Origin of the sequence: Pseudomonas sp. A-RE-19 (genome assembly GCF_019956555.1) — a bacterium.
Lineage (GTDB): Bacteria > Pseudomonadota > Gammaproteobacteria > Pseudomonadales > Pseudomonadaceae > Aquipseudomonas.
Map to the genome: position 1 here is coordinate 57,457 of NZ_JAHBDQ010000066.1, position 57,671 is coordinate 115,127.

The 57,671-nt window shown below is 57.1% G+C and carries 48 protein-coding genes and 1 pseudogene (2 of these 49 only partly in view); 15 read left to right on the forward strand and 34 right to left on the reverse strand.

Annotated elements, in window-relative coordinates; genetic code table 11:
* The 4 genes and pseudogenes from KGB14_RS24640 to KGB14_RS24655 form a co-directional block, all read right to left on the reverse strand.
* Nucleotides 1–561: pseudogene (locus tag KGB14_RS24640) on the reverse strand (pyridoxamine 5'-phosphate oxidase family protein) (its annotated part extends 399 nt beyond the left edge of the window); the annotation flags it as partial.
* A gap of 63 nt (nucleotides 562–624) precedes the next feature.
* Entirely contained in the window at nucleotides 625–1,251 is a 627-nt protein-coding gene (locus KGB14_RS24645; protein WP_223489345.1) for a glutathione S-transferase family protein, read from the reverse strand.
* A 131-nt stretch (nucleotides 1,252–1,382) separates the two neighbouring features.
* Nucleotides 1,383–2,285 (reverse strand): LysR family transcriptional regulator, encoded by a 903-nt coding sequence (locus tag KGB14_RS24650; RefSeq protein WP_223489347.1) that lies wholly within the window; start codon nucleotides 2,283–2,285, stop codon nucleotides 1,383–1,385.
* Nucleotides 2,286–2,689: 404 nt separating this feature from the next.
* Nucleotides 2,690–4,312 carry a SulP family inorganic anion transporter gene (locus KGB14_RS24655; protein WP_223489349.1) on the reverse strand — a complete coding sequence of 541 codons (1,623 nt, stop codon included), beginning with the start codon at nucleotides 4,310–4,312 and terminating at the stop codon, nucleotides 2,690–2,692.
* A 335-nt stretch (nucleotides 4,313–4,647) separates the two neighbouring features.
* On the opposite strand from KGB14_RS24655, the gene KGB14_RS24660 reads away from it, so the two are divergent.
* The 6 genes from KGB14_RS24660 to KGB14_RS24685 all read left to right on the forward strand — a co-directional run bounded on the left by KGB14_RS24660 (nucleotide 4,648) and on the right by KGB14_RS24685 (nucleotide 14,549).
* Nucleotides 4,648–5,838 carry a cation:proton antiporter gene (locus KGB14_RS24660; protein WP_223489357.1) on the forward strand — a complete coding sequence of 397 codons (1,191 nt, stop codon included), beginning with the start codon at nucleotides 4,648–4,650 and terminating at the stop codon, nucleotides 5,836–5,838.
* A gap of 225 nt (nucleotides 5,839–6,063) precedes the next feature.
* Complete coding sequence (locus tag KGB14_RS24665; protein ID WP_317851052.1) at nucleotides 6,064–7,152, forward strand: efflux RND transporter periplasmic adaptor subunit; 1,089 nt, start codon at nucleotides 6,064–6,066, stop codon at nucleotides 7,150–7,152.
* Entirely contained in the window at nucleotides 7,149–10,358 is a 3,210-nt protein-coding gene (locus KGB14_RS24670) for an efflux RND transporter permease subunit (RefSeq protein WP_223489361.1), read from the forward strand. The genes KGB14_RS24665 and KGB14_RS24670 overlap by 4 nt, the downstream gene beginning before the upstream one ends.
* Nucleotide 10,359: 1 nt before the next feature.
* Nucleotides 10,360–11,799, forward strand: coding sequence for an efflux transporter outer membrane subunit (locus tag KGB14_RS24675; protein ID WP_223489363.1), 1,440 nt, complete (start codon nucleotides 10,360–10,362; stop codon nucleotides 11,797–11,799).
* Between the two features lie 385 nt (nucleotides 11,800–12,184).
* On the forward strand, nucleotides 12,185–13,360 hold the full coding sequence (locus tag KGB14_RS24680) for a DUF2252 domain-containing protein (RefSeq protein ID WP_317851053.1): 1,176 nt from the start codon (nucleotides 12,185–12,187) through the stop codon (nucleotides 13,358–13,360).
* A gap of 76 nt (nucleotides 13,361–13,436) precedes the next feature.
* On the forward strand, nucleotides 13,437–14,549 hold the full coding sequence (locus tag KGB14_RS24685; protein ID WP_223489367.1) for a hypothetical protein: 1,113 nt from the start codon (nucleotides 13,437–13,439) through the stop codon (nucleotides 14,547–14,549).
* Nucleotides 14,550–14,762: 213 nt separating this feature from the next.
* On the opposite strand, the gene glmS is transcribed toward KGB14_RS24685, so the two are convergent.
* The 21 genes from glmS to rpmH all read right to left on the reverse strand — a co-directional run bounded on the left by glmS (nucleotide 14,763) and on the right by rpmH (nucleotide 35,047).
* On the reverse strand, nucleotides 14,763–16,595 hold the full coding sequence (gene glmS / locus KGB14_RS24690) for a glutamine--fructose-6-phosphate transaminase (isomerizing) (protein ID WP_223489369.1): 1,833 nt from the start codon (nucleotides 16,593–16,595) through the stop codon (nucleotides 14,763–14,765).
* Between the two features lies 1 nt (nucleotide 16,596).
* The gene (locus KGB14_RS24695; protein WP_223489371.1) at nucleotides 16,597–17,373 is read right to left on the reverse strand and encodes a DeoR/GlpR family DNA-binding transcription regulator; all 777 of its coding nucleotides are present in this window, start codon (nucleotides 17,371–17,373) and stop codon (nucleotides 16,597–16,599) included.
* Between the two features lie 203 nt (nucleotides 17,374–17,576).
* Nucleotides 17,577–18,944 carry a bifunctional UDP-N-acetylglucosamine diphosphorylase/glucosamine-1-phosphate N-acetyltransferase GlmU gene (gene glmU, locus KGB14_RS24700; RefSeq protein ID WP_223489374.1) on the reverse strand — a complete coding sequence of 456 codons (1,368 nt, stop codon included), beginning with the start codon at nucleotides 18,942–18,944 and terminating at the stop codon, nucleotides 17,577–17,579.
* 118 nt (nucleotides 18,945–19,062) lie between these two features.
* Complete coding sequence (locus KGB14_RS24705) at nucleotides 19,063–19,488, reverse strand: F0F1 ATP synthase subunit epsilon (protein WP_010465460.1); 426 nt, start codon at nucleotides 19,486–19,488, stop codon at nucleotides 19,063–19,065.
* 45 nt (nucleotides 19,489–19,533) lie between these two features.
* On the reverse strand, nucleotides 19,534–20,913 hold the full coding sequence (gene atpD / locus KGB14_RS24710) for a F0F1 ATP synthase subunit beta (RefSeq protein ID WP_008007883.1): 1,380 nt from the start codon (nucleotides 20,911–20,913) through the stop codon (nucleotides 19,534–19,536).
* Nucleotides 20,914–20,940: 27 nt separating this feature from the next.
* Nucleotides 20,941–21,801, reverse strand: a complete 861-nt coding sequence (gene atpG / locus KGB14_RS24715; protein WP_223489376.1) for a F0F1 ATP synthase subunit gamma — start codon at nucleotides 21,799–21,801, stop codon at nucleotides 20,941–20,943.
* Nucleotides 21,802–21,851: 50 nt separating this feature from the next.
* Nucleotides 21,852–23,396 (reverse strand): F0F1 ATP synthase subunit alpha, encoded by a 1,545-nt coding sequence (atpA, locus tag KGB14_RS24720; RefSeq protein WP_223489379.1) that lies wholly within the window; start codon nucleotides 23,394–23,396, stop codon nucleotides 21,852–21,854.
* Between the two features lie 21 nt (nucleotides 23,397–23,417).
* Entirely contained in the window at nucleotides 23,418–23,954 is a 537-nt protein-coding gene (locus tag KGB14_RS24725) for a F0F1 ATP synthase subunit delta (protein WP_064621179.1), read from the reverse strand.
* 12 nt (nucleotides 23,955–23,966) lie between these two features.
* On the reverse strand, nucleotides 23,967–24,437 hold the full coding sequence (locus KGB14_RS24730) for a F0F1 ATP synthase subunit B (protein WP_223489381.1): 471 nt from the start codon (nucleotides 24,435–24,437) through the stop codon (nucleotides 23,967–23,969).
* 58 nt (nucleotides 24,438–24,495) lie between these two features.
* Nucleotides 24,496–24,753 carry a F0F1 ATP synthase subunit C gene (gene atpE, locus KGB14_RS24735; protein WP_003097235.1) on the reverse strand — a complete coding sequence of 86 codons (258 nt, stop codon included), beginning with the start codon at nucleotides 24,751–24,753 and terminating at the stop codon, nucleotides 24,496–24,498.
* Between the two features lie 136 nt (nucleotides 24,754–24,889).
* Nucleotides 24,890–25,759, reverse strand: coding sequence for a F0F1 ATP synthase subunit A (gene atpB, locus KGB14_RS24740; protein ID WP_223489383.1), 870 nt, complete (start codon nucleotides 25,757–25,759; stop codon nucleotides 24,890–24,892).
* A 16-nt stretch (nucleotides 25,760–25,775) separates the two neighbouring features.
* Entirely contained in the window at nucleotides 25,776–26,183 is a 408-nt protein-coding gene (locus tag KGB14_RS24745) for a F0F1 ATP synthase subunit I (RefSeq protein WP_223489385.1), read from the reverse strand.
* Nucleotides 26,184–26,331: 148 nt separating this feature from the next.
* Nucleotides 26,332–27,204: a ParB/RepB/Spo0J family partition protein gene (locus tag KGB14_RS24750; RefSeq protein ID WP_223489387.1), complete on the reverse strand. Its 873-nt coding sequence runs from the start codon at nucleotides 27,202–27,204 to the stop codon at nucleotides 26,332–26,334.
* Nucleotides 27,205–27,213: 9 nt separating this feature from the next.
* A complete protein-coding gene (locus KGB14_RS24755) occupies nucleotides 27,214–28,011 on the reverse strand; it encodes a ParA family protein (protein ID WP_008007890.1) in 798 nt (265 codons plus the stop codon).
* Nucleotides 28,012–28,029: 18 nt separating this feature from the next.
* On the reverse strand, nucleotides 28,030–28,674 hold the full coding sequence (gene rsmG, locus KGB14_RS24760) for a 16S rRNA (guanine(527)-N(7))-methyltransferase RsmG (RefSeq protein WP_223489396.1): 645 nt from the start codon (nucleotides 28,672–28,674) through the stop codon (nucleotides 28,030–28,032).
* Nucleotides 28,671–30,569, reverse strand: a complete 1,899-nt coding sequence (gene mnmG, locus KGB14_RS24765; protein ID WP_223489398.1) for a tRNA uridine-5-carboxymethylaminomethyl(34) synthesis enzyme MnmG — start codon at nucleotides 30,567–30,569, stop codon at nucleotides 28,671–28,673. Before mnmG ends, rsmG begins: the two co-directional genes overlap by 4 nt.
* Before the next feature lie 549 nt (nucleotides 30,570–31,118).
* Complete coding sequence (gene mnmE, locus KGB14_RS24770; protein WP_223489400.1) at nucleotides 31,119–32,489, reverse strand: tRNA uridine-5-carboxymethylaminomethyl(34) synthesis GTPase MnmE; 1,371 nt, start codon at nucleotides 32,487–32,489, stop codon at nucleotides 31,119–31,121.
* Nucleotides 32,490–32,568: 79 nt separating this feature from the next.
* Complete coding sequence (gene yidC, locus KGB14_RS24775) at nucleotides 32,569–34,254, reverse strand: membrane protein insertase YidC (protein ID WP_223489402.1); 1,686 nt, start codon at nucleotides 34,252–34,254, stop codon at nucleotides 32,569–32,571.
* A gap of 2 nt (nucleotides 34,255–34,256) precedes the next feature.
* Entirely contained in the window at nucleotides 34,257–34,502 is a 246-nt protein-coding gene (gene yidD / locus KGB14_RS24780) for a membrane protein insertion efficiency factor YidD (RefSeq protein WP_052966011.1), read from the reverse strand.
* Nucleotides 34,495–34,896, reverse strand: coding sequence for a ribonuclease P protein component (rnpA, locus tag KGB14_RS24785; protein WP_223489740.1), 402 nt, complete (start codon nucleotides 34,894–34,896; stop codon nucleotides 34,495–34,497). The genes yidD and rnpA overlap by 8 nt, the downstream gene beginning before the upstream one ends.
* Before the next feature lie 16 nt (nucleotides 34,897–34,912).
* Nucleotides 34,913–35,047 carry a 50S ribosomal protein L34 gene (gene rpmH, locus KGB14_RS24790; protein WP_003213577.1) on the reverse strand — a complete coding sequence of 45 codons (135 nt, stop codon included), beginning with the start codon at nucleotides 35,045–35,047 and terminating at the stop codon, nucleotides 34,913–34,915.
* Between the two features lie 568 nt (nucleotides 35,048–35,615).
* Here rpmH and dnaA point away from each other — a divergent pair.
* Genes dnaA through gyrB form a run of 4 tightly spaced genes read left to right on the forward strand, consistent with a single transcriptional unit; the run spans nucleotide 35,616 to nucleotide 41,826 of the window.
* Complete coding sequence (gene dnaA, locus KGB14_RS24795) at nucleotides 35,616–37,136, forward strand: chromosomal replication initiator protein DnaA (protein ID WP_223489410.1); 1,521 nt, start codon at nucleotides 35,616–35,618, stop codon at nucleotides 37,134–37,136.
* 39 nt (nucleotides 37,137–37,175) lie between these two features.
* On the forward strand, nucleotides 37,176–38,279 hold the full coding sequence (gene dnaN, locus KGB14_RS24800) for a DNA polymerase III subunit beta (RefSeq protein ID WP_007903001.1): 1,104 nt from the start codon (nucleotides 37,176–37,178) through the stop codon (nucleotides 38,277–38,279).
* 20 nt (nucleotides 38,280–38,299) lie between these two features.
* Nucleotides 38,300–39,403, forward strand: coding sequence for a DNA replication/repair protein RecF (gene recF, locus KGB14_RS24805; RefSeq protein WP_008007898.1), 1,104 nt, complete (start codon nucleotides 38,300–38,302; stop codon nucleotides 39,401–39,403).
* A 5-nt stretch (nucleotides 39,404–39,408) separates the two neighbouring features.
* Nucleotides 39,409–41,826 (forward strand): DNA topoisomerase (ATP-hydrolyzing) subunit B, encoded by a 2,418-nt coding sequence (gene gyrB / locus KGB14_RS24810; protein WP_223489412.1) that lies wholly within the window; start codon nucleotides 39,409–39,411, stop codon nucleotides 41,824–41,826.
* Nucleotides 41,827–42,255: 429 nt separating this feature from the next.
* Here the strand turns inward: gyrB and panB are convergent, their stop codons facing one another.
* The 7 genes from panB to KGB14_RS24845 are packed head-to-tail and all read right to left on the reverse strand — an operon-like array spanning nucleotide 42,256 to nucleotide 49,296.
* Complete coding sequence (gene panB / locus KGB14_RS24815) at nucleotides 42,256–43,080, reverse strand: 3-methyl-2-oxobutanoate hydroxymethyltransferase (RefSeq protein ID WP_223489414.1); 825 nt, start codon at nucleotides 43,078–43,080, stop codon at nucleotides 42,256–42,258.
* Between the two features lie 42 nt (nucleotides 43,081–43,122).
* Nucleotides 43,123–43,920, reverse strand: coding sequence for an alpha/beta fold hydrolase (locus KGB14_RS24820; protein WP_223489416.1), 798 nt, complete (start codon nucleotides 43,918–43,920; stop codon nucleotides 43,123–43,125).
* Nucleotides 43,917–45,125 carry an MFS transporter gene (locus tag KGB14_RS24825; protein WP_223489418.1) on the reverse strand — a complete coding sequence of 403 codons (1,209 nt, stop codon included), beginning with the start codon at nucleotides 45,123–45,125 and terminating at the stop codon, nucleotides 43,917–43,919. Before KGB14_RS24825 ends, KGB14_RS24820 begins: the two co-directional genes overlap by 4 nt.
* A 6-nt stretch (nucleotides 45,126–45,131) precedes the next feature.
* Nucleotides 45,132–46,313 carry an acyl-CoA dehydrogenase family protein gene (locus KGB14_RS24830; RefSeq protein ID WP_223489421.1) on the reverse strand — a complete coding sequence of 394 codons (1,182 nt, stop codon included), beginning with the start codon at nucleotides 46,311–46,313 and terminating at the stop codon, nucleotides 45,132–45,134.
* 39 nt (nucleotides 46,314–46,352) lie between these two features.
* Complete coding sequence (locus tag KGB14_RS24835; protein ID WP_223489742.1) at nucleotides 46,353–47,480, reverse strand: acyl-CoA dehydrogenase family protein; 1,128 nt, start codon at nucleotides 47,478–47,480, stop codon at nucleotides 46,353–46,355.
* A gap of 27 nt (nucleotides 47,481–47,507) precedes the next feature.
* Nucleotides 47,508–47,768 (reverse strand): acyl carrier protein, encoded by a 261-nt coding sequence (locus tag KGB14_RS24840; RefSeq protein ID WP_223489423.1) that lies wholly within the window; start codon nucleotides 47,766–47,768, stop codon nucleotides 47,508–47,510.
* Nucleotides 47,755–49,296, reverse strand: coding sequence for an AMP-binding protein (locus KGB14_RS24845; protein WP_223489426.1), 1,542 nt, complete (start codon nucleotides 49,294–49,296; stop codon nucleotides 47,755–47,757). The genes KGB14_RS24840 and KGB14_RS24845 overlap by 14 nt, the downstream gene beginning before the upstream one ends.
* Nucleotides 49,297–49,436: 140 nt before the next feature.
* Here KGB14_RS24845 and KGB14_RS24850 point away from each other — a divergent pair, with 140 nt between their 5' ends.
* The 4 genes from KGB14_RS24850 to KGB14_RS24865 all read left to right on the forward strand — a co-directional run bounded on the left by KGB14_RS24850 (nucleotide 49,437) and on the right by KGB14_RS24865 (nucleotide 54,719).
* Nucleotides 49,437–50,324, forward strand: a complete 888-nt coding sequence (locus tag KGB14_RS24850; protein ID WP_223489428.1) for a LysR family transcriptional regulator — start codon at nucleotides 49,437–49,439, stop codon at nucleotides 50,322–50,324.
* Nucleotides 50,325–50,479: 155 nt separating this feature from the next.
* Nucleotides 50,480–51,868: an amidase gene (locus KGB14_RS24855; protein WP_223489430.1), complete on the forward strand. Its 1,389-nt coding sequence runs from the start codon at nucleotides 50,480–50,482 to the stop codon at nucleotides 51,866–51,868.
* 83 nt (nucleotides 51,869–51,951) lie between these two features.
* Entirely contained in the window at nucleotides 51,952–53,298 is a 1,347-nt protein-coding gene (locus KGB14_RS24860) for a citrate-proton symporter (protein WP_223489432.1), read from the forward strand.
* A gap of 62 nt (nucleotides 53,299–53,360) precedes the next feature.
* Nucleotides 53,361–54,719: an OprD family outer membrane porin gene (locus tag KGB14_RS24865; protein WP_223489434.1), complete on the forward strand. Its 1,359-nt coding sequence runs from the start codon at nucleotides 53,361–53,363 to the stop codon at nucleotides 54,717–54,719.
* Nucleotides 54,720–55,064: 345 nt separating this feature from the next.
* Here the strand turns inward: KGB14_RS24865 and KGB14_RS24875 are convergent, their stop codons facing one another.
* Complete coding sequence (locus KGB14_RS24875) at nucleotides 55,065–55,862, reverse strand: AraC family transcriptional regulator (protein ID WP_223489436.1); 798 nt, start codon at nucleotides 55,860–55,862, stop codon at nucleotides 55,065–55,067.
* Between the two features lie 164 nt (nucleotides 55,863–56,026).
* Between KGB14_RS24875 and KGB14_RS24880 the strand changes: the two genes are divergently transcribed.
* A complete protein-coding gene (locus tag KGB14_RS24880; RefSeq protein ID WP_223489438.1) occupies nucleotides 56,027–56,926 on the forward strand; it encodes an EamA family transporter in 900 nt (299 codons plus the stop codon).
* Nucleotides 56,927–57,053: 127 nt separating this feature from the next.
* Here KGB14_RS24880 and KGB14_RS24885 read toward each other — a convergent pair whose 3' ends face one another.
* Nucleotides 57,054–57,671: the 3' portion of a response regulator transcription factor gene (locus tag KGB14_RS24885; RefSeq protein WP_223489440.1), read on the reverse strand. The gene runs 102 nt beyond the window's last position; 618 of the gene's 720 nt are visible here — the last part of the coding sequence; its start codon lies off the right edge, out of view — the gene reads right to left on this strand; the stop codon is at nucleotides 57,054–57,056.

Here is a 57,671-nt window from a genome sequence, read left to right on the forward strand (position 1 = left end):
ATCCGCATAACTGGCGACAAAGAAAGTATCAGCGCCGGCGATCATGGCTTTGGCCGCGTCATCCAGCCCATTGAGGTGCTGTGCGATACGGGTCGCCGGATCCGCCAGGGGCACCGAGCGAAACTGGCGCAATTGAATGTATTTCGGGCAATTGCCGAAAGATTGCTCCACCGTCACGTCGAAGCCACTCGCCGTTACAGCGCCGACTCGACCATTGAGACGGTTGCGACGTCGTGTATGCAGCTCGATGCCGAGCAGCCCGATCGCCGCCCCGTCTTGCAGTTGCGCAGGGTCGTCGTGGCCAGGCAGGCTGCCGAACTGCAATAGCGCAGGCTCGGGAGAATGGGCAAAGCCCGGCGCCCCTTCAAGAATGCTGGCCCAAGGGTTGCCGTCAGCATCCACCGCGCCGTACAGCATGAACGGTAGTTGCTGATAGAACGTGCGGTGCTGATCCGGCATCTCGCTGCGAATCACCCTACAACCCAATGTGTCCATTCGCTCGGCGACACCCACGTGAGCCTGCAACTGTTTCTCGCCTGCGTGCCAAGGTGAACGTTCCATAACGGCTTCTCCCCTGCGCTCCTCGCGCAATAAGAACGGCCCGGATGAGTCGGGCCGTGAGCATCAGGCAGTTTTTTGCAAACCGGCAACGGTGCGCGGCATGCCGACAAACCCTGGCAAGGCTTCAATTCGCGCCAGCCACGCGCGGATGTTGGCGTAGTCGTCCAGCGACACATTGCCTTCCGGTGCATGGGCGATGTAGCTGTACGCGGCGATGTCGGCGATGGTCGGCTCGCTGCCGGCCAGATAGGCCGTTGCGCCCAGTTCCTGATCGATCGCTTTGAGCCAGGTGTGGGCATAAGTGATCACCTCTTGCGCATTGAAAGGCGCGCCAAACACAGTGATCAGCCTTGCCCTGGCAGGGCCGAAGGCTATCGGCCCGGCGGCGACCGACAACCAGCGCTGAACCTTGGCCGCACCGACCGGATCGGTTGGCAGCCAGTGGCCGTTACCGTATTTCAGCGCAAGGTAGACCAGGATCGCGTTGGAGTCGGCCAGCACCACGCCTTGATCATCAATCACTGGAACCTGACCAAACGGGTTGAGCGCCAGGAAGTCCGGTTGCTTATGAGCGCCTTTGGCCAAATCGACGAAGATCAGCTCGGTCGGCAATTGCAGCAGGGACAGCATCAGCTCCACACGGTGTGAATGGCCGGAACGAGGGAAGTTGTAGAGTTTGATGGCTTGCATGGTCGACTCCGCTGGGTGGTGGCGCCGTTCAGGAAAGATCAGCGCCGATAGCGGGCTATCTTCCACCTGCCACCAAAACAACAGAATAACCAGCAAACGCAATCCATTATTTCAGCCAGTGCAATAACCCTTCAGCCGTGCAGGGCAGGGTGTTCGCGCAGCACCTTCACCGCGAAGTCCACAAAACTACGGACCCGCACCGGGGCCTTGCGCCCACCCTGGTAGACCACATGAATGGGCAATGGCGGCAGTTCGAAGTCAGCCAGAACAATTTCCAGATCACCGGCGGCGACCTTGTTCGCCACTTGGTACGACAGCACTCGAGTCAGTCCCAGTCCCATGGTGGCGGCCGTGATAGCCGCCTGATTGGCGGTGACCACCAGACGCGGTTCCGGACGAACGCTGATCGGCTCTCCCGCGTCAAGGAATGGCCAGCTTCTGTGCTGGCCAATGGACGAGGTTGCGATGATCGGGGCCGCGCTCAAATCGGCAGGATGCCGGGGCCGACCATGGTCAGTCAGGAAGCCAGGGGACGCGCAGATCACCCGCCGCACTTCGCCCACGCGAATTGCATGCTGATTGCTGTCAGGCAACTCACCGATGCGCACAGCCACATCGATACCCTCCTCGACCATGCTCACCACCCGGTCGACCAGTAATGCGTTGATGCTGACTTCAGGGAATTGAGTCAGGTAACCGACCATGACCGGCGTGACGAACAACTCACCGAACAATACCGGCGCGGTGATCGTCAGTTGCCCACGGGGTTGGGCGTGGCTGCCCGCCGCCGAATCCTCGGCTTCCTGCACCTCGGTGAGAATTCTCCGACAGTCTTCCAGATAACGCTGACCCGCCTCGCTCAAATGCACGCTACGGGTGGTACGCGTCAGCAACTGAGTGCCAATGCGCCTCTCAAGTGCCGCCACTGCCCGGGTGACACTGGCCGCCGACATCCCCAAACGCCGCGCCGCCGCCGAGAAGCTTTGCTCCTGGGCGACGGCAGCGAAGACCTGCATTTCCTGGAATCGGTCCATCGGGCATGTCCTTCATTGAGATAAGAAATCGCAACCGTAGGCTGCGATTTTTATTTCTGTGTAGCGTAAATGATCCAGGGCCATCGATGGCGGCTACGCGAGCGGCAAATTCTGATGTAAACACCGCATTGATGGCAGGCGTCAGCCGTGGGTTCGGCCTGGCACGTGCTCTCAGGTAAACATCGGCAAGACAGCACACACAAAAAACGACCCGCACACGGCGGGTCGTTTTGTGTGTGGCGAAGGATCAGAAGTGATAGTGACGAAACAATAAAGGTTGTCACAGTGCCCCGCGTAGTCCGCGGCCTGTAAGTCCCTACTCAGTCGGGACAGTGCTTGCCCCGTTGCCGCTCAGCAAGCCCCCTGGATGGCGCGTTCACTTTAGAAGTAAGTCCCGCTCTTGGTTACTTCTGATAACTTGCTACCGCTTGCTCAAGATTGAAGAGCATTCGTGTGCGGCTCAGTTCTGCCAACGGCGAATGCATCATCATAGCCAATACAGTGGGGTTCATACCTACGAGCAAAAGTGTCACGCCTTGATCGCGCAATCGGCGCTCACCTTCCGTCAGCATTTTGAGCGCGGTGTATTCCAGATCGAATACACCACTGAAATCAAGCGCCACAACGCGTGGTCTCGCCTGGTCGACCAATGTGCGCATCTTTTGTCCGACTCTCTCAGCATTGGCGAAGAAGAGGCGGCCTTCGAGGTGAAGTAAAAGTAAATCCGAGAAATGTTCATCAAGGGGATTGGCGTCGCTCTCTGGACGAAAAACATTGGTGCCTGGCTTGCGAACCATCACATAGACCGGGGGGTCGGAAACCTGATGAGCCAAGGCCAACAGTGAGACGATTATTGCGACGAGGATGCCTTGCAATGTTCCAAGCATCATGACCCCTAAAGTTGCGACAAGCGCCCAGATAAACTCTGTGCGGCGCACTTTGAGAATTTCTCGAAATTCGGAAGGGTCAATAAGCCCAACAGAATAGACGATAACCACGGCAGCCAATGTGGCATTGGGCATCAAGCCAATATAGGGGGCCAATAACAGGCAGGCACCCAATGCCAAAACGGCTGTTATCAATCCAGCCAACTGAGTGTGAGCCCCTGCCTGGCGATTCACCGCCGTCTGAGTCGTGCCCCCTCCGGCAGCCATGGCTCCGAGGAAGGCACCCCCTATATTTGCGATGCCTGTCGCGATTAATTCCCGGTTTGCTTGAGGCGAGGGTTCATCACTGCTACTAAAGGCACGCCCCGCGGCGATTGTTTCGGTAAAACTCATCAACGCAATGCCTGCAGCGGAAGGCCAGAGCTGTGCCACCAGCCCCCATTTGGGCAACGTCAAGGCAGGTAAACCGGTTGGAACATGACCGACGACCGAAACACCATGGTGATTCAGCCCAAGCAGGCTCACCCCGACAATCCCAATGGCCACCGCTGCCAATGGTGCTGGTATGGCCGGCGTAAAGCGCTTCATGGTGATCAGGATAAGCACCATGAGTGCCCCGACTGCAACAGTAGGCAACGACGCATCAGGGATTCCCTGCAGCGTGACTAGCAAATTATGGAGGAAGTTGCCCTTATCAATATGGATGCCGATTAGTTTGGGAACTTGATCAAGCACTATTACAATGCCGATTCCTGCCTTGAATCCAACCAGTACAGGCTCGGAGATAAAGTTGGCGACAAAGCCCATGCGCAAAAGCCCCGCCAGAGCGAGGAATACCCCTACCAGCAAGGCTAACGTGGCTGATCCTGTCATCAAGTCTGCCAGATCGCCGGACGCGCTAATCTGATTGAGTGCCGAACCGGCAAGGATGGCGAGTGTCGTAGTCGTACTGACGCTGAGTGGCCGCGACGAACCGAGCACGGCATAAATCAACATCGGCACCATCACCGTGTAAAGCCCTACCTGTACCGGTAAGCCGGCAATGGTTGCATATGCCAGCGCTTTGGGTATGACAACAGCCGCTGTGGTCAGACCTGCAACCGTATCGCCTTTGAGCCAGGTCTGCCGATAGTTGCGCATCCATTCCGGTACCGGCACACGCGATCTGCGACTCGAATGCCCAAGTGCGACTTTGGCCTGGTCGATCTGTTGGGGGGTATTCGGTTCAGAGGGGCGCCGACTCATTGAAAACTCCCAAGTGAGACCAAGTTCAGCAAGTGATCTATACGGACTCAGTATGGGAACGCGCGGGCGTCGGGGTTTGCTTTAAATCAACTATTCGTCGCGCACTCAAATCCATCTGGATCAATGTAGTTCATTTGCCAAGCCTCCACCGATGCCGCCGCACAGGTTGGCGGATGAGTCATTCCCCGACCACAATGACATGACTCCACCCCTCGACAGGCAGGCCATCGATGTATCAGAACCTGGCTCTGCTTGCCGCCTTCCTGCTGGCCTACAGCATATTTGCAGGGCGTTTCGAGTCACGCCTGCTCAATGGTCCGCTCATGTTCATGCTTGCCGGTCTGATTCTCGGCCCGGCGGTTCTGGGCATTCTGCAACCTCGGATTGACAAGGACGGCCTCAAAATCCTGGCAGAACTGACATTGGCAATTGTGCTCTTCAGCGATGCGGCCAACGCTGACCTCAAGGTTCTAAGAGCACACGAAGGATTGCCGCTGCGCTTGTTGATGATAGGGCTACCACTGACCATTCTGAGCGGTTGGCTGGTCGGCATCTGGCTGTTCCCGCAGGTACCCTCGGTGGAATTGGCAATACTGGCGACCCTTCTGGCTCCCACCGATGCTGCACTGGGTAAGGCCGTTGTGAGCAATCCCAAGGTTCCGGCGTCCGTGCGTGAAGGGTTAAACGTGGAGAGCGGATTGAATGATGGCATCTGTGTTCCCGTCCTGTTGATGTTCCTGGCCCTGCTGGTCGAAGAGCAGACGCAGTCACCCCTCGCGCTGGCAATGGAGTTGGTTATCGAGGAGCTGGGCATCGGTGCCGTCATCGGTATCGCCCTTACGCTTATTGCCTGGCTGTTGCAGCGTTACTCCGAAAAACACCATTGGCAAACCCCCATGTGGTCACAACTGACACTGCCCGGGTTAGCCATTCTTTGCTTCGCCACAGCGCAAGCATTAGGCGGGAGCGGGTTTATCGCCGCGTTCGTCGGCGGGTTGTTCGCCAGTTATTTGTTTCCCGAGCAAAAACATCACCTGCTCGAGGCCAGCGAAGAGTTCGCCAGCCTGTTGTCGGTCATTACCTGGGTCGTATTCGGGGCGCTGGTCATCCCTCGGGCCTGGAGCAGTCTTACCTTGAACATCTGGCTTTACGCAGTGCTCAGCTTGACCGTGATTCGCCTGCTGCCCGTGCTGATCAGTCTGGTGGGAACCCGCTTCGATTTCGAAACCCGCCTGTTCATCGGTTGGTTCGGCCCGCGAGGTCTGGCCAGCATCGTCTTCGCCGTCATGATATTGGACTACCCTCTACAAGCCAGTCGTACCCTGATAGCTGTCGCGGTCTGCACCGTTTTACTCAGCGTGCTACTGCATGGCTTGAGTGCCAATCCATGGGTTGCTCGGCTGGCTCGTCGTGATCATTGATTTCCGTCAAATTTGCCACGGTTTGTTGGTTCGCATAGTGAAGACATAGTGGCTACGCTTCTGTTCGAGTGACCTTTACGGAGCATAGGCATGGGCGCAAACATGAACGTCGTCAGACAGCTCGTCGGCTTGCCCATCGCGATGATGATAGGGGTCTTGGGCCTGGTTGCCGGTTGTGGCAAAGAGCCCACTACCCTGGCCCGTCAAGCCCCCGATGTAACGGTCATGACGGTCACCGCGCGCGACACCCCGGTCTCGTTCGAATTCGTTGCCCAGACACAGAGCTCCCGCGAGGTGGAGATCCGCGCTCGAGTTGCCGGCTTCCTGGAGAAACGGCTGTACACCGAAGGCGATTTGGTGAAGGCCGGGCAAACGCTGTTTCAAATGGACCGCAAACCTTTTGAAGCCGCGTTGCTGTCAGCCCAGGGGCAATTGGCTCAACAACAGGCACGCTGGGAAGTGGCCAAGTCTACGTTGGCCCGCGTCCGTCCCTTGGCGGCGCAGAATGCGGTCAGCAAGATGGATCTGGACAACGCCGTCGGCGATGAGCGTCAGACACGGGCCGCCGTACTCGCCGCCGAGGGCACGGTTCGCACCGAGCAGTTGAACCTCAGTTACACCACCATAGCCTCCCCCCTCACCGGTCTTTCAAGTTTTGCCAAAAAACAGGAAGGCAGTTACGTCACTCCAGGCGAATCAGGGCTGTTGACCACTGTGTCACAGATGGACCCGATCTATGTCAACTTCAGTCTTTCGGAAAACGAGACGCTCAAATACCGCGACGAGATTGCTGCCGGACATCTCATATTCCCCCCGCGCAGTGAGTTTGTCGTCGAGGTGGTGCTGGCCGACGGCTCAGTGGTACCTGACCGTGGTCGCCTGAATTTTGCCGCGCCCTCTTATAGCCAGGAGACTGGTACCTTTCTGGTCCGCGCCGTAGTCGCCAACCCGACCGCCCAACTGCGTCCCGGGCAATTCGTGCGGGCGCGGGCAATCGGAGCTTCCAGGCCTAACGCCATTGTGGTGCCGCAGAAGGCGGTACTGGAGGGCGCCAAGAGCCATTTCGTGTGGGTGGTCAATGCAGAGGGCAAGCCCGAGCAACGCATTGTCGAAGTGGGCGACTGGCATGGTGATGACTGGTTCATTACCAAAGGGTTGCAAGCCGGCGAGCGCATAGTGGTCGATGGTGCGATCAGAGTGGCACCCGGAGCGCAGCTGAATATCATCGCCCCCCCTCCCCCCGCGCAGGCAGGCGAGACGACGGCGAAACCGAAAGCCGGTACGTCGGCGCAAGACGCTGGGCGTAGCCCATGAGCATTTCACACTATTGCATTGATCGCCCCATCTTCGCTTCGGTGATCTCGATCATCATCACCTTGGCTGGCGCAGTTGCGATGGTCAAACTGCCGGTCGCCCAGTACCCGGATATCACGCCGCCGCAAATTACGGTTTCAGCGACCTACCCGGGGGCCGATGCACAAGTCGTGGCCAATAATGTGGCAGCGCCTATCGAGCAGCAGGTCAACGGCGCCGACAACATGATCTACATGAACTCGTCGAGCTCCGCGACGGGCAACATGACCCTCAACGTCTTCTTCGAGATTGGCACCGACCCTTCTCTTGCCCAGGTGGACGTGCAAAACCGGGTCAATCTGGCCTTGCCGCAACTGCCCTCCGCCGTTCAGAGCCAGGGTATACAGGTGCAGAAGAAATCCTCGGCGTTCATGATGGTTCTCGCCGTGTACTCTGCCGGCGAGCGTTATGACAGCACCTATGTCGCCAACTACGCAAACCTCTACATTCTGGATGCAATCAAGCGTATTCCGGGCGCCAACCAGGCCAGTATTTTTGGTACGCCGGACTACGCCATGCGGATCTGGCTTAAACCCGATCGAATGGCTCAGTTGGGGATTACCGCCGCCGACGTGCAGAAAGCTGTCGCCAACCAGAACCAGCAATTCGCCGTAGGCCGTGTCGGTCAATCCCCTACGGGCCAGGCCGTGGAGCAGTCCTTTGCAGTGACGACCAAAGGCCGGCTGACCGAACCTGCCGAGTTCGAGAACATCATCTTGCGCGCCAGCAATGATGGGGCTGCAATCGTTCGTCTCAAGGATATCGGCCGGGCCGAGCTCGGGCAGAAAGACTACTCATTGCGCAGTACCTACCAGGGCCGTCCGGCGACATTGATTGCGGTGTATCAACAACCCGGCGCAAACGCACTCGACGTCTCGGCAGCGGTCACCTCGACCCTGGCGCAAATGAAGTCGACCTTTCCCGAGGGGATCGAATACAAGATCGTCATGGACACTACGGCGTTTACCCGCGCGTCGATTTCCGAGGTGATACACACCTTTTTCGAAGCGCTGGTGTTGGTGGTTGTGGTGGTTTTCATCTTCCTGCAGAGCCTGCGTGCCACCCTGATCCCGGTGCTGGCGGTGCCGGTGTCGATTGTCGGCACCTTCATCGGCATGTCGGCGTTGGGGTTTTCAGTGAACATGCTGACACTGTTCGGCATGGTGCTGGCGATCGGCATCGTGGTGGACGACGCCATCGTGGTGATCGAAAACGTCGAACGTAATATGCAGGTCCACAAAATGTCTCCCAAAGACGCCGCCAAACGGGCCATGGATGAAGTGGCGGGGCCGGTGGTGGCGATCGTGCTGGTGTTGTGCGCGGTGTTCATCCCGGTGGCATTCATGGGGGGGATCACAGGCCAACTCTACAAACAGTTCGCAATCACCATTGCCATCTCCGTGGTGATCTCCGGCCTGGTCGCTTTGACACTTTCACCGGCCTTGGCCGCGCTGCTGCTCAAGCCTCAGCATGGTGATAAAAACGCATTTTTTCGCTGGTTCGAGCGCAGCTTCGAACGCATGACCGAGGGCTACTCGCGCGCGGTGGCCTTTATGATCAAGCGCTTTGTGCTGGCGTTGTTACTCTTTGCCGGCATGATCGCGCTGATTCTGGTGATGGCGCAGCGCATTCCCAGTGCCTTCCTGCCACCGGAAGACCAGGGTTATTTGCTGGGGGCCGTGATCATGCCGGATGCCGCCAGCCTGGATCGCACCGGCGAGGTGGGCAAAATAGCCAGTGACTTCTTCATGAACGATGAGTCCGTCGAGGGCGTCGCCATCGTTAACGGCTACAGCCTGCTCGACGGCCAGAACAAGAACAATGCTGCCGCCTTCTTCGTCGGGTTCAAGGATTTCGAGGAGCGCTACAAGGACTCGGAAACGATCAAGGAACAAAGCGCCCCTGTGGTGATTCAAAAAGCCGCCCGCGCTTTTTCCACGGTACAGGGCGGGATCATTCTGCCGGTCAATCCGCCGTCCATTCCCGGCCTGGGCACCACAGGCGGCATGGAGGTATGGGTTCAAAGCAAGGGGGACGCCAGTGTCGACCAACTGGCTGAAATGGTCGGCAACCTTGTCGCAAAAGCCAAACAGCGCCCGGAACTCGGCGCCATTACCTCCACCTTCAATGTGTTTTCCCGGCAATTGCTGGTCAACGTAGACCGGGAAAAGGCAGAGACGTTGGGCGTGCCGGTGGAAGACGTATACAGCACCATGCAAACCATGTTCGGCTCTCTCTATGTTTCTCAATTCAACAAATTCAGCCGGTTGTGGCAGGTGATTCTGCAGGCTGAACCGAGCTATCGGCTCAAGGCCGAAGACCTGCAACAGATCTACGTGCGCAGCAAAAACCTTGAAATGGTGCCACTCAAAGCCTTGCTGACCACCCGCTACGTCACAGGTCCCGATCTGCTGACCCGTTTCAACAACTTCCCTGCGGTCAAACTCACCGCCAACGCAGCCCCCGGCTACAGTTCCGGCCAGGCGCTCAAGGCCCTGGAAGAAATCAGCGCTGAAATCATGACCAACGACTACGCCCTGGCCTTGAGTGGCGAAGCATTCGAGGAGAAAAAAAGCGGAGGGGCCTCCTCTCAGGTGTTCATCTTCGGCCTGGTCATGGTGTTCCTGATCCTGGCGGCCCAATACGAAAAATGGTCCCTGCCCATCGGCGTGCTGCTGGCCGTGCCCTTTGCATTGTTCGGCGCGCTGCTTGCGGTATTGATGCGGGGGTTGAGCAATGACGTCTACTTCCAGATCGGCTTGACCATGCTGGTGGCCCTGGCCGCCAAGAACGCCATCCTGATATTCGAGTTTGCGGTCCTGAACCGGGAAAACGGCATGTCTGCCTACGACGCCGCCATGACCGCCGCAAGGGAGCGCTTGCGGCCTATCGTGATGACTTCCCTGGCGTTCATCCTCGGCTGCGTTCCGCTGGCCATTGCTGTCGGTGCCTCCGAGAACAGCCGTCACTCCATTGGTACAGGGGTCATTGGCGGCATGCTGGCGGCGACGGTGATCGCGATCTTCTTTATCCCCCTCTTCTATTACCTGGTGGAGCGAATGTTCGGGGAAAAGGAGGGAGCCCAAAAAGCTGTTGAGCTGGTTGCACCGGCGCAGGCTGCGCAGATTCCCGACGGCGCGGCGCAAAACAGACATGAGGGGGATTGAGATGCGTGAGTTCCCTCTCCCACTGTTGTTGTGTCTGAGCCTGGCGGGTTGCATGGTGGGTCCTGACTACCAACACCCAAATGTTGAAACCCCCGCGGCCTACCGTTATGCGGACAATGAAGCAAAGAATCTGTCGAACACGCTGTGGTGGGAGCAGTTCCAGGACCCCGTCCTGAATGATCTGATCCGCACCGCGTTGCTCGAAAACAAAGACATCAAGATTGCCGCCGCGCGGGTGGAAGAGTTCCAGGGCCGTTACGGCCAGACCCGTTCCCTGTTGTTTCCACAAGTCGGGCTGGGAGCCCAGGGTCAGCGGAGCCGGTCGCCGCGAGACAATGGTCCGGTACCGCTGGATCCGTCGGTAGATCCGGTGTTCAACAACTACCAGGCCATTCTCAGCGTGAACTGGGAACTTGATATCTGGGGCCGTTTGCGCCGCCTCGACGAATCCGCCCGTGCCGATCTGCTGGCTTCGGAAGAAGGCCGTCGAAGCGTCATATTGAGCCTGGTGGCTTCGGTAGCGTCGAGTTACGTGACCCTGCGCGATCTCGACCGGGAGCTGGAAATCGCCCGCACGACCGCCAAGGCGCGCGGTGATTCCTACGAGATATTCAAACTGCGCTATGGTGCTGGCACCATTTCCGAAATGGAATTGGCGCAGAACCAATCCGAATACGAGCGCACCCAGGCGTCGGTTGCGCAATTCGAACCGTTGGTCGCGCAACAGGAAAACGCCCTGGCCGTATTGCTTGGCCGCAACCCGGGGCCAATCATCCGCGGGCATGACCTGGCTCAACTGAATCTGCCATCGGTGCCTGCCGGCTTACCGTCGGATTTGCTCGAACGGCGACCTGATTTGCGTCAGGCAGAGCTGAATCTGATCTCGGCAAATGCCCAGATCGGCGCGGCCAAGGCCCAGTATTTCCCGACCATTTCCCTGACCGGGCTGTTGGGTTCTGTCAGCAATCAACTGTCGAACCTGTTCACCGGGCCCGCCTCCACCTGGTCCTATGGTGTTGCGGCGAGCATGCCGATCTTCACTGCCGGCGGTATCGCCGGGCAGGTGCAGCAAGCCGAAGCCTTCCAACAACAAGCGCTGCTGACGTACCAACAGGCGATTCAATCAGCGTTCAGGGACGTTGAAAATGCCTTGGTCGCGTCGAGCAAATCCAGAGAGCAGATGGACTACCAGTCAAGGCAGGTGGAGGCTCTGCGCACTTATGCCCATTACGCACGGCTGCGCTATGACAACGGCTACACCAGCTACATCGAGGTGCTGGACGCCGAGCGTAGCCTGTTTGATGCCGAATTGAATTACACCCGCACCCGTGGCTCGGTGTTCACCAGCATGATTGATCTGTACAAGGCAACCGGCGGAGGTTGGGTGAATCAGGCTGACAAGCTGACGGCAACCGCCGCCGAACAATCAGGCCAGCGGTAGATTGCTGGCTGAGCGATTAATCGGTGCAACCTCAGGATGGAAAGTGGCTACGGCCTTGTCCTGATTACGGCTTATTGCAACCGTGGGTTGACTGAGTAGTACCCAAGAGCACTCGACTTCGTTGAATAAAGGAGCGGACATGTCTCGCAGCAAGAAGAGTCCTATCAAAGGTGCGGTGAAGGACGCAAAGAGCATGGGGGGTGACGAACCGATTTTTCGCTCGCGCAAAGAACGCCTGGAAGCGGGTGAACGTTTATCCGAGAGCTTGCCGCACGCACTTCACGCCGTTTGGAAGCCGAAGCGCAAACACCGCGACCCTATTGAAATCCTGGAAGCGTCGAATCGATATCGCCTGCCCAATCTGATTCCTGTCCGCTACGGGCGCATGTTACATAGCCCGTTCACCTTTCTGCGCGGCTCTGCGGGGGTGATGGCTCATGACTTGGCTAATACTCCGAATACGGGCATTCAGGTCCAGGCTTGCGGGGATTGTCATCTCTTGAACTTCGGACTGTTTGCGACCCCTGAACGCAACCTGATTTTTGACATCAACGATTTCGACGAAACCCTTCCTGCCCCTTGGGAATGGGATGTAAAACGCCTGGCAGTCAGTTTCGTCGTGGCCGCCCGGGACAACCGGCTCAGCGACAAAGACGCCCAGGCGATAACGGTCGAGTGTGTTCGTGCTTACCGCGAGCGACTGCGCAAACTGTCGAAGATGAGCCCGTTGGAGGTCTGGTATGACCGCATGGACGCTCAAATGATCATCGACATGGCCCCCAATGCCAAAATCAAAAAAAATAGAGAACAGCTGATCGCCAAGGCCAAAGCACGCATCGGCGATTACCTTTATCCGACGATCAGCAACGAAGTGGCGGGGCGTCGGCGCCTGCTCGATCAGCCGCCGATACTGTTTCATATCTATGAAAAGGACTTCGCACAACGCGTGCAGATGGCGCTGAAAGACTATCGATTATCGCTGCCCCTTGAACGGCGTGTGCTTTTCGATCGTTACCGACTCGAAGACTTTGTCGTCAAGGCTGTCGGGATCGGCAGCGTCGGCACCTATTGTTTTGTCGGCCTGTTCTTTTCCGCGGAAAACCACCCGTTGCTCCTGCAATTCAAGGAAGCCTGTCCCTCGGTGCTGGCTCCTTTTACAGACAAGAGCGACTTCGAGAATCAAGGTGAGCGCGTTGTCACCGGGCAACGGCTGATGCAGTCCTCCAGCGATATTTTTCTGGGCTGGACGCAGGGGAAAAATGGCCGGCATTTCTTCGTGCGGCAGTTGCGGGACATGAAAATGGCGGCCCCTGTCGAAGGCGCGACGGTCGATCAAATGAAGTTGTATGCCGAGTTGTGCGGTCTCACCCTGGCCCGTGCCCACGCCAAATCCGGGGATGCTGCACTCATCAGTGGCTATTTGGGAAAATCGGACACCTTCGATCTGGCCATTGGCAAGTTTGCCCTGAGCTATGCAGAGCAAAATGCGAAAGACTATGCATCGCTGGTGGCCGCTGAAAAATCAGGACGCATCAAAGCGTTGAGAGAAGAAGACTTATGAAACCGATCCCGCGTGCAACCTTGCTCGCATGCAGAACCCGATTGCCAGGTGCCACAAAACGTAGTGAGGCAAGGCCATGGATCACGATCCTTCAGCATCGAAGACCAGGCTTTTGCCGGGCTGTACCCGCCAAGTAGCGTTCTTCGTTGTTGCCTGCTGCGTCGCCGGATGCACAACGATGGGGCCGAACTCGATTCAGCGTGACCGTACAGATTACAGCACGGTCATTGCCTCGACCTGGAAAGAACAGACACTGCTCAATATCGTCAAATTGCGCTACGCAGATGCGCCGGTGTTCCTCGAAGTTTCCTCGGTCATCGCCTCGAGCGCGATGCAAAGTCAGGTCAACCTCGCAGCCAGTTGGTATTCGGGATTTCCCAACGACGGAAACAGCCAGGCCATCGGGGCTTCCGGCGTGTATACGGATCGCCCGACGATCAGCTACACCCCGCTTTCCGGGGAGAGATTCTCTCGCTATTTGCTGCAACCCCTATCGCCGGCTGCCGTATTCTCCCTGATTCAGGCGGGCTATCCCATCGATCGCGTCCTGCAATTGACCACCAGTGCCGTTAACGGTGTCTATAACCGATCCACATCACCCTCACGTTTTCGAGCAGCGGATCCACGTTTCTACGAGTTACTGGAAGCGTTCAGACGGATCCAGCGCTCCGAGTCACTGGGGATGCGCATCAATCAACGAAGCAGCGATGAAAGCATGCTCGTCCTGATCTCGCGGGACGTCTCCGGCGAGGTCGAGAACGATCGCCGAAAGGTGCGAGAACTCCTTCACCTGAGCCCCGATGCTAGCGAACTGAGTCTGACGTTCGGCATGGTGCAAAGGTATGACACCGAGGTTGCGTTACTCACTCGCTCCATGTCGGAAATCTTCGTGGAGCTGGCCGCAACCATCGAGGTTCCACCTGCACATTTGCAGGAAGGACGTGCAAACCCGGCGCCTGCCGCGCCTGAGCACGCAAGCCCATGGGACGAACCATTGGTGCGCATTCATTCGAGCAGGGAACGGCCAATCGATGCCTATGCGGCCGTTCGCTATCGCGACTATTGGTTCTGGATCGATGACCGCGACATGAAATCCAAATCGGAGTTCTTGTTCGTTCTCGTACTGTTTTCGCTCGCCGAAACGGGCGTGGCGCCACAGACGCCCGTGATCACCGTACCCGCCAACTGAACGACTACGGTAGCGCACATACCTTGAACAGCTTTTTGGCCATGTCGCGGGGAGTTGCTGGCAGAGAGGGGACCTCATGCTATCGAGTCACAGCGCAGGGTGCATAGCGTCACAACCTCATAAAGATTGCGGTTGCGACCCCGACGCCGGGGAAGCAACCGTGACAACCTCTGTTGTTTTGTGACAGTGAGATTTCGATCACCTGTGGATAACTTATTCCACCGTCACCGACTTCGCCAGGTTGCGCGGCTGGTCAACGTCCGTGCCTTTCAACACGGCGACGTAGTAGGAGAGCAGCTGCAACGGAATGGTATAGAGGATCGGCGACAGGATGTCGTGGATGTGCGGCATCTGGACAACATGAGTGCCTTCGCCATCGGTCATGCCGGCCTGCTCGTCGGCGAAGACGATCAGCTCACCACCACGGGCACGGACTTCCTGGAGGTTGGACTTCAGCTTCTCCAGCAACTCGTTGTTGGGTGCCACGGTGACCACCGGCATATCGTTATCCACAAGCGCCAACGGGCCATGTTTCAGTTCGCCCGCCGGGTAGGCTTCCGCGTGGATGTAGGAGATTTCCTTGAGCTTGAGAGCACCTTCCATCGCCACCGGGAATTGCGCGCCACGACCGAGGAACAATGTGTGGTTCTTCTCGGCGAACAGCTCGGCGATTTTCTCCACGGTGCTGTCCATGGCCAGCGCTTCACCTAAACGGGTCGGCAGGCGACGCAGTTCTTCGACCAGCGTGGCTTCGACACCTTCGGCCAACGTACCGCGAACCTGACCCAGAGACAGGGTCAGCAACAGCAGGCCGACCAGTTGAGTGGTGAAGGCTTTGGTCGAGGCCACGCCGATTTCGCGACCGGCCTGGGTCAGCAGGGTCAGGTCCGATTCACGCACCAGAGAGCTGATGCCGACGTTGCAGATTGCCAGGCTGGCGAGGAAACCCAGCTCCTTGGCATTGCGCAGGGCGGCCAGGGTGTCGGCGGTTTCACCGGACTGAGAGATGCTCACGAACAGCGTGTTCGGCTGCACCACTACTTTGCGATAGCGGAATTCGCTGGCGACTTCAACCTGACACGGAATGCCCGCCAGTTCTTCGAGCCAGTAACGGGCAACCATACCGGCGTGATAGCTGGTGCCACAGGCGACGATCTGTACATTGCGCACCTTGGCGAACAGCTCGGCAGCTTGGGGACCGAACGCCTCGACCAGCACCTGGTTCTGACTCAGACGACCTTCAAGAGTGCGTTGCACCACAGCCGGCTGCTCGTGAATCTCCTTGAGCATGTAATGCCGGAATTCGCCTTTGTCGGCGGCTTCGGCCCCGTCACGGTACTGGACGCTTTCACGCTCGACGAGTGCGCCGTTGATGTCCCAGATTTGCACGCTGTCGCGGCGAATTTCGGCGATATCGCCTTCTTCCAGGTACATAAAGCGGTCGGTGACCTGGCGCAGCGCCAATTGGTCGGAGGCCAGGAAGTTTTCACCCAGGCCCAGACCGATCACCAGTGGGCTGCCACTGCGAGCGGCGACCAGACGATCCGGTTGCCGAGCGCTGATAACGGCCAGGCCGTAAGCACCGTGCAGCTCTTTGACGGTCGCTTTCAGGGCCGCGGTGAGATCGGGCTGCTCATTGAGTTTTTCGTGCAGCAAATGCGCGATGACTTCGGTATCAGTGTCCGACGTGAACACGTGGCCCAAAGCCTTGAGTTGCTCGCGCAGGGCTTCATGGTTTTCGATGATGCCGTTGTGCACCACCGCCAGATCGCCTGAAAAATGCGGGTGAGCGTTGCGTTCGCACGGCGCGCCATGGGTCGCCCAGCGGGTGTGGGCAATGCCCAGACGGCCGACCAGAGGTTCTTGGATCAGCGCCTGTTCCAGTTCGCTGACCTTGCCCGGACGACGCACGCGCAAAAGTTTTTCATCGTTGGTGTACACCGCCACACCGGCGCTGTCATAGCCACGGTATTCCAGGCGCTTGAGGCCTTCGAGCAGGATGGCGGTAATGTTACGTTCTGCGACTGCACCGACAATTCCACACATGCTAGTTCTCCTGACTGACGGCGGCGCAAATCAAATTAATGCCGCGGGCCTGAATCTGATCGCGTGCCTCCAATGGCAAACGATCATCGGTAATGAGGGTATGGACGCTGCTCCATGGCAGCTCCAGATTGGGAATTTTGCGGCCGATCTTGTCGGCCTCGACCATCACGATCACTTCGCGGGCAACTTCGGCCATGACCCGGCTCAAGCCCAGCAATTCATTGAAAGTGGTGGTCCCGCGCACCAAATCGATGCCGTCGGCACCGATAAATAACTGATCGAAGTCATATGAGCGTAGTACTTGCTCGGCCACCTGACCCTGGAAGGACTCGGAGTGCGGGTCCCAGGTGCCCCCGGTCATCAACAGCACCGGCTCGTGCTCGAGTTCGCTCAAAGCATTGGCGACATACAAGGAGTTGGTCATCACCACCAGACCCGGTTGTTGGCCGAGTTCCGGGATCATCGCAGCGGTGGTGCTGCCGCTGTCGATGATGATTCGTGCATGCTCGCGGATCCGCGTGACGGCGGCGCGGGCAATGGCCTGCTTGTACTTGGAAATCGGTTGGCCAACGTCCGCGACCAACTCCTGAGGCATGGTGACCGCTCCGCCATAACGACGCAGCAGCAGACCGTTGCTTTCAAGCGCTGCCAAATCCTTGCGAATCGTAACTTCCGAGGTTTCGAAGCGCTTGGCCAATTCATCCACGCTCACTTCTCCCTGCTCGTTGAGCAAGGCGAGGATGTTATGGCGGCGTTGGGGCGTATTGCGTTTCGACATGGCTTGGTAAGTTTCGATTCGAAAGATAACGTAAGCAATCAAAGCCTATTAGCGAAACTTCGTCAAGCGGGACACGACAAAATGATCTGTGGATAAAAAGCTTCGCGGGCAAGCCTCGCTCCTACGGAATATCACCGTCCGTAGGAGCGAGGCTTGCCCGCGAAAGCGATCTCATGAGCGTCACATCATGCGCTGTGGATAACTTAACTCTTCTTGATCTTCTCCGGCCGCTTCCAGCCATCGATGTTCTTCTGCCGCGCCCGACCCACGGCCAACTGAGCCTTATCCACATTCTGGGTAATGGTCGACCCCGCCGCCGTGGTCGCACCCGCCGAGATATCCACAGGCGCCACCAACGAGTTGTTGGAACCGATGAACACATCTTCACCCAGCACGGTTTTCCACTTGTTCGCGCCATCGTAGTTGCAGGTGATGGTGCCCGCGCCAATGTTGGTACGCGCCCCGACCTCGGCGTCGCCCAGATACGTCAAGTGACCGGCCTTGGCGCCCTCGCCCAAGTGAGCGTTCTTCAGTTCCACGAAGTTACCCACATGCGCCCGAGCTTCCAGCACCGTACCGGGACGCAAACGAGCAAACGGGCCGGCATCGCTGCCTTCGCCGAGTATCGCGCCTTCAATATGGCTGTTGGCCTTGATCACCACGCCTTTGCGCAGGGTGCTGTCCTTGATCACGCAGTTCGGGCCGATCACCACGTCGTCCTCGATGACCACTTTGCCTTCGAGGATCACGTTGATATCGATCAGTACGTCGCGACCAATGATGACTTCGCCGCGCACATCAAAACGTGCGGGGTCGCGCAGGGTCACGCCTTGAGCCATCAAACGACGAGCGGCGCGCAGCTGATAGTGACGCTCGAGATCGGCCAGTTGTTTGCGATCGTTGGCGCCCTGCACTTCCATGGCATCGTGAGGATGTTCGGTAGCCACCACCAGACCATCGCTGACCGCCATGGCGATCACGTCGGTCAGGTAGTACTCGCCTTGGGCGTTGTTGTTGGAGAGCCGGCTCATCCAGTCGCCCAAGCGCTCGAAAGGAACGGCCAGAATGCCGGTATTACCTTCAGTGATCGCGCGTTCGGCTTCGTTGGCGTCTTTCTGCTCGACGATGGCGGTCACCTTGCCGGCGGCATCACGGACGATGCGGCCGTAGCCCGTCGGGTCATCCAGCTCGACAGTCAGCAAGCCCAATTGCTGCGGTGCAGCCTGCTTGAGCAGACGCTGCAGGGTTTCGACTTCGATCAACGGCACGTCACCATAGAGAATCAGCACGGTGTCGGACTCAATGAACGGCACGGCCTGGGCCACGGCATGACCGGTCCCCAGTTGTTTGTCCTGCAAGACGAAATTCAGGTCATCGGCGGCCAGACGCTCGCGCACGGCTTCGGCGCCATGGCCGATCACTACGTGGATGCGCTGTGGATCAAGTTGCCGGGCGCTGTGGATAACATGGCCGAGCATGGAGTTACCGGCGATCGGATGCAGGACTTTAGGCAAGGCCGAACGCATGCGAGTGCCTTGGCCGGCAGCGAGGATAACGATTTCAAGAGACATGACTGGCTACCAATCCTGGGGTGGTCAGCGGCTGCGACCAGGTAATGAAAGTCGGAAAAGAAAAAAGGGTAGCCGAGGCTACCCTTTTTAATCAATCGCACAACAAGTTGATGGCCGATTAGTGGCCGAACTTCTTGCGGATCTGCTGGACGGTGCGCAGCTGAGCTGCGGCCTCGGCCAGACGTGCGGCAGCAGAACCGTAATCGAATTCCGCGCCTCGCTCATGCAAGGCCTTCTCGGCAGCCTTAACGGCTTCCTGAGCGGAGGCTTCGTCCAGGTCGGCAGCACGTTGCACAGTGTCGGCAAGAACCTTGACCATGTTCGGCTGAACCTCGAGGAAACCGCCGGAGATGTAATACACCTCCTCTTCCCCGCCCTGCTTGATCAAGCGGATAGGACCCGGCTTGAGATTAGTGATCAGCGGCGCGTGACCCAAGGCGATACCAAGATCACCCAGTGCACCGTGCGCAACCACCATCTCGACCAGGCCGGAAAAGATTTCCCCTTCCGCGCTGACGATATCGCAATGGACTGTCATAGCCATCTGATTGCCTCAACCTAAATTAGCGCCCGTTGCCGGGCGCCGGGATTACAGTTTCTTGGCTTTCTCGATCGCTTCTTCGATGCCGCCGACCATGTAGAACGCTTGTTCTGGCAGGTGGTCGTAGTCACCGTTGAGGATGCCTTTGAAGCCAGCAATGGTGTCTTTCAGGGAAACGTATTTACCCGAAGCACCTGTGAAGACTTCAGCCACGAAGAACGGCTGCGACAAGAAACGCTGGATCTTACGAGCACGGTTTACCAACTGCTTGTCGGCTTCCGACAGCTCGTCCATACCCAGGATCGCAATGATGTCCTTCAGTTCTTTGTAACGCTGCAGAACATACTGTACGCCGCGAGCGGTGTCGTAGTGGTCCTGACCGATCACGTTCGGGTCCAGCTGACGCGAAGTCGAGTCGAGTGGATCGACCGCCGGGTAGATACCCAGAGAAGCGATGTCACGGGACAGAACGACGGTGGCGTCCAAGTGGGCGAAGGTGGTCGCTGGCGACGGGTCAGTCAAGTCATCCGCAGGTACGTATACCGCTTGGATCGAGGTGATCGAACCGTTTTTGGTCGAAGTGATACGCTCTTGCAGAGTACCCATCTCTTCGGCCAGGGTCGGCTGGTAACCTACTGCGGAAGGCATACGGCCCAGCAGTGCGGATACTTCAGTACCGGCCAGGGTGTAACGATAGATGTTGTCGACGAACAGCAGAACGTCGTTACCTTCGTCACGGAACTTCTCGGCCATGGTCAGGCCGGTCAGTGCTACGCGCAGACGGTTTCCCGGCGGCTCGTTCATCTGACCGTAAACCAGTGCCACTTTGTCCAGAACGTTGGAATCCTTCATCTCGTGGTAGAAGTCGTTACCCTCACGAGTACGCTCACCCACACCGGCGAACACGGAATAACCGCTGTGCTCGATGGCGATGTTACGGATCAGTTCCATCATGTTTACGGTTTTGCCTACACCGGCACCACCGAACAGACCGACTTTACCGCCCTTGGCGAACGGGCAAACCAGGTCGATAACCTTGATGCCGGTTTCCAGCAGGTCGTTGCCGCCCGCTTGTTCGGCGAAGGTTGGCGCAGGACGGTGAATGCCCCAGCGCTCTTCGGTATCGATCGGGCCAGCTTCGTCGATCGGGTTGCCCAGTACGTCCATGATCCGGCCCAGAGTCGCTTTACCGACCGGGACGGAGATGGCTGCGCCGGAATCGTTGACTTCCAGACCGCGCTTCAAGCCCTCGGTGGAACCCATCGCAATGGTACGAACCACGCCGTCGCCCAGCTGCTGCTGAACTTCCAGAGTGGTTTCGGCCGCGCTCACTACTTTCAGCGCGTTGTAGATGCTCGGTACGCTGTCGCGTGGAAATTCCACGTCGATAACGGCGCCGATGATTTGAACGATACGTCCGCTACTCATAGCTGGATCCTCTGAATATTTGAACCGTTAAACCGCGGCAGCGCCGCCGACGATTTCCGAGATCTCTTGGGTGATCGCAGCCTGACGCGCCTTGTTGTAGACCAGCTGCAAATCGCTGATCAAATCACCGGCGTTGTCGGTAGCGTTCTTCATCGCGATCATCCGCGCAGCTTGTTCAGCCGCGTTGTTCTCGACCACCGCCTGGTAGACCTGCGACTCCACGTAACGGACCATCAAGCCGTCAAGCAGCTCTTTGGCGTCCGGTTCGTACAGATAATCCCAGTGGTGCTTGAGTTCCTGATCCGGGGTTGCCACCAGTGGAATCAACTGCTCCACGGTAGGCGATTGCGTCATGGTGTTGACGAACTTGTTGGATACCACGGACAGGCGGTCAATACGGCCATCCAGGTAGGCATCCAGCATCACCTTGACGCTGCCGATCAGGTCATTGATCGACGGCTCTTCACCCAGGTGGCTGATAGCTGCAACGACGTTACCGCCGAAGTTGCGGAAGAAAGCCGCACCCTTGCTACCAACGACACACAGATCAATCTCGACGCCGTTTTCGCGGTTTACCGCCATGTCCTTGACCAGGGCCTTGAACAGGTTGGTGTTCAAGCCACCACACAGACCACGGTCACTGCTCACCACAACGTAACCGACGCGCTTTACTTCACGGTCGATCATGAATGGGTGGCGATATTCCGGGTTGGCGTTGGCCAGATGGCCAATAACCTGGCGGATGCGCTCCGCATAAGGACGGCTAGCAGCCATGCGCATTTGTGCCTTGCGCATTTTACTGACCGCCACTTTTTCCATGGCGCTGGTAATCTTTTGCGTGCTTTTGATGCTCGCAATCTTACTGCGAATCTCTTTTGCGCCTGCCATGTAACACCTATCAGGTTAGCAAGCGGGAGCCTTGCGGCTCCCGCTGCGGCTTACCAGGTTTGGGTGGCCTTGAACTTCTCGATACCGGCTTTCATGCCAGCGTCGATTTCGTCATTGAAGTCACCCTTCACGTTGATCTTCGCCATCAATTCGGCGTGATCGCGGTTGAAGAAAGAAATCAGCGCTTGTTCAAAGCTGCCGATCTTGGCGATTTCGACGTCAGTCAGGAACCCACGCTCAGCGGCATACAGCGACAGCGCCATGTCAGCGATCGACATTGGTGCGTATTGCTTCTGCTTCATCAGCTCGGTAACGCGCTGACCATGCTCAAGTTGCTTACGGGTCGCTTCGTCCAGGTCAGAAGCGAACTGGGCGAATGCCGCCAGTTCACGGTACTGAGCCAGAGCGGTACGGATACCACCGGAGAGCTTCTTGATGATCTTGGTCTGAGCGGCACCACCCACACGGGATACCGAAACACCGGCGTTCACTGCAGGACGGATCCCGGAGTTGAACATGGCCGATTCCAGGAAGATCTGACCGTCGGTGATGGAAATCACGTTGGTCGGAACGAACGCGGAAACGTCGCCAGCCTGGGTTTCGATGATCGGCAGTGCGGTCAGGGAACCGGTTTTGCCGGTCACTGCGCCGTTGGTGAACTTCTCTACGTATTCTTCCGAAACGCGGGATGCGCGCTCCAGCAGACGGGAGTGGAGATAGAACACGTCGCCTGGGTAAGCTTCACGGCCTGGTGGACGGCGCAGCAGCAGGGAAATCTGGCGGTAAGCCACTGCTTGCTTGGACAGATCGTCATAAACGATCAGCGCGTCTTCACCGCGGTCGCGGAAGAATTCACCCATGGTGCAACCGGAGTACGGTGCCAGGAATTGCAGTGCTGCAGATTCCGAAGCGCTCGCCGCCACGACGATGGTGTTAGCCAGTGCGCCGTTTTCTTCCAGCTTGCGAACAACGTTGGCGATGGTCGATTGCTTCTGACCAATAGCTACGTAGACGCAGAAAATTCCGCTGTCTTTCTGGTTGATGATCGCGTCGATCGCCAGAGCGGTTTTACCGATCTGACGGTCACCGATGATCAGCTCACGCTGGCCACGGCCGACAGGAATCATGGCATCGACAGCCTTGTAGCCAGTCTGTACAGGCTGGTCTACCGACTTACGCCAGATCACGCCTGGAGCAACTTTCTCGACCGCATCGGTCTCGGTGTTGTTCAGCGGACCTTTGCCGTCAACCGGGTTACCCAGTGCGTCGACTACGCGACCCAGCAGTTCCTTACCAACTGGAACTTCGAGGATGCGGCCGGTGCACTTGGCGCTCATGCCTTCAGCCAGAGACTGGTAGGAGCCCAATACAACGGCACCTACGGAGTCTTGCTCCAGGTTGAGAGCCATACCGAAGACGCCGCCCGGAAACTCGATCATCTCGCCGTACATGACGTCGGCCAGACCGTGAATCCGCACGATACCGTCAGATACGCTGACGACAGTGCCTTCGTTACGGGCTTGAGAGGTCACATCGAGCTTGTCGATGCGGCCCTTGATAATTTCACTTATTTCGGAAGGATTGAGTTGCTGCATTGCTCTGCTGCCCCTTCAAACTCAAGATTTCAATGCTTCGGCAAGTTTCGCGATTTTGCCGCGAATCGAGCCATCGATAACCAGGTCGCCGGCGCGGATGACAACACCCCCAATAAGGGATGAATCTTCCTCGACTTGCAGGCGCACTTCCCGGTTGAGTCGTGCACTGAGAACCTTGGCGAGTTTGTCTTGCTGTTCTTGGTTCAATGCAAAAGCACTGGTCACTTCAACGTCTACCGATTTCTCTTGTTCGGCCTTGTACAGGTCAAACAGAGCGGCGATCTCCGGCAGAAGCGGGAGACGGTCGTTTTCGGCAACGACGTGAATGAAGTTCTGTGCCTTGGCATCAAACTTGTCGCCGCACACGTCAATGAACGTGGCGGCCTTTTCTGCGCTCGTCAGTCGCGGGGCCTTGAGCACGCGCTGCATGGTGTCGTCTTGCGACACCGCTGCTGCCAGGCCGAGCATGGCTGACCAATTGGCCAGTTGCTGGTGGGCCTGAGCGTGCTCGAAGGCCGCCTTAGCGTAAGGTCGGGCCAACGTGGTCAGTTCTGCCATGATCGCCCTCGCTTAGATTTCAGCAGCCAGTTGGTTAACCAGCTCTGCGTGCGCGTTTTGATCGATTGTGGCACCCAGGATCTTCGCAGCACCGCCAACGGCCAGGCTACCCACTTGGGCGCGCAGCGCGTCTTTGACGCTGTTCAGTTCCTGTTCGATCTCGGCCTGAGCCTGAACCTTCACACGTTCAGCGTCGACACGGGCTTTTTCAACAGCCTCTTCGACGATCTGATTACCGCGTTTCTTGGCTTGCTCGATGATTTCAGCTGCCTGAGCTTTCGCTTCGCGCAGTTGTTGACCCACTTTCTCTTGGGCCAACTCCAGGTCGCGAGCTGCTCGGCTGGCAGCGTCCAGCCCATCCGCGATCTTCTTCTGACGTTCGTGCAGTGCTGCTATGACCGGAGGCCATACAAACTTCATGCAGAACAGTACAAAAATCAGGAACGCAACGGACTGGCCAATCAGGGTCGCATTAATGTTCACGCCAACACCTCGCAGTTACGTTGTCCATCACACCAAATTACCCGGAAAATCCGAGTAATTAGCCAGCGATTTGACCAACGAACGGGTTCGCAAAGGTGAAGAACAGAGCGATACCAACACCGATCATGGTTACGGCGTCGAGCAGACCGGCAACGATGAACATTTTGACTTGCAGCATTGGAACCATTTCTGGCTGACGCGCTGCGCCTTCCAGGAACTTGCCGCCCAACAGGCCGAAACCAATTGCGGTACCCAGTGCGCCCAGGCCGATCAACAGTGCAACAGCGATAGCGGTTAGACCAACTACAGTTTCCATCTTTCCTCCCGACTTTTACGTCGTATGGTTTAGGTTTTTTAGATTTTAAAGCGGTAAAACAAATCGTTTCAGTGTGCCCCGTGAGGAGCGCCCTCCCGTTTGACCGGGAGGAACATCAGACTAGTCGAGACCGGTCTTAATGGTTTTCTTCGTGCGCCATCGACAGGTAGACGATGGTCAGCATCATGAAGATGAACGCTTGCAGGGTGATGATCAGGATGTGGAACACCGCCCACGCCCACTGCAGCACGACGCCCAGGCCACTGAGCCAGAGCAGACCGCTGCCGAACATCACCGCAATCAGAATGAACACCAGCTCACCGGCATACATGTTGCCGAACAGACGCAGCGCCAGGGAGATCGGCTTGGCGATCAGGGTCACGAATTCCAGCAGGAAGTTCACCGGAATCAGCAGCGCCTGAACAAGGATGTTCTTGCTGCCGAACGGGTGCAGGGTCAGTTCGCCGACAAAGCCGCCGAGGCCCTTGATCTTGATGCTGTAGAAAATGATCAGTGCGAATACCGAGAACGCCATGCCCAGGGTCGCGTTCGGGTCGGTAGTCGACACGGCACGGAACGGGATGTGGTGGTCGCCGGAGATCAGGATGGCCAGTTGAGGAATCCAGTCGACCGGTACCAGGTCGACGGCGTTCATCATGAACACCCAGACGAAGATGGTCAGTGCCAGCGGCGCAATCACCGGGCTACGGCCATGGAAGCTGTCTTTCACGCTGCCATCGACGAATTCGACCAATACTTCAACGAAGTTCTGCAAAGCACCAGGCTGACCGGAAGTCGCCTTCTTTGCCGCCATGCGGAAAAGAAGAACGAAGATCAGACCCAACGCGACCGACCAGCCGAGGGTATCGACGTGGAAAGCCCAGAAGCCCATTTCTTTGGCTTCTGCTGCGGTGTGGGCAAAACCCCACCCGCCAGTTGGGTGCTGACCGAAGGTCAGGTTCTGCAAGTGGTGCTGGATATAGCCCGAAGCGGTTGTCTCTGCCATGGTTGCCTCAAACGCCCTAAGGTCTCGAAAGTCTTGTTCTCATTAGCAGGGGAGCGAACCAGCTAACCAGTTGGGTCAGCACGAAGACGCCGAATACAGCCAGCGGCGCCAATGGCTTCACACCTGCAAACGTCAATGCAAACAGCACTGCCGTCAAAATCAGTTTGCCCGCCTCGCCGGCATAAAAAGACCGGACGATGGCTTGAGCTGCTCGGGCGCCGGAAAACCGAAATGCCCTGTGAGCGAAATAAACATTGGGAAGCAAGGCTATCAGGCCTCCGCAGAGTCCTGAGTACCCGGCAACGACTCCATGCCATTGCCAGAGCGCCAAAGCGGCGATCAGCAAAACGACAAATTGAGCCATTAACACCGGGAAAACTGCCAGGCGATGGAACGGCAAGCGGTCTGGCGTGCGGTTTTCCATCTCTTTTGCTCCCCAATGGTCGGCTGCCAGAATTCAATAACTTGGCATAATTTGTGCCGACAAAATGCGCGCAGAGTATAGGGGCGGTTCTGCCCCTATTCAACTGTCAGGTAGTGATTTCCGACTTCACGCTACATGAGGAATTGTTTCAGCGGATGTGTGCAAGCACACCTTGAAGTTCATCAAGAGAGTTGTAGCCGATCACCAGCTGCCCCTTACCCTTCTTTCCGTGGCGGATCTGCACCGCAGAGCCTAGGCGCTCGGCCAGGCGCTGCTCGAGCCGGGCGATATCCGGGTCCGGTTTTGCCGGTTCCACAGGCTCCGGTTTGCCACTCAACCACTGGCGAACCAGTGCTTCAGTCTGGCGCACAGTCAGCCCCCGTGCGACAACATGTCGCGCCCCTTCAACCTGTTGATTTTCCGGCAAACCGAGCAAGGCACGGGCATGACCCATTTCCAGATCGCCGTGAGACAGCATGGTCTTGATGACTTCCGGCAATGCAATCAGGCGCAACAGGTTGGCCACGGTGACGCGGGACTTACCCACAGCCTCGGCCACTTGTTGCTGAGTCAGCTGGAATTCCTGCTGCAAACGCTGCAGGGCTACCGCTTCTTCGATCGGATTGAGGTCTTCACGCTGGATGTTCTCGATCAGCGCCATGGCGATGGCAGTTTCATCTGACACATCGCGAACCATCGCGGGGATGGTTTCCTGGCCAGCCTGCTGGCTGGCGCGCCAGCGGCGTTCGCCGGCGATAATTTCGAAGCGCCCGCTACCGATCGGGCGAACCACGATCGGCTGCATCACACCCTGGGCCTTGATCGATTGCGCCAGCTCTTCCAGCGCTTGTGAGTCCATGTCCCGACGCGGCTGGTATTTGCCGCGCTGGAGCAGGTCCAGCGGCAGGTGCTGCAGCTCACGCTGATCGGCTTGCACTGCTTGCTCTTCCAGCGAGCTGACAGTCGGACCACTCAGCAGTGCATCCAGTCCACGTCCGAGACCTCGTTTCTTGACGGCCATGGGGATTCCTTAAGTTGCCTGAGCAGCGGCAATGCGTGAATTTTTGCGTTGACGGCGAACCATCTCGCCGGCCAATGCCAGATAGGCAATCGCGCCCCGCGATGATTTGTCGTACGCCAGTGCCGGCATGCCATAGCTTGGCGCTTCAGCCAGACGGATGTTGCGCGGAATCACGGTGTCGTAGAGCTGATCGCCGAAGTGTTCCTTGAGCTGCGCCGAAACGTCGTTCATCAGGCTCAGGCGCGGATCGTACATCGTCCTCAGCAGGCCTTCGACTTTCAGGTTCGGGTTCAGCAGTTCGGCAATGCGCTTGATGTTATCCACAAGGTCGCTCAACCCTTCGAGCGCGAAGTACTCGCACTGCATGGGGATAATGACCCCGTCGGCGGCTACCAGTGCGTTGAGCGTCAACATCGACAGCGACGGCGGGCAGTCGATCAAAATGTAATCGTAGTTTTCACGGATCGGCGCCAACGCACTGCGCAGACGACTTTCCTTCATCTGCATTTCCAGCAGAACGACTTCGGCCGCGGTGAGGTCGCGGTTGGCCGGCAGCAACTGGTAACCACCGTGCTCCGAATAGTGCATGGCCTGAGCCAGATCGCATTCGCCGATCAGCAGGTCGTAGACCGAGTTTTCCAGGCCGTGTTTATCCACACCGCTACCCATGGTGGCGTTGCCCTGTGGATCAAGATCGATCAACAGCACCCGACGCTTGGTAGCGACCAGGGAAGCTGCGAGGTTGATGCAGGTGGTGGTCTTGCCCACACCACCCTTTTGGTTCGCTATCGCGAATACCTTAGCCATTCTTGCTTGTGTTCCCAATCATGCCGTGCGGCGCAGTATCAGCAGATGGCGTTGGCCTTGGCAACCGGGTACGGCCAGGGCGTGTTCGCTATCGAGGTGGAAGTCTGCCGGCAATGCTACCAGCTCATCGGCGGGATGAACGCCCTTCATTGCCAGCCAACGTGTATCGGCGTCGCCCAAATGGCGAGTCCAGTTGCTGAAGTTCTCCATGCTGCTGAACGCCCGGGAAATGATCCCGTTGAATGGCAGTTCAGGCTGAAAAGCTTCGACGCGACTGTGGATAACTTGCAGGTTATCCAGTTTGAGTTCGAGTTTGACCTGGGTCAGGAAGCGGGTTTTCTTGCCGTTGCTGTCCAGACAGGTCACTTGGGACTCTGGAAACAGGATCGCCAACGGGATCCCCGGCATGCCACCGCCACTGCCAACGTCCAGCCAACGGCCGTTTTCGATGAACGACATCACGCTCAAGCTATCGAGCAGGTGACGGGAAACCATTTCGTCCGGATCGCGCACGGCGGTCAGGTTGTAAGCCTTGTTCCATTTGATCAACAAGGCCAGATAACCCAGCAGCTGAGCGTGCTGGGTTTCTGTCAGCGTGACACCAAGCTGGCGAGCACCTGTGGATAACTCTTCTGCATGTTGCGAGGTAACCAACGAACTCAAGCGCTTTGCTCCAACTGACGGCCCGCGCCGCGTTTTTTCAAATGAATCATCAACAGCGAAATCGCTGCCGGAGTCACGCCCGGAATACGCGAAGCCTGGCCCAGGGTCTCTGGACGGGTCGCACCGAGCTTGCTCTGGATCTCTTTCGAGAGACCGGAGATGTTCGTGTAATCGATATCCACAGGCAATTTGGTGTCTTCACTGGCCCGCAGGCGGGCGATTTCATCCTGTTGACGATCGATGTAACCAGCGTATTTGGTCTTGATTTCGACCTGTTCGGCGACCTGTGGATCTTCTGCGCCCCCACCGGTCACGGCAATCAGACCAGCGTAGTCGATTTCCGGACGGCTCAGCAGGTTGAGCAAATTGTATTCGTGGGTCAGCGGCGTACCGAACTTCTCGGAAATCGCATCGCCCTGCTCGGTGCCCGGGCGAACCCAGGTGCTTTTCAGGCGTTGCTCTTCCAGATCGATGCTTTCGCGTTTTTTGCAGAACGCTGCCCAACGCGAGTCATCCACCAGGCCCAATTCGCGACCTTTTTCGGTCAAGCGCAGGTCGGCGTTGTCTTCGCGCAGGATCAAACGGTATTCGGCGCGGGAGGTGAACATCCGATACGGTTCCTGGGTACCCAGGGTAATCAGGTCGTCGACCAAAACGCCGATGTACGCCTCGTCGCGACGCGGGCACCAGGCGTCTTTGCCCTGAGCGCGCAGTGCGGCGTTGGCTCCGGCCAGCAAACCCTGGGCGCCGGCTTCTTCGTAACCGGTGGTGCCGTTGATTTGCCCGGCGAAGAACAAACCGCCGATCACTTTGGTTTCCAGGCTGTACTTCAGGTCACGCGGGTCGAAGTAGTCGTATTCGATGGCGTAGCCGGGACGAACAATGTGCGCGTTTTCCATGCCACGGATCGATTGCACGATCTGCAATTGCACGTCGAACGGCAGGGATGTGGATATCCCGTTCGGGTACAGCTCGTGGGTGGTCAAGCCTTCCGGCTCGATGAAGACCTGATGGCTTTCCTTGTCGGCAAAGCGGTGGATCTTGTCTTCGATCGATGGGCAATAACGCGGTCCGATGCCTTCGATCACCCCTGCATCGGAATACATCGGCGAACGATCGAGGTTGGAGGCGATGATTTCGTGGGTGCGGGCGTTGGTGTGGGTAATCCAGCAGCTGACCTGTTTCGGATGCTGCTCTTTGGACCCCATGAACGACATCACCGGAATTGGCGTATCCCCTGCTTGCTCGGTCATCACCGAGAAATCCACAGAGCGACCGTCGATACGCGGCGGCGTACCGGTTTTCAGGCGACCGACCCGCAATGGCAGTTCACGCAGGCGATGAGCCAGAGCAATCGACGGCGGATCACCAGCGCGACCGCCGGAATAATTCTGCATGCCGATGTGGATAAGTCCGCCGAGGAAGGTGCCAGTGGTCAACACCACGGAATCTGCGAAGAAACGCAGGCCCATTTGGGTGACAACACCACGCACTTGTTCCTGCTCGACGATCAGGTCGTCGGCGGCTTGTTGAAATATCCACAGGTTCGGTTGGTTTTCCAGGGCTTCGCGGACAGCGGCCTTGTACAGAACCCGGTCTGCCTGAGCGCGGGTTGCACGCACGGCGGGGCCTTTGCGGCTGTTCAATACGCGAAACTGAATACCACCTTTATCGGTAGCCATGGCCATCGCGCCGCCCAGGGCATCGATTTCTTTAACCAAATGACTTTTGCCGATCCCACCAATGGCGGGGTTGCAACTCATGGCACCGAGGGTTTCCACGTTATGCGTCAGCAACAGGGTCTTTGCCCCCATACGTGCTGACGCCAGTGCTGCCTCGGTACCGGCATGACCGCCGCCGATGACGATCACTTCAAAACGGGAAGGGAAATCCACCACGCACCTCGTGCCTGCTTCAGTCAGGTAATCCGGAATAGTTTGAGCTCAGGTTTTTGGACCTGGTCGGCAAGTATAGGGACTTCGCCCTTCCTAAAGAACCCTTTGCACAAAATTTAACCAGCTGTGGAGAAGTCAGGGTTATAGAAATTAAAAAGAGAGAAATTTATTAAATCTTTGTTTTTATGTTTATTTCTACTGACCCACCTTTCTGTGGATAGATTCATACAGCCCTTTGTTTTCAATATGTACAGAGATTCAAAACCCTGTGGTCATGTGCCAAGGAGGCCCTTGGATAACCGGTGTAAGCCTGTGGATGAAAGGGGTGGTTATCCACAGAGGCGGTTATCTTCAGTTTTGAAGCCCTGTTATCAACTGCCCTTAGCGGCAGTTATTCACAGGGCTTAATCCACAGAAAAGGACGGAATGAGCAAATCCCGGGCACGGAAAATCCGCCCAGGCAGAAAAATCTGCCCGGCAGCAGAGGACTATTTCAGAAAAGGGAGAGCAGACAGGCCAGAACGGCCTGTCTGGGGATAATGCAGAGGGCTATTTACCGATGCAGAAGCTGGAAAAGATCCTTCCCAGCAGGTCATCGGAGCTGAATGCACCGGTGATTTCACCCAAAGACTGCTGCGCCTGGCGCAAATCTTCGGCCAGCAGTTCACCGGCCCCCGCTAATGTCAGCTGCGCACGGCCGTGCTCCAGGGACGCACTTGCATGACGCAGTGCCTCCAGGTGCCGCCTGCGAGCGCTGAAGCTGCTTTCAGAAGTCTGCTCGTAACCCATGCAGGCCTTGAGGTGTTCGCGCAACAGTTCCAGTCCCATGCCGGCGGATTTGGCACTGAGGCTGATCGTGACATGGCCATCGTCACTGACTTCCAGGGCAATCGCTTCCCCCGTCAGGTCAGCTTTGTTGCGGATGAGTGTCACTTTGGCCGGGTCCGGGCGGATTTCAAGGAATTCAGGCCACAAGGCAAAGGGATCAAGAGCCTCGGGAGCTGTGGCGTCGACCACCAGCAGTACTCGATCCGCTTCGCCGATGGCTTTCAAGGCCCGTTCGACGCCAATCTTTTCCACCTGGTCATCGGTATCACGCAAACCAGCCGTGTCGACCACATGCAACGGCATGCCATCAATGTGGATATGTTCACGAAGAATGTCCCGGGTAGTGCCCGCGATTTCAGTCACGATCGCCGCTTCCCGTCCGGCCAAGGCATTCAGAAGGCTGGACTTGCCGGCATTCGGCCGACCGGCAATGACCACCGTCATGCCGTCACGCAGCAAGGCTCCCTGCCCCGCTTCACGAAGCACTGTGGATAATTCGTCACGCACTTTGTCGAGCATGCTCAGGACGTGGCCATCGGCGAGAAAGTCGATTTCTTCTTCGGGGAAGTCGATGGCCGCTTCGACGTAGATACGCAGGCCTATCAGTTGCTCGGTGAGGTTATGCACACGTTGGGAAAACGCACCCTGCAACGAACGCAGAGCATTTCGTGCTGCCTGTGCAGAACTTGCCTCGATCAAGTCGGCAATGGCTTCGGCCTGAGCCAGGTCGAGTTTGTCGTTGAGGAAGGCGCGCTCGCTGAATTCACCCGGCCGGGCCAGACGGCAGCCCAGTTCCAGGCAACGCTTGAGCAGCATGTCCAGGACAATCGGCCCGCCGTGCCCTTGCAGCTCGAGCACATCTTCGCCGGTAAACGAGTTCGGTCCCGGGAAATACAGCGCGATGCCTTCGTCCAGTACCTCTTCATTTGCACTGAGGAACGGGCCGTAATGGGCAAACCGCGGTTTCAGTTCGCGACCGCTGATGGCTTTGGCCGCCATACTCGCCAGCGGCCCGGAAATACGGACGATGCCCACACCGCCGCGACCTTGAGCGGTAGCGACGGCAGCGATGGTTTCACGAGGAAGGCTCATAAACCGGTATCCAGACAAAAGTGACAGATAGCAAAACGCCCCACTAGGGGGCGTTTTGAGTGGTTATCCACAGTGTAAATCAGGCAGCTGCTTTGGTAGCCGCTTCGATCTTACGCGTGATGTACCACTGTTGGGCGATGGACAGGCAGTTGTTCACAACCCAGTACAGCACCAGACCCGCCGGGAACCACAGGAAGAAGAAGGTGAAGATGATTGGCATCAGCTTCATCACCTTGGCCTGCATCGGATCCGGAGGCGTCGGGTTCAACTGCTGCTGGATGAACATGGTTGCACCCATGATGATCGGCAGAATGAAGAACGGATCCTTGATCGACAGGTCAGTAATCCACAGCATGAACGGCGCCTGGCGCATTTCCACGCTTTCCAGCAGAACCCAGTACAGCGAAAGGAAAACCGGCATCTGCACCAGGATTGGCAAGCAGCCACCCAATGGATTGATCTTCTCTTTCTTGTACAGCTCCATCATCGATTGCGACATTTTCTGCCGGTCATCGCCATGTTGCTCTTTCAGCGCCGCCAGTTTCGGTGCCACTGCACGCATGCGTGCCATGGATTTGTAGCTGGCAGCCGACAGCGGGAAGAAAATCCCTTTGATCAGCATGGTCAGGAAGATGATCGAAAAGCCCCAGTTACCGACCAGTGCGTGGATATGTTGCAGCAGCCAGAAGATTGGCTGGGCAATGAACCACAGAATGCCGTAGTCGACCGTCAGTTCCAGACCTGGGGACAACTCTTTCAGCACAGCCTGGCTTTTCGGACCGGCGTACAGAACGGCGCTGGTTTCAGCTTTCGCACCTGGCGCGACAGTCATTGCCGGGGCGGTGTAACCGATGATGTAGTTGCCTTTGCTGTCTTTACGGGTCTGGACGACGTTGTTTTCGCCCTTGGCCGGAATCCAGGCAGTCACGAAGTAGTGTTGCAACCAGGCAACCCAGCCACCGGTGACGGTTTCTTTCAGCTGAGCCTTGTCCATGTCCTTCATCGACACTTTCTTGTACGGCTCGTTACTTGTCCACAGGGCGGCGCCCAGGTAAGTCGCGGTGCCGGTGGCGGTGCTGGAAGAAGGGTCGGAACTGGCGTCACGCTTCAATTGCGCGAACATTGCACCGGACCAGGGCTGAGCGCTCTGGTTGTCGATCAGGTAGGAAACGGTTACGTCATACAGGCCACGTTTCAGTGTGAAACGCTTGATGTAGTTGACGCCGTCCTTGCTGAACTTCAGGTCTGCGACCAATTGGTCCTGACCGTCAGCCAGTTGATAAATCTTCTTCTCGGAGGAGTAAACCGGACGACCGGCAGGACTTGCGTCCGGACCGTTAGTGCCGATCAAACCGCTTTGAGCCAGATAAGTCCGCTCGTTGCCGTTATCGAACAACTGGAACGGAATTTCCGGATGGTCCTGGCGACGTGGATACAGCGGCAACGTCAACTGGGCAACATCACCACCTTGTGGATCGATGGCCAGATTGAGCACATCCGTTTTGATCTGGATGAGGTCTTTGCTTGCAGCTACTGGCGTTTCAGCAGGTGCAGTTGCACTGGTATCGCTTGCGGCGCGGGGAATGTCGTCACTGACAGAAGCATTATTGCCAGTTGCCGTATCCGGTAGGCCCGGTGCGGTAGTACTGGAAGCAACATTCTGAGTCGGCAGGGCAGCCTGACCATAGTCCTGGTTCCATTTAAGAACCATAACGTAGGACACGATTGCCAGGGCGACGATCAGGATCGTGCGTTTGATATCCATGATTACTCGGCCATCGAAGAAGAACGGGAGGTAGGGATAGATGGAACCGGGTCATAACCACCGGGATTCCACGGATGACAGCGACCTAAACGACGAAAGGTCAGCCAGCCACCGCGCAGAAGGCCATGATTTTCAATGGCTTCATACGCGTAGCAGGAACAACTGGGGTAGAAACGACAGTGACTGGCCATCAGGGGACTGATGGCATAGCGATAAAACTGGATCGGAACGAGCGCCAGTTTACGCATCGGGACTGTCTACCCCTACAGTTTCGGTTTTGACTGCTGATACTGGCTTGCTGCGTGCCAGACGTTTCCAGAGTTTGCCGAAATGCTGAATCAATTCGGGGTTTTCTACGTCGCCCAAACCTTTACGCGCGACGATAACGATGTCCCAACCGACCAGTGAATCCTGGTTCAGGCGAAACGATTCGCGCATCAGACGTTTGAGGCGATTGCGCTCGACGGAGAGCTTTACGCTCTTTTTCCCGATAACCAACCCGAGACGGGGGTAATCAAGATCGTTGTTGCGCGCAAGGAGCAGGAGATTTTTCCCCGGAACCTTGCCGGTAGGGGAGTCAAAGACTGCCTTGAAATGCCGGGGAGTAAGCAGACGCTTTTCCCGACTGAAGTCCTGACTCACCTCCAGTGCCGGATTATCAAACTGCCAGACGCGCACGACCTTTGGCGCGACGACGCGACAGGACGGCACGACCGTTCTTGGTAGCCATGCGAGCACGGAAACCGTGGGTACGAGCGCGTTTGATAGTGCTTGGTTGGAAAGTACGTTTCATTGTCGTGTTACCTGGTTCGTCCACAACGGGCCGGAATGGCCCCCGTTTTAAGAGACCGGGGATTCTAGAGAAAGCAAGCCTCTAGGTCAATTTCCAACCAGCGTTTCCTTATAAATAGATCTCCAGACGTTTTGCTCGCCCGCAGGTCGTTCGCTAGATATAGAAATAAAGAAGGGAATTATTTAAAGCTTTTCTGTAAAGCTTATAAAAGCTAGGCACACGATCATCTGTGGATAACTGCTTTAAGGCCTTATAAACCGTGATGTACAGAGAATGACAACTACGGTGGAAAACGGTGATCAGCCTGTGCTGCGCTGTCGGATAAGCTGTGTGTGGAAAGGCCAGTTATCCACAGTCAGGTTATCCACCGAGTTTCGCCCCCACTTGTCCAGTGCCCTCATGGACGGTTATCCACAGAGCTTATGCACATACCGTTGGTCTTCTTTTCCAGGGTTAACGCATTGATAAATCATGCCCTGTGCGCAACCTGCATGTGGATAAGTGGACGTCTGGTCGCTACAATGACCGCTTGTTTTTGCCTCACCGGCTTTCAACTTAGGGGATATCCGTGTCAGTGGAACTTTGGCAGCAGTGCGTGGAGCTTTTGCGCGATGAGCTGCCTGCCCAACAATTCAACACTTGGATCCGTCCACTACAGGTCGAAGCCGAAGGCGACGAGCTGCGTGTCTACGCGCCTAATCGTTTTGTTCTCGACTGGGTCAATGAAAAGTACCTGGGGCGCGTACTTGAACTGCTGGATGAGCATGGCAATGGCCTGGCGCCGGCGCTTTCCTTATTAATAGGCAGCAAACGCAGTTCGGCACCGCGTGCGGCACCCAATGCCCCGTTGGCCGCTGCGGCGTCCCAGGCGCAGGCCGCTCAAGCGCCTGTCAGCGCTCCGGCGCCAGCCCCGGCAGCTGCATCGACCAAACGCTCGACGCAAAAAGTTGCTGATGTCAGTGAAGAGCCATCCCGCGACAGCTTCGATCCAATGGCCGGCGCCAGTTCGCAACAGGCTCCGGTTCGCGCTGAACAGCGCACGGTGCAGGTTGAAGGTGCGCTAAAGCACACCAGCTACCTGAACCGTACTTTCACCTTCGAAAACTTCGTCGAGGGTAAGTCCAACCAGTTGGCTCGTGCTGCAGCCTGGCAGGTGGCGGACAACCCCAAGCACGGTTACAACCCGCTCTTCCTTTATGGTGGCGTCGGCTTGGGTAAAACCCACTTGATGCACGCTGTGGGTAACCACCTATTAAAGAAGAATCCGAATGCCAAGGTCGTGTACCTGCATTCCGAGCGTTTCGTCGCGGACATGGTCAAGGCCTTGCAGCTGAATGCGATCAACGAGTTCAAGCGCTTCTATCGTTCGGTGGACGCGCTGTTGATCGATGACATTCAGTTCTTCGCCCGCAAGGAACGTTCCCAGGAAGAGTTTTTCCACACCTTCAACGCCCTGCTTGAAGGTGGCCAGCAGGTCATTCTTACCAGTGACCGCTATCCGAAAGAAATCGAAGGCCTTGAAGAACGCCTGAAGTCACGTTTCGGCTGGGGCCTGACGGTTGCCGTCGAGCCGCCGGAGCTGGAAACCCGTGTGGCGATCCTGATGAAAAAGGCCGACCAGGCCAAAGTCGATTTGCCACACGACGCGGCGTTCTTCATTGCCCAGCGTATTCGCTCCAACGTCCGTGAGCTGGAAGGCGCGCTCAAACGCGTGATCGCCCACTCGCACTTCATGGGCCGCGATATCACCATCGAGCTGATTCGCGAATCCTTGAAAGACTTGTTGGCGCTGCAAGACAAGCTGGTCTCTGTGGATAACATTCAGCGCACCGTCGCCGAGTATTACAAGATCAAGATCTCCGACCTGCTGTCCAAGCGTCGTTCACGCTCGGTGGCACGTCCGCGTCAGGTCGCCATGGCGTTGTCCAAGGAATTGACCAACCACAGCCTGCCGGAAATCGGCGATGTGTTTGGCGGCCGCGACCACACGACTGTTTTGCACGCCTGCCGCAAGATCAACGAGCTTAAGGAATCCGACGCGGACATCCGCGAGGACTATAAGAACCTGCTGCGTACACTGACCACTTGATGAACACCAGCGCAGCTTATTAAGGCAAGGGACTAGACCATGCATTTCACCATTCAACGCGAAGCCCTGTTGAAACCCCTGCAACTGGTCGCAGGCGTCGTCGAGCGCCGACAGACCTTGCCGGTGCTCTCCAACGTGCTGCTGGTTGTCGAAGGCCAGCAACTGTCGCTGACCGGTACCGACCTGGAAGTCGAGCTGGTCGGTCGTGTGCAACTTGAAGAACCTGCGGACCCAGGTTCCATCACCGTGCCTGCGCGCAAGCTGATGGACATCTGCAAGAGCTTGCCGAACGACGCACTGATCGACATCAAGGTCGACGAGCAGAAGCTCGTGGTGAAGGCTGGCCGTAGCCGCTTCACCCTGTCGACCCTGCCAGCCAACGACTTCCCGACGGTGGAAGAAGGCCCGGGCTCGCTGACTTGCAGCCTCGAGCAAAGCAAATTGCGTCGTTTGATCGAACGTACCAGCTTCGCCATGGCGCAGCAGGATGTACGTTACTACCTCAACGGCATGCTGCTGGAAGTCTCGGCCGGGATTATCCGCGCCGTGGCCACCGACGGTCACCGTCTGGCCATGTGCTCGATGCAGGCCGATATCGGTCAGCCGGACCGTCATCAAGTCATCGTGCCACGCAAAGGTATTCTGGAATTGGCGCGTCTGCTGACTGAACCGGACGGCAATGTCAGCATCGTGCTGGGCCAGCACCACATTCGCGCCACTACCGGCGAGTTCACCTTCACCTCGAAACTGGTCGACGGTAAATTCCCTGACTACGAGCGCGTTCTGCCTAAAGGCGGCGACAAGCTGGTACTCGGCGATCGTCAGGCATTGCGTGAAGCGTTCAGCCGTACTGCGATTCTGTCCAACGAGAAGTACCGTGGTATCCGTCTGCAATTGGCCAATGGTCAGCTGAAGATCCAGGCGAACAACCCGGAGCAGGAAGAAGCGGAAGAAGAAGTGGGCGTTGAGTACAACGGCGGCTCTCTGGAAATCGGTTTCAACGTGAGCTATCTGCTCGACGTACTGGGCGTGATGACCACCGAGCAGGTTCGCTTGATCCTGTCCGACTCCAACAGCAGTGCGCTGGTGCAAGAGTCCGACAACGACGACTCGGCCTACGTTGTCATGCCGATGCGTCTGTAATCATGCTCAGCAGAAGCTAGATGTCCTTAAGTCGCGTCTCGGTCACCGCGGTGCGCAATCTGCACCCGGTGACCTTCTCCCCCTCTCCCCGAATCAACATTCTTTACGGCGCTAACGGCAGCGGCAAAACCAGTGTTCTGGAAGCCATCCATCTGCTGGGGCTTGCCCGTTCCTTTCGTAGTAGCCGCTTGTTGCCGGTCATTCAGTACGAGCAATTGGCGTGTACGGTGTTTGGCCAGGTTGAGTTGGCTGAGGGTGGGCATAGCGCACTGGGGATATCTCGCGACCGCCAAGGTGAGTTCCAGATCCGTATCGACGGTCAGAACGCCCGTAGTGCTGCACAACTGGCAGAAATTCTGCCGCTGCAATTGATCAACCCGGACAGCTTCCGCCTGCTGGAAGGCGCACCCAAGATTCGGCGACAGTTTCTCGACTGGGGTGTGTTCCACGTGGAACCGCGATTCATGTCCACGTGGCAGCGCTTGCAGAAGGCCTTGCGCCAGAGAAACTCTTGGCTGCGGCATGGTACACTTGACGCCGTTTCGCAAGCGGTTTGGGACAGGGAACTGTGCCAGGCCAGCGCTGAAATAGATGAATACCGCCGCGCTTACATCAAAGCCTTGAAACCAGTCTTTGAACAGACCTTGAGCGAATTGGTTGAGCTTGAGGGCTTAACGCTCAGCTATTACCGGGGTTGGGACAAAGACCGAGAGTTGAGTGCAGTGCTCGCCGGGTCCCTTCAACGGGATCAGCAAATGGGTCATACCCAGGCCGGACCACAACGCGCTGATTTGCGTCTCAGATTGGGCGCACATAACGCCGCGGACATCTTGTCCCGTGGTCAGCAGAAGTTGGTGGTCTGTGCATTGCGGATCGCCCAGGGGCACTTGGTTAGCCAGGCCCGACGCGGCCAGTGTATTTATCTGGTGGATGACCTGCCGTCCGAACTGGACGAGCACCACCGTCGCGCGCTTTGCCGCTTGCTGGAAGACTTACGCTGCCAGGTCTTTATCACCTGTGTAGATCACGAATTATTGAGGGAAGGCTGGCAGACGGAAACGCCAGTCGCTCTGTTCCACGTGGAACAGGGCCGTATCACCCAGACCCACGACCATCGGGAGTGAAGGCATTGAGCGAAGAAAATACGTACGACTCAACGAGCATTAAAGTGCTGAAAGGCCTGGATGCCGTACGCAAACGTCCCGGTATGTACATTGGTGACACCGACGATGGCAGTGGTCTGCACCACATGGTGTTCGAGGTGGTCGATAACTCGATCGACGAAGCTTTGGCCGGCCACTGCGACGACATCAGCATCATCATCCATCCGGACGAATCCATCACCGTTCGCGACAACGGTCGTGGCATCCCGGTAGACGTGCACAAAGAAGAAGGCGTTTCGGCAGCCGAGGTCATCATGACCGTGCTGCACGCCGGCGGTAAGTTCGACGACAACTCCTACAAGGTATCCGGCGGTCTGCACGGTGTAGGTGTTTCGGTTGTGAACGCGCTGTCCAAAGAACTGGTCCTGACCGTTCGCCGTAGCGGCAAAATCTGGGAACAGACTTACGTCCACGGTGTTCCGCAAGAGCCGATGAAGATCGTTGGCGAGAGCGAAACCACCGGCACCCAGATTCATTTCAAGCCCTCGGCTGAGACTTTCAAAAACATCCACTTCAGCTGGGACATCCTGGCCAAGCGGATTCGTGAACTGTCCTTCCTCAACTCCGGTGTCGGCATCGTCCTCAAGGATGAGCGCAGCGGCAAGGAAGAGTTGTTCAAGTATGAAGGTGGCCTGCGTGCGTTCGTTGAATACCTGAACACCAACAAGACTGCGGTCAACCAGGTGTTCCACTTCAACATCCAGCGTGAAGACGGTATCGGCGTGGAAATCGCCCTGCAGTGGAACGACAGCTTCAACGAGAACCTGTTGTGCTTCACCAACAACATTCCACAGCGCGATGGCGGTACTCACCTGGTGGGTTTCCGTTCCGCACTGACGCGTAACCTGAACACTTACATCGAAGCTGAAGGTCTGGCGAAGAAGCACAAAGTTGCCACTACCGGTGACGATGCCCGCGAAGGCCTGACGGCGATTATTTCGGTGAAGGTGCCGGATCCGAAGTTCAGTTCCCAGACCAAAGACAAGCTGGTGTCTTCCGAAGTGAAGACCGCGGTTGAACAGGAAATGGGCAAGTACTTCTCTGACTTCCTGCTGGAGAACCCGAACGAAGCCAAGCTGGTCGTCGGCAAGATGATCGACGCGGCGCGTGCGCGTGAAGCGGCGCGTAAGGCTCGTGAGATGACCCGCCGTAAAGGCGCGCTGGACATCGCCGGCCTACCGGGCAAACTGGCTGACTGCCAGGAAAAAGACCCTGCCCTCTCCGAACTGTACCTTGTGGAAGGTGACTCTGCTGGCGGCTCCGCCAAGCAGGGACGCAACCGTCGCACCCAGGCCATCCTGCCGCTCAAGGGCAAGATCCTGAACGTCGAGAAGGCACGTTTCGACAAGATGATCTCTTCGCAAGAAGTAGGCACCTTGATCACCGCGCTGGGCTGCGGCATTGGCCGTGACGAGTACAACATCGACAAGCTGCGGTATCACAACATCATCATCATGACCGATGCTGACGTCGACGGTTCGCACATCCGTACCCTGTTGCTGACCTTCTTCTTCCGTCAGTTGCCGGAGTTGATTGAGCGCGGTTACATCTACATCGCTCAGCCACCGCTGTACAAGGTCAAGAAAGGCAAGCAAGAGCAATACATCAAAGACGACGACGCCATGGAAGAGTACATGACGCAGTCGGCCCTGGAAGACGCGAGCCTGCACCTGAACGAAGAAGCCCCGGGGATCTCCGGCGAAGCGCTTGAGCGTCTGGTGAATGACTTCCGCCTGGTGATGAAGACCCTCAAGCGTCTGTCGCGCCTGTACCCGCAGGAACTGACCGAGCACTTCATCTACCTGCCAGCGGTGAGCATGGAGCAACTGTCCGATCACGCAGCGATGCAGGATTGGATGGCTCAGTTCGAAGTTCGCCTGCGCACCGTCGAGAAATCCGGCCTGGTTTACAAAGCCAGCCTGCGTGAAGACCGTGAACGTAACGTCTGGCTGCCAGAGGTCGAACTGATCTCCCACGGCCTGTCGAACTACATCACCTTCAACCGCGATTTCTTCGGCAGTAACGATTACAAGACTGTTGTGTCGTTGGGCGCTCAATTGAGCACCTTGCTTGACGAGGGCGCGTACATCCAGCGCGGCGAGCGCAAGAAGCCGGTCACCGAATTCAAGGAAGCACTTGAATGGCTGATGGCTGAAAGCACCAAGCGTCACACCATCCAGCGATACAAAGGTCTGGGTGAAATGAACCCCGATCAGCTGTGGGAAACCACCATGGACCCAAGCCAGCGCCGGATGCTCAAAGTGACCATCGAAGACGCCATTGGCGCAGACCAGATCTTCAACACCCTGATGGGCGATGCGGTCGAACCTCGACGTGACTTCATCGAAAGCAACGCATTGGCGGTTTCCAACCTGGACTTCTGATCCGGTGTAGGTTCCCAAAATAGTTGATCATTTTCACAAATAGATGATCGACGGACTCAACACAAAAAAGGCCAATTCTTTGAATTGGCCTTTTTTGTGTGCGCTCGAAAATTCGGTATCTGCCCTTCTGCCAGGCAGAGTGCTGGTGCCCGCCCGAGGAAGGCGCCTACATCAGGGGCGTTACATGAAGTAATTGTGCCATCGGGCTTACCCAGAACGCTCAAGAATGACGGATAAGGATCTTAAACTTCAAATAGCCGACGCACCTGCACGGAATCGGCGTTTGCGCTTTGTTCCTAACGGCCTCTCCACCGAAATGCTCCCAGTAGTCGGTGGTCGGAAGAACCAGCGCGAACTTCTCACCGCACACACGTTTGCCCAGTTATTGGAGGCATTGAGACAGTCAGCCTGAGTTAAGCAGTATTAATGTCAGCGTTTCACTCCAAAGCAGTGCGAGAGTTCAGGAAAGCAGCCATTGCGGACATCAGATGCGTACTGGCCCACTGCATCGCGGATAACAGCATGGACATCGGCATAACGTTTAGCGAAACGCGGTACGAACTCACCACCAAGACCCAGGATATCTTCGAGCACCAGCACTTGGCCATCGCACGCGGGCGAGGCCCCGATTCCGATGGTTGGCACGCGCAGTACCTCGGTCAACTCTCGGGCCAGCGGCTCTGCTACCCCCTCCAGCACGATGCAAAAGGCACCTGCTGATTCCATCGCCATGGCTGCCTCACGGATAGAGTCTGCCGATTGTTCGTCCATACCTTGGGCTTTGAAGCCACCCATGGTGTTGACGAACTGAGGCATCAACCCAATATGCGCCATCACTGGAATGCCCCGCTCCACCAGAAACTGCACAGTGGGCGCCATGACCGCACTGCCTTCCAACTTTACTGCTGCGATATTGGCCTCCATCATCAACCGCGCTGCGCTGCGGAATGCCTGAGCCGGTGATTCCTGGTAGGAGGCGAACGGCAGATCAGCTACCACGCACGCGCGGTGTGTTGCACGCACTACCGCGCGACTATGTTGTATCGTCTGATCCAATGTGAAATCCAGCGTGTTGGGCTGCCCGTAGGCAACCATCGCGGTCGAATCCCCCATCAGGATAACGTCGGCAAATTCGTCAACGATCTCAGCGAGCGATCGATTGTGTGCGGTCAACGACACGATCTTGCGTTTGCCCTTGCAAGCCCTGATGTCGGGCACGGTTAGACGGCGGGTTTCACTGACTGCGGTACTCATGAAGTTAGCTCCTCGCGAAAATAGCGTTGAAGGAAGGACCTCTTAAATCGACGCAGACGCCAATTCGGCTTTGGGTGATGCGCCCGTCATCCGGTCAAAGAATTCGACTATAAGATCAAGTGCGTGGTCGGTCTGATCAAGATGCGGCGAGTGTCCGCAATCGATCAGGCAATGTTGGGTGACAACTGCGGGTATCTTCCGTTGAATCGCGCTCAACTGCGCCAGCGTTCCGTACTCGTCCCGATCTCCCTGCAACAACAAGACAGGACAACTGATATCGGCCAGGCACTGCTCAATATTCCAGTCTAGAAAATGATCGGATGACCAGACACTACTCCACCCCTCGAATACTGCTTTGGGATCGGGATGAAACAGAGCGAGTTGTCGTTCCAGGTTTCCGGTCAGGAACGAATTCCGCGCGGCGTCGATTCCGCTCAATGTGATGGATTCGACGAAAACATGTGGAGCAAACAGCACCAGCCCCGCAACAGGGAATTTGCTCGCGTGGAGCAGCGCGATGGACGCGCCGTCGCTATGACCAACCAGCACTGGATTGCGAAGCTCCAGTTTTTCCAGCAGTTCAGGCAATACCTGCTGCGCCTCCACGTGCATATAGTCAGAACGACGTGGCAGATCCGCTCGAGACGAGTGACCGTAACCATAGCGGCTATAAGTGAGCACTCGGCGTCCGGTCATTGCTGCCAGTCGATACGGGAAACGCCGCCACATCGCAATGCAACCGAGCCCCTCATGCAGCAGTACAAGTGGAGAAAGATCCGACGCTCCATCGATCAGCAAATAATCAATTTCTCCGCCATTCAGCGAGATCGTCGCCATCATTCACCCCCTACTGCGATAGACAAACCGGGTTCCGGTACCGGGCCAAGCCCCAAAATCGCACGACTGCTGAAAATCACCAATATCGTCACCAGTCCACCAAACAGGCCTATGGTTGAAGACATGTCCCATACGGACAAAAGCAAACCCACCCCCACCACGGGCACAATCAACCCCAAATATGCCGCGACGAAAAAGCCCGAACTGACTTCCGCAATACGATTGGCAGGAGACAACATCGTCACCAGTCCCAGACCTCCGCGCAGCACCATGCCCGCCCCCATCCCTCCCAGCACCGCTCCCCCCAGGAACAAGGACAAGGATGCAAAATGAAAGGCCAGCCAGACACAGGCCAAAGCCAGGGGCAGTAGCCAGACACCCACGGGAACGACTCGACGGGCCGACAATCGCAATACCAACAACTGGCCAATGGCAGCACTGCAAAAAGTCAAAAATACAATGCCTCCGCTCAACAGAAGGCCACTGTGATGCAATCCAACAGCGAGGAAACGACCTGCCAGTGCTGCGAACAAGCCAAGAAAGCTAAAGCCGCACAGCACCGACATTGCCACGGCCATAAAGGCTTGCCGCATCTCACTCGGTATCCTCAATCGCTGCAATCGTAACGGTGGGCGAGAACCTCCATGCATCACTGTTTCGGGTAGCCATGGCAACAGCACACTTGGCAACAGCATGAACAGCAGTGCTATATAACTGGCATGGAGCGGATGCGCCGCATTCTCTGCCACCCAGCCAGACAGTAACGCTCCAAGCCCTAGACCACTCATGTTGCTCAAGCTGGAGATCAGAGCCGCGAGTGACCGATTACATAGCAACTCGGTCAGATAGGCAGTCGTGGCACCCACCATCAACCCTACTGCCATCCCGGACAATATTCGCCCAACGAACAAACCGGCTAACGTGGGCCAGAGTAAAAAGCTCAACAGACTTGCAAATGTCAGCCCGATCCCGAGCCCCAGCACTACTCGTCGGCCCAACAAATCAGACAATCGACCAAACACCATTAGTTTGAACAGGATGGCCAGTGCGTAGGACGCGAATACCAACGTCACTACAAACGGAGACAAGCCTAATTGTGTGGCATAGAGTGGATACAATGGCGTCGGTAACGTCCCCACCATCATCACCACCAACAACAGATAAGTGCTGAGCCAGGCGGCGCGTCTGAATTGGGCTGGAATTCGCATGAGCCATTACCAGTTAATCTGTCGTGCATCGAACAGATTAACCCCCAGTTGGGCCTTGCCTAAGTATTCCAGACAGTCCATTGGCTTGGCCGGCATAACACTGCAAAAGAACGATTCGCGCAGCAGTCGTTCCAGCGGTCGGCTACGATTCAATGTGCTCGCACCACAAAGCTTCACCGCCGCCATTGCCATCTTCGGCGCAAGTTCACCGATGAAGTACTTGGCGGCATGCACAGCGGCATTTGCATCTATCGTTCCGCGCCGTTGTTCGATGAGTGTGCCAGCATGATTCAGCAACGCTCTCCCCGCTTGTAATTCAGCCGACAGCCTGCCTACTTCCTGATGGATCGCGCTGGATTCTCGTTGGGAAGGCGTGGTGCGCACGGCCTCGGTGATGTATTGCAACAACGCAGTAGCAATCCCAAGATAAACACCGGTATAGCCGGAAATCATCCAATGGGGCTCACGTACCAGCTTGAATAAAGACATCCCTTCGACTGCAAGAAACAAACGCTGGCGGGTCAAAAGCACATTTTCAAAAGTCATGCTGGCGGTCTGGGTACCATTCATTGCAAACCCGTCCCAAACCTGGCCGCAATGCACGCCTTCGTCATTGCGACCGACCACGAAGTGGCTGATTTCGCTGTCGCTGTCGTTACCCTCGGGTCTTGCCGTTACTACGATGTAATCTGCAGCGCCTGCCAACGACACAAAAGACTTGTTGCCATTGAGCAGGAAGCCGCCTTCATGCGGTCGATAATGTGTCTGGATACCTCGCAACCGCGCACCACTGCCCAGCTCGGATGTCGCAGATGCAAACATCTTGTTGTGCGATATCACCTCATCAAATACCCAGGAGCGAAAGGCATCCGCAGCCGCTGACAGCGATTTCCCCGCCGACTCACACAACGAGCCAAGCGCCACATTGTGCATATTGAATCCCAGCGCAGTTGCCGCGTCATACTGGGCAAGTCGTGCCAGAACCTGGCTATATTCCAGATAACTCAGACCCGCCCCCCCAGCATCGCGAGGGATCAACAACCCCAACAGACCAGATTCCTTTATCAGTCGATAGCTCTCGCTACTATCCGATTGTTGGTTATCCACCAACGGAGCCAAGTCGACCAGCTGTGTTCCGATGCGGTCTACCAACGAGAGAATTTCATCGATTTGGTGTGGCAAAGCCATTTACGTTGACCTTATATATTATTCAAAAAGCGCTAACGCTCAGTTCTCGACTGGCAAACCAGCCTGGCGCGCCACGCTGATACGTAGCAGATCGTTCGCCCCCGCATAGGTCATTGAAGCCAATGGACTGATGAGATCGATCGCCCGACCGGAATCTGCGATGTAAGAACGCACACCACCTAACTGGGCTGCCAACTGCGACAGCCGCGTAAAGTCTTCAGAAACCGATATCTTCACCATCGCAGCCTCACCACTCAATTGACGGATAGTCACTCCGGCATCGATGCGCCGCGCAATGCCATATAGCAATTTTCGCGAACGATAAAGGGCCATGCTCATGTCGGCCACATGCCCGGCCACTAGGTGACTGGAACCCATTGATCTTCCGAAATGACTTCGATCCCGGCTCCACTCCACCGTCTGAACCAGCATGCTGCGCATGGGGCCTAGCGCATACCCCATGAGGAGAGCTCGCTCCCAGGTAGTAGTCGCGGTCAATACAGAGAAACCTGCACCCTCGCCCCCCAACAGGCTGTGCTCCTCCAACCGCACACCGTCAAAGGTCAACACGCCCATCGGTACACCGGGCAATGCGGCCTTGTCCAGCGGCTCACTACGCAGTACGCCCGCATCGGACAGGTCAACTAGTGCGACTGATAAATCGAATGGTGATCGCCCCTTACCGGTACGAGCGAACACCAAGGCGTGATCTGCTACCGGGGCAGCGGTAATGAAGCGCTTCTCGCCCGTCAACCGATAACTACCGTCCGCCTGACGTTCAGCCACGGTTTCCATCGACATCGGATCACTACCGCCATGCGCTTCAGTCAGCGCGTGACACAACAGCGTCTCCCCATCTTCCAGGCCTGCCAGTTGTTTCCGCTGCTCGGTATTCAGCCAAGTCTGCATGGGCAATTGCATACCGAACAACTGTGAAGCAAGTGCATAGCAAAGGGCAGGACTCACGCCGCTCATGCCCAATCCTTCCACCATGGCGAGCTTGTTTGTCACCGTGCTATTGGAAGAACGCAGCAGCCCTGTAGCCGCTGCCAACAACCATTGCTCGCGGAAGGTTTTTCCTTCCAACTCAGGCAGCAAAGCCTCCCCTTGGATGCAGCCCTCCTGCACCGTTTGTTCAACGATCTTGTCTTCGTCTCCGAACAGCATCACTCGCCCTCTCTTATCGGCACAGACTCAAGCGAGCTCGACCAGGCTGGCTTCAATTACGGCCCATAGCGCGGCAGGCGTGCGAAATGAAGCTGCGACGACTTTGTTTTCAGGGAAAGCTATCTCGAACTTTTTCTCAACGTCGACGACAATGGATATGATCGTTAGAGAGTCCAACCAACCTTCCTCCAGTAACGCCGTGTCCGGTACCACAGTAAGGTCTGCACTTTGGTATTGCGTTAGCAGATTTGACTGAATCAGCGAGCACAGCGCTTCAATGTTCTTCATTACTTATCTCTTCCATGTTTACACTCAACATGCTCAAAGCACGTCGATCTATTTTGCCGTTGGCAGTAGCTGGCAGCTTTCGCGCCATACGAACTCCATCCGGTCGCATCCTCTTCGGCAATGCTTCGCTCAAACCGCGAACAATGTCATCGCGACCTGCGCCAGCACTCACCACATGTACCCAGATCTCGCAATCCGGCTCTGTGCCTTGGCGAGCCACAACGGCAGCAGTTTCAACACCCGGCAATGCCAATACCGCACTTTCTATGTCCAGAAGATCAATGCGGTGGCCGCGACGCTTCACCTGATGGTCACGTCGACCTTGCAGATGAAAGCGACCATCCGCCGCCTGATACCCGATATCCCCCGTGCCATAGGCCAACCTTTCCACTCCATCGCGGAAATACACTGCACGGCGGGCATCGCGACATACGCCATCAACCAAATAACCAGCGAACACCGTCGGCCCTGCAACGAAAATCTCACCCTCCGACGCTGCACGACCGTCGTCACCGATGATTTCGACTTCCACTCCATCAATCGCCCAACCGATCGACGGCAAAACCGTCTCGATACTCGGCAGACTCACCTGTTCTGCGGTGCACACATTGGTTTCCGTAGGCCCATACAGGTTGTAGAACGGCAAGTCGGGGAATGCAGTCAGATAGCGCTTAAGCAGTTGTGGCGGGAAAGGTTCACCTGCGTACAACGCAGCGCGTAGTGCAGACGGCCTCGATTGCTCAATCCCGCCCTGCTGTAGCAGCATCTGATACAAGGTGGGTACTGCGTAGAACACTGAGATACTCTGCTCACCCAGCCAACGCGTCACATCGCGAGGAAAAGTCTTAAGATAGTCTGGCAACAGACAAAGGCAGGCTCCAGCCAGTGCAGTCGAGAATAGATCGAAGGTCGTCAGATCGAATGTGAGTGCCGCTTGTGATCCAACACGGTCCTCACAGTCCAGAGCAACTGCGCGTGCCGCCCAGGCACAAAAATGCAGGACGTTGGCATGGGACAGGCATACACCCTTGGGCGCGCCGGTACTGCCTGATGTAAACAAAACATAGCCACCCTCGCACCCAGCATGTCGAAGTGGTTGTCCTCGCAAGGGGAACAGCCATAGCCCGCCCACTGTGCGAGCATCGCCAGACTGACCATGAATGGAAACCACCTTGGATGCTGCTGCTTGGCTTGCAGGGGTCGCCAATAAAAAATCCAGGTCGGCGTTGGCCAACATCCGTGCGCCCCGTTCCGCGGGGTCCTTGACATCCATCGGAGCGACTAATGCCCCCAGCCTTAATGCGGCATAAATGGCCACAACAGCGGCTGCGCTCTTCGCAATATAGATGCCTATTCGATCACCAGCATGCACCCCTTCTGCACGCATCAACTCGCATAATTTATTAACCGCTTCGTTCAGTTGTTGATAGCTGAATGACGCATCTTCCGCTTGTAGCGCGGGCCTCTGTGGATAGCGCTGTGCAGCTTCAACCAGCGTCTGATCAAGCCGAATACAATCATTGAACAAGGTTGGCCTCTACTACTAATTTGACGTTCCCCGTCTTGGCATTCGGACGTTTTGGAAGATCGATAATCGATAGTAGGAGGATTTCTCCAACCTAAGTGAATGAACAATTTTTATAAACTCTATGCGGAAATGGAATACAGATGGATCTGAAGAACTTGCGCTATTTCGTGGAAGTGACAGAGCATGGCAGCTTCTCGAAGGCATCCCACAACATTCACGTCACCCAATCGGCGCTTAGCAAAGCCGTTCAATTGCTCGAAGAAGAACTGGGTACGACGCTATTGGTTCGCAGCCGTCCAGGCGTGCCATCACGCTTGACCCCGTCGGGCGAAGTGGTATTCCGCCACGCCAAGGGATTGCTGAGCCGCAGCAAGCAAATGCTGACCGACGTGAACTTGCTCAATAGCCTCGTCACCGGCGTCCTTCGGCTGGGGTTACCTCCTTTAGGCAGTACCGATCATATAGCGGTCGTGTTGACCGAGTTTCAGCGACGCTTTCCCCAAGTGGAACTCCAATTGCGTGAACAAGGAGGACAAGCCCTGGAGGAGGCCGTTCGCAAGGGCGAGATAGAACTGGCTATCAGTCTGCGACCAGAGGGAGACGACCTGGCCTGGCTTCCGATTTGTGAGGAGCCACTCGTTGTCGTCCTGCCGCCTCGCCACCCACTCGCCAACCACCATCGACTGACGCTGCCGGATTTAGCGCATCACCCATGGGTGCAGCTACAGGGTGCCTCTATCCTCAATCACCGCATCAAGCTCTGTTGCCCTGCTCTGGACGTCAGTCGCCTACAGGCGGCCAAAAGCGACAACCTGGCCTTTTGCTTGTCATTGGTGGCTGCGAACGCAGGCCTGCTGGTATTGCCCAGGCTATTGGCTCAACACCATATCCCACCCGGTGTGGAAATCGTCCCGCTCGAATGCGCCGAACTACAGTGGCAACTCGTCGTCATCTGGCGCAAGAGCTCACAGCTGTCGGTAGCGGCGCAGCAATGGCTTGAACTGTTGGCAACCGACGCTGGCCAATAACCTGGCATATCTTCGACGTCGTTCCCTGCGCCAAAAACAAAGGTCTATACAAATACGGCCCAGCGCTTTTGCTGAACATGTGTTGGCCGATGCACAGCGGGGTGTATATAGTCGCCCCCACTGCAACCCGCCGGCCCATTCCAAGGAAGAGAATGATGAGTGACCTGCACACCCTTACGGCCGCCGAACTCCTGGCCCGATTCGCCAGCCGGCAACTCGCTCCCATCGACTATTACGACCAGCTTCTGACCCACATCGACCGCTGGGAGCCGCAGATCAATGCGCTCTACGCCTTCGACCCGCAGCAAGTACGTCAGCAGGCCCAAGCCTCCACTGAACGCTGGAACAAAGGCCAACCCAACGGCGCCCTCGACGGTGTGCCGGTGACCCTCAAGGAACTGATCGCCACTGAGGGCGTGCCCATCCCGCTGGGCAGCGCCGCCACCCGCCTGACGCCGGCGCTGAAGGATGCACCGCCCGCCGCGCGCTTGCGTGAAGCCGGGGCAATCATCCTGGCCAAGACCACTATCCCGGATTTCGGCATGCTCTCTTCGGGCCTATCGAGTTTCCACGGCATCACCCGCAACCCATGGAACACAGCCAACAACACTGGCGGCTCGAGTTCCGGGGCCGCCGCCGCCGCAGCCGCCGGTTACGGGCCTCTGCACGTCGGCACCGACATCGGTGGATCGGTGCGACTGCCCGCGGCCTGGTGCGGGCTGGTCGGCTTCAAGCCGACGCTGGGGCGCATCCCCATCGACCCGTATTACACCGGCCGCACAGCCGGCCCCATGACCCGCACGGTCGATGATTGCGTGTTGTTGATGCAACATCTGGCCCGCCCCGATTCGCGCGACGCTACCAGCCTGCCACCGCTTACCACTGAATGGAGCAATCAGCCGCTGTCGGTAAAGGGCCTGCGTGTCGGCCTGATGCTTGAACCCGGTGCCGGCCTCACACCTGAAGATTTCGTCTGTAAAGCGGTGGAGCAAGCAGCGGGGCTGTTCGAAGCCCACGGTGCCAAGGTCACGTTGATTGCGCCGATCATGGACCGCGCCCAGCTCGACGGTCTCGACCAGTTCTGGCGCGCTCGCCAATGGGCTGAGCTGTCGGCCTTGAGCAGCGAGCAATTCGACAAAGTCTTGCCGTATATCCGCGACTGGGCCGCCCCAGGCGCCGATATCACCGGCGTGGAAGCCGTACGGGGCTTCAACCAGACCTTCGAAATGCGCCGCCGCGCCGCGCAGTTGTTCGACACATTCGACCTGGTGCTCTCCCCTACCAACCAGATCAACGCCTTTGCGGCCGACTGGCCGTCACCGAGCAATGACCCGCAGCAACCGTTCGAACACATAGTGTTCACCGTGCCCTGGAACATGGGCGAACAACCGGCGCTGTCGATTAACTGCGGTTTCGCCGCCGACGGCATGCCCATCGGACTGCAGATGATCGCCCCGCGCTTTGCCGATCAATGGCTGCTGCAAATCGCAAAAACCTACGAAAGCTGGCGTGGCGCAATTCACTGCTGGCCGAATCCTGCCTGAATTCAACCCTTCAAGAATTCCCCTCCCACCTTGTAGCTCCGGGCCGTCCTGGCCGGTGCTCTATCGACCTGAAAGGCAATGGAATGCCCGTACAACAATTGACACGACCCGATCCTGCACTCGACACACCAACCCCGGGCGCCGGCAAGAAGAGCATCTTCGCTGTAGTTCTGGGTAACGCCGTGGAGTTTTTCGACTTCGGTGTATACGCAACGTTTGCGGTAATGATCGGCCATACGTTTTTCCCGTCCGACAGTGCCTTCGTCAGTCTGATGCTGTCGGTCATCGCGTTCGGCACCGGCTTTATCGTCCGGCCCCTGGGTGCGGTACTGATCGGCGCCTACGCCGACCGCGTCGGGCGCAAACCGGCGATGCTTCTGACCCTGGTGATGATGGCTGTGGGCACCGGCAGCATCGCGATATTGCCCGGCTACGAGACCATCGGCATCGCCGCGCCGATCCTGCTGGTGGTCACCCGCATGATCCAGGGCCTGGCTTGGGGCGGTGAAGCCGGCCCCGCCACCACCTACATCCTTGAAGCGGCGCCCTCCCACAAACGCGGCACCTACGCCTGCTGGCAAGTGGTTGCCCAGGGCTTCGCCGCCATGGTAGCCGGGCTGGTGGGGTTCACCCTGACCAAAGTCCTGTCCCCGGAAGACCTCAATAGTTGGGGCTGGCGTGTACCGTTCGTGTTCGGCCTGCTGGTGTTGCCGATCGGTATCTACATCCGCCGCAATCTTGCCGAAACCTTCCACGGCCACTCCGAACAAACCCGCACCGGCGATCTGGTACGGGAAATAGGCGGCAAACACCGGCGCGCTCTGGTGTTGGGGCTGCTGATTCTTTCCGGCAGTACCATCACCCAGTACTTCCTGAACTACATGACCACCTTCGCCCTCACCGAATTGAAGCTGCCCACCAGCATTTCCATGCTCTCGACCCTGGTGGCCGGCGCCGCGATGGCTGTGTGCGCGGTGGCCGGTGGCATGCTCTGCGACCGCTTTGGGCGTCGGGTGACCCTGATGACGCCCCGAGTGGTGTTGCTGTTGATCCTGTTCCCGGCCCTGCAACTGATGACCGAGCACCCCAGCTCGGCGACCTTCCTGCTGACCCTGGCGGTACTCTCGGGTCTGCATGGCATGAGCGGCGCAGCGTTGATCGTGCTGCTGGTGGAGAGCTTCCCGAAATCGGTGCGCGCCACCGGTTTCTCCATCGTCTACGCCTTCGGTGTAGCAGCGTTTGGCGGTACGGCGCAGATCATCATTACCTGGCTGATCGGCTCCACCGGTGACCCGATGTCACCAGTCTGGTACCTGCTGATCGCTAACCTTGTGTGCCTGACCGCCGCCTGGTTCGCCAAGGAAACGCGTCCGTCGCTGCCCGAACGCCCCGCCCGCGAAACCCGGCTTGCAGAAGCCCAGGTCCGCTGATAAACGCGTCCCCAGGCCTTTCCGGGACGGTTGCCTTACATCTGATTTGTACGGGATTTACCATGTATCCACGTCTTTTGCTGGCCGTCACTTTGGCATCCAGCACCCAGGCTTTCGCTCAGCCATTTTCCCGAGAGCAGGCCCAAGTTAACGCGCCAGGCTTTCTGGAAGGCAGTACCCTGGACCTGAACCTGCGTCACTACTATTCCAACCAGCACACCAAACGCACCACTCACCTGATCATCAAGAAACCCGGCGGCATCGAGCCCACCCGTGTTCGCGAAACCTGGGTGCAGACGAGCATGCTCAAGTACAGCTCCGGCTATACCCAGGGTCTGATCGGCGTCGGCATGGATGCAGGGATCTTCAGTGCCGTAAACCTGGAGCGCGGCCACGGAAAGGTGGCCAACGGCGGCGACCGGGTGCTGGTAGACGGCGACGGCGATGCGATTCCCACATGGAGTCGCCTGGGGGTAGGTGATGTGCGTGTTCGCCTGTCCAACACCGAGCTCAAGGCCGGCCGGCTAATGACCGACAATCCGATCCTGCGCTACAAGGACAACCGCGCCCTGCCCTCCAGCTTTCAGGGCGTGGGTCTGCTCAGCAACGAACTCGACTGGCTGTCGATGCAGGGCGGCAGCTTCGAACGGGCGATTCCGCGCACCGGCACCGGCGCCGAAAAGCTGACCACCACCTTCGGCAACCGCGCCTACAGTGGCGCGCGCATCAGCTACCTAGGGGCCACGGTCAAACCGGGTTATGGGCTGGAAGCCAGCGTCTATGCCTCGCGTTTCGAAGACATGTGGGACCAGACCTACGTCGGCGTTACACACCGCATGGGCGCCCAAGACAATCTGGCCCTCAAGACCGCCTTCAACTACTACCACACCAGTGATTCAGGCAAGAAGAACCTCGGCTACATCGACAACAACGCCGCCAGCCTGGCCTTCACCGGCACTCACCGGGCCCACAGCCTGACGCTTGCCTGGCAGCAAGTATTCGGCAATGAGTACTTTGACTATGTGTGGGAATCCACTGGCAACTACATGGCCAACTCGTTATACGCGGACTACAACGGCCCCAACGAAAAGTCCTGGCAATTGCGCTACGACCTGGACTTCACGACCTACGGAGTCTCTGGCCTCACCGCCAGCCTGTGGCACGCCAAAGGCTGGGACATCGACGGCACCCACTACGCCGGCGACCGCTACGGCCGCAATACCGGCTACAACGTGCGCGGCCTGGACGGCGCGAAACACTACGAAAACGGTTTGATGCTGGGCTACATCATCCAGTCCGGAAAACTCAAAAACTCGGTGCTGCGCACCATCGTCTACAACCACCTCGCCAGCGGCGGGCAGATTGACGGCAGTTACGACGAGTTCCGCATCGTCGCCAACGTGCCGATCAACCTATTCTGAGGCTCAGTTCAGCGAACACAGTGCTGCATCGTTCCGGCCATCGTTTCCTGCACTTGAGCACCGCGACTGAACGGGGACGGTTGCGGTATACGCAGAGCCGCCTGTATCCGAAGCTCGATGGTTATTCCGACACCTAGCACGTCGTCTCGGCCCTGGAGTGCAGAGATCAGGACCGATGTCGGCAGCCCTTGTGGATCAACTCCAGAGGGAATGGCCAGTCCTGGCATATCGAGGAAGCTGCCGATCATGGTGTAGGCCAGGGTTCGCAGATTGGTGACTCTCACTCCGTTGAAACGGCGTATCGACGTGCCAAGGGGTCGATTGTTCCCCTTCTCGATCAATCGCTCAGAACATCGATGCACCTTTGGACTTGGCCAGATAACGCCCCGGTGAATCCCCCAGGTTGCGCCGAAACACCGAGGTAAATGCGCTTGGGCTGCTGTAACCCAGATCAATCGCCACTTCGGTGATAGATGAACCATTACTCAGTCTGGATGTTGCTTCTAGCAAACAGACTTGTTGCCGCCAGAACACAAAACTCATGCCAGTCGCTTCCCGAAAACTTCGCGTGAACGTTCGCCGGCTCATGTTCGACCAACTGGCCATTTCACTGATGGAAATATTCTGCGTGGGTGCATCAAGGAACCGATGGCACGATTGGGCCAGTCGAGGTTCTGAAGGCAAAGGTGCGCTCAGTGGAAGCTCCGACATGGCGCCGATTTCATCCACCAGTAGCATCTGCACGGATTGGCTTCGGATATTGGGCGGTTGCTCCGGATCAATGGCCAACGCTGCTTCCAACAGGTGCCTGAGCAGCGGCGAAACATTGTAGACCTGGCAATGCTCAGGCAAACCGGCGCGGATGGAGGCAGCCTCATTGAGGTAAGTATTGATCATGGTCACGTCGCCGCGCATATGCATTTCATGCGACACGCACGCGGGAACCCAAAGCGCTCTTTGAGGCGGGACAACCCAATTCCCCAGATCGGTGAACATCTTCAACGCGCCCGTCGAGGCGTACGCAAACTGACCACGACTGTGAGTGTGCCGGGCAAAAACAGTACCCGAAGAATACTTGCTCAGGCTCACCACAGCATCGGGGCTTCCATGCTCGTAGGGATCCAGTGTTTGATTGATCGACATGGCCCGATTTTGACAAAAATAGACCTGCTATAGCAAGCAGGCCAAAATTTTGGACCATAGAATCGCATCTCCAAAAAAAACTGATGCAGAAACGGTTCGCATTGAACTGATTGGAAAGCGGCACACCGCCTACGCGGTGTGCCGCTTAATGTGAGGCTAGGGACATGCAGAAAAAACATTTGGTTCTGGCGATATTCGTCACCTTAGTGTGGGGAGTGAACTTTCCAATCACCAAGCTGGGTTTACGCTTGATCGATCCCTTTGTGTTAACCGGAATACGCTTTGCACTCGCCGCCATACCCTTGGTGTTCTTCATAAAGCGCCCCGCCATCAAGTTCAGCTATGTTGTCGCCTACGGCTTCATTTTCGGATTGGGTATGTGGGGCGTGATCAACTATGGCATTCAGGTCGGTGTCAGCCCCGGTATTGCTTCGCTGATCATCCAGCTCAGTGTGTTCTTCACCATGGGTTGGGGGGCGTTATTGTTTAAAGAGAAGCTACGTGGGGCTCAGCTTATCGGGGCACTGCTGGCATTGGTCGGGTTGGCGGGCATCATTTCTACCCAGCAAGGAGAGCACGCAATACTTGGAGTACTGCTGATAGTGTTGAGTGCAGTCGCTTGGAGCGTAGGCAACGTGATTATCAAGAAATCCGGTGTCAAAGAGATCTTTTCATTCATGGTCTGGGCCAGTCTGTTTCCACCCTTCCCGCTCTTCTTCATCGCTTGGCTCATGCAGGGCGCCGCGCCCTTTGAGAACCTGCAAAGCAGTCTCGACTTGACGGCTGTACTGTCGATTGTTTTCCAGGTTTACCTGGCCACACACTTTGCCTATTGGGGATGGAATTCGCTGTTGAAGCTTTATCCTGTATCAACAGTGGCACCGCTGTCGTTGCTGATTCCGGTATTCGGCATCGGCAGTTCGATGCTGATTATCGGCGAACACATCTCGACACCGAACTTGATCTCAATTGCGATCATCATTATGGGATTGGCGGTCGGCCTCTATCGTAAGTCCCCCGGCACAATTAATGCCGCCCCCAAAGCCGCGTTCCGTCCTGACTGAATCGGTCGTGCCAGAACTATGCATTTTCGCCAGCGTTTGCCAGGGCTGCCGAATCATCCGGCAAAACCGCTAAACGAAAAAGGCCAACGCTTAGCGTTGGCCTTTTTTATTGATCGTCGAAACGTCGTCATTCGCTCGCAGTGGCCACGCTCTCAAGTCGATACCCATACCCGTAAATCGTCAGCAGTTGCCAACCGCGATCAGCCGTCAGGCCCAGCTTGTTGCGCAGACGATAAATATGAGTGTCCAGCGGGCGGGAGGACACCATTTCTTCATGGGTCCAAAAGCGCTCATACAAGTATTCACGGGACAAGGGACGGCCCAGGTTGGCGAACAGGCAGCGGGCGAGACGGTATTCCCGTTCGGTCAAGCTGATGGGGGTGGAGGCGCGGGTGACGGTGAGTTCGGCGTCGTCGAATTGAAGGTCATTGAATGTCAGTATTTCGGTGGCTGCCGCGCGTTGCAGTCGATGCCGACGAAGCACCGCGCTGACCCGAGCCATCAGCTCGTTGGGACGAAACGGTTTGCTCACGTAATCGTCAGCCCCGGCGTTCAATGCCTGGACGATATCGCTTTCGGTATCGCGACTGGTGAGCATGATCGCGGCAGGTGGTGCCTCCATATGTTCACGGGTCCAGCGCAACAACGACAGGCCGCTGATATCGGGCAGTTGCCAATCGAGGATCAGCAGATCGAAGGTCTCCCGTCGAAGTTGCCGCAGCAAGTCCTCTCCCCGCTCGAAACT

Excerpts from the sequence above, each read along its gene's own strand:
- recF (WP_008007898.1), top strand. The coding sequence starts at position 38,300 with ATGTCCTTAAGTCGCGTCTCGGTCACCGCGGTGCGCAATCTGCACCCG.
- atpA (WP_223489379.1), bottom strand. The coding sequence starts at position 23,396 with ATGCAGCAACTCAATCCTTCCGAAATAAGTGAAATTATCAAGGGCCGC.
- glmU (WP_223489374.1), bottom strand. The coding sequence starts at position 18,944 with ATGTCTCTTGAAATCGTTATCCTCGCTGCCGGCCAAGGCACTCGCATG.
- KGB14_RS24675 (WP_223489363.1), top strand. The coding sequence starts at position 10,360 with ATGCGTGAGTTCCCTCTCCCACTGTTGTTGTGTCTGAGCCTGGCGGGT.
- KGB14_RS24685 (WP_223489367.1), top strand. The coding sequence starts at position 13,437 with ATGGATCACGATCCTTCAGCATCGAAGACCAGGCTTTTGCCGGGCTGT.
- KGB14_RS24750 (WP_223489387.1), bottom strand. The coding sequence starts at position 27,204 with ATGGCCGTCAAGAAACGAGGTCTCGGACGTGGACTGGATGCACTGCTG.
- KGB14_RS24645 (WP_223489345.1), bottom strand. The coding sequence starts at position 1,251 with ATGCAAGCCATCAAACTCTACAACTTCCCTCGTTCCGGCCATTCACAC.
- KGB14_RS24660 (WP_223489357.1), top strand. The coding sequence starts at position 4,648 with ATGTATCAGAACCTGGCTCTGCTTGCCGCCTTCCTGCTGGCCTACAGC.
- KGB14_RS24665 (WP_317851052.1), top strand. The coding sequence starts at position 6,064 with ATGACGGTCACCGCGCGCGACACCCCGGTCTCGTTCGAATTCGTTGCC.
- KGB14_RS24880 (WP_223489438.1), top strand. The coding sequence starts at position 56,027 with ATGCAGAAAAAACATTTGGTTCTGGCGATATTCGTCACCTTAGTGTGG.
- KGB14_RS24755 (WP_008007890.1), bottom strand. The coding sequence starts at position 28,011 with ATGGCTAAGGTATTCGCGATAGCGAACCAAAAGGGTGGTGTGGGCAAG.
- mnmE (WP_223489400.1), bottom strand. The coding sequence starts at position 32,489 with ATGAGCCTTCCTCGTGAAACCATCGCTGCCGTCGCTACCGCTCAAGGT.
- KGB14_RS24670 (WP_223489361.1), top strand. The coding sequence starts at position 7,149 with ATGAGCATTTCACACTATTGCATTGATCGCCCCATCTTCGCTTCGGTG.
- KGB14_RS24650 (WP_223489347.1), bottom strand. The coding sequence starts at position 2,285 with ATGGACCGATTCCAGGAAATGCAGGTCTTCGCTGCCGTCGCCCAGGAG.
- KGB14_RS24835 (WP_223489742.1), bottom strand. The coding sequence starts at position 47,480 with ATGCTGTTCGGAGACGAAGACAAGATCGTTGAACAAACGGTGCAGGAG.
- KGB14_RS24875 (WP_223489436.1), bottom strand. The coding sequence starts at position 55,862 with ATGTCGATCAATCAAACACTGGATCCCTACGAGCATGGAAGCCCCGAT.
- atpD (WP_008007883.1), bottom strand. The coding sequence starts at position 20,913 with ATGAGTAGCGGACGTATCGTTCAAATCATCGGCGCCGTTATCGACGTG.
- glmS (WP_223489369.1), bottom strand. The coding sequence starts at position 16,595 with ATGTGTGGAATTGTCGGTGCAGTCGCAGAACGTAACATTACCGCCATC.
- dnaN (WP_007903001.1), top strand. The coding sequence starts at position 37,176 with ATGCATTTCACCATTCAACGCGAAGCCCTGTTGAAACCCCTGCAACTG.
- KGB14_RS24860 (WP_223489432.1), top strand. The coding sequence starts at position 51,952 with ATGCCCGTACAACAATTGACACGACCCGATCCTGCACTCGACACACCA.
- yidD (WP_052966011.1), bottom strand. The coding sequence starts at position 34,502 with ATGCGTAAACTGGCGCTCGTTCCGATCCAGTTTTATCGCTATGCCATC.
- yidC (WP_223489402.1), bottom strand. The coding sequence starts at position 34,254 with ATGGATATCAAACGCACGATCCTGATCGTCGCCCTGGCAATCGTGTCC.
- panB (WP_223489414.1), bottom strand. The coding sequence starts at position 43,080 with ATGAGTACCGCAGTCAGTGAAACCCGCCGTCTAACCGTGCCCGACATC.
- KGB14_RS24745 (WP_223489385.1), bottom strand. The coding sequence starts at position 26,183 with ATGGAAAACCGCACGCCAGACCGCTTGCCGTTCCATCGCCTGGCAGTT.
- KGB14_RS24820 (WP_223489416.1), bottom strand. The coding sequence starts at position 43,920 with ATGATGGCGACGATCTCGCTGAATGGCGGAGAAATTGATTATTTGCTG.
- KGB14_RS24840 (WP_223489423.1), bottom strand. The coding sequence starts at position 47,768 with ATGAAGAACATTGAAGCGCTGTGCTCGCTGATTCAGTCAAATCTGCTA.
- KGB14_RS24705 (WP_010465460.1), bottom strand. The coding sequence starts at position 19,488 with ATGGCTATGACAGTCCATTGCGATATCGTCAGCGCGGAAGGGGAAATC.
- KGB14_RS24725 (WP_064621179.1), bottom strand. The coding sequence starts at position 23,954 with ATGGCAGAACTGACCACGTTGGCCCGACCTTACGCTAAGGCGGCCTTC.
- atpG (WP_223489376.1), bottom strand. The coding sequence starts at position 21,801 with ATGGCAGGCGCAAAAGAGATTCGCAGTAAGATTGCGAGCATCAAAAGC.
- KGB14_RS24655 (WP_223489349.1), bottom strand. The coding sequence starts at position 4,312 with ATGCGCAACTATCGGCAGACCTGGCTCAAAGGCGATACGGTTGCAGGT.
- KGB14_RS24850 (WP_223489428.1), top strand. The coding sequence starts at position 49,437 with ATGGATCTGAAGAACTTGCGCTATTTCGTGGAAGTGACAGAGCATGGC.
- KGB14_RS24680 (WP_317851053.1), top strand. The coding sequence starts at position 12,185 with ATGTTACATAGCCCGTTCACCTTTCTGCGCGGCTCTGCGGGGGTGATG.
- rpmH (WP_003213577.1), bottom strand. The coding sequence starts at position 35,047 with ATGAAACGTACTTTCCAACCAAGCACTATCAAACGCGCTCGTACCCAC.
- KGB14_RS24830 (WP_223489421.1), bottom strand. The coding sequence starts at position 46,313 with ATGGCTTTGCCACACCAAATCGATGAAATTCTCTCGTTGGTAGACCGC.
- atpB (WP_223489383.1), bottom strand. The coding sequence starts at position 25,759 with ATGGCAGAGACAACCGCTTCGGGCTATATCCAGCACCACTTGCAGAAC.
- KGB14_RS24825 (WP_223489418.1), bottom strand. The coding sequence starts at position 45,125 with ATGCGAATTCCAGCCCAATTCAGACGCGCCGCCTGGCTCAGCACTTAT.
- KGB14_RS24695 (WP_223489371.1), bottom strand. The coding sequence starts at position 17,373 with ATGTCGAAACGCAATACGCCCCAACGCCGCCATAACATCCTCGCCTTG.
- KGB14_RS24865 (WP_223489434.1), top strand. The coding sequence starts at position 53,361 with ATGTATCCACGTCTTTTGCTGGCCGTCACTTTGGCATCCAGCACCCAG.
- KGB14_RS24855 (WP_223489430.1), top strand. The coding sequence starts at position 50,480 with ATGAGTGACCTGCACACCCTTACGGCCGCCGAACTCCTGGCCCGATTC.
- atpE (WP_003097235.1), bottom strand. The coding sequence starts at position 24,753 with ATGGAAACTGTAGTTGGTCTAACCGCTATCGCTGTTGCACTGTTGATC.